The organism is Flavobacterium sp. KACC 22763, from assembly GCF_028736155.1.
GTDB lineage: Bacteria > Bacteroidota > Bacteroidia > Flavobacteriales > Flavobacteriaceae > Flavobacterium.
In genome coordinates this window covers 4,325,365-4,383,035 of record NZ_CP117879.1, presented here as the reverse complement: position 1 = coordinate 4,383,035, position 57,671 = coordinate 4,325,365, and the positions used below count along the sequence as shown (strand labels likewise).

Here is a 57,671-nt window from a genome sequence, read left to right as displayed (position 1 = left end):
GTTTTGCTTATTCTACAGCAAAAGGCGCTGTTATGGCGATGACTTTATCGGTTGCTAAGGATTATTTACAGGATAAAATCAGATGTAATTCTATTTCTCCTGCGAGAGTTCACACGCCTTTCGTAGATGGATTTATTGCTAAAAATTATCCTGGAAAAGAAGAGGAAATTTTCGAAAAACTATCTCAATCACAACCAATCGGCCGTATGGGAAAACCAGAAGAAATCGCAACTTTAGCATTATTCTTATGCAGCGACGAATCGTCTTTCATCACAGGTTCAGATTACCCAATTGATGGTGGTTTTATCAAATTGAACAACTAAAATATTTAAACAAAATTATAGCCACAAATTACACAAATTTCCACGAATTAATTTTCTAAATAAAAATTCGTGAAAATTCGTGTAATTCGTGGCAAAAAAACTAAAAATTAAAATATGAAACTTATTAGATTCGGAGAAGAAGGAAAGGAAAAACCAGGAGTTTTACTAAATGAAAAAAGATACGATGTTTCGTCAATTGTAACAGATTACAACGAAGCTTTTTTTGAAAATGACGGTTTAGCAAAATTAGAAGAAGCTTTAAAAAATAATCCAGCATTACCAGAAGTAAGCGATTCAGTTCGTTTAGGTTCGCCTGTTGCGCGTCCATCAAAAATTATCTGCATAGGATTAAATTATGTAGATCACTGCGAAGAAACCGGAGCTGCAATTCCAGAAGAACCAATTATCTTCTTTAAATCAACCACTTCTTTATGCGGACCAAATGATAATTTGATTATCCCAAAAAACAGTGAAAAAACAGACTGGGAAGTTGAATTAGCATTTGTTGTAGGCAAAAAAGCAAGCTACGTTTCTGAAGAAGATGCACCAAACTACATCGCTGGTTATTGCCTTTTGAATGATTATAGCGAAAGAGCATTCCAAATCGAAAGAGGCGGACAATGGGCAAAAGGAAAAGGTTCTGATACTTTCGCTCCTCTTGGACCAATTATGGCAACTCCAGACGAAGTTGGAGATGTAAACAACCTAAAAATGTGGCTTACAGTAAACGGAAAAACTTTCCAAAACAGTAATACTTCAAACTTGATTTTTAAAATTCCATTTTTAGTGCATTACCTAAGTCAGTTTATGACCTTGCTTCCTGGTGACGTTATCAGTACAGGAACACCTCCAGGAGTGGGATTAGGAATTAAACCAGATCCGATTTACATTAAAGCGGGTGACGTAATCGAATTAGGAATCGAAGGTTTAGGTACAAGCAAGCAAACTGCTGTAGCTTACCAAGGGTAAATTTAGATTATGGCAACTCAAAAATTCTATCTGGCATTAGACTTAATAGATGATGCAGATTTGATTGCAGAATACAAAGAACTGCATGAAAATGTATGGCCAGAAATTAAAAAAAGCATTCAAGATTCTGGAATTGAAGTGCTAGATATTTATTGCACAGGAAACCGATTATTCATGATCATCGAAGCAGATGCTGATTTTACTTTCGAGAAAAAAGATCAAGCCGACGCAGCAAACGAAAAAGTTCAGGAATGGGAAACCTTAATGTGGAAATTTCAACAAGCTTTACCGTGGGCAAAACCAGGACAAAAATGGATTGTAATGGAGAAGATTTTTGGATTGTAATATCCGATTCCAGATTAATAGCAATATTTAATATTCCGTTAGGAATATCTGGTCGGTAGAAAAAAATATTGTCGTTTTGCATTATGTCCTGTAGGGACATCTGATTTACGAAAATAATATACACATCCATTAATCAAACGTTCCTACGGAACGTATTATCACAATTCAAATTTAATTTCTACCAACAAGACATTCCTACGGAATGAATCTGAAAAATGAATTATTTTTTTATAAAAAAAGCCCTGTTTATTCAGGGCTTTGTTCTTTTTGCATATTTAGTAAATACGCCATATTAGCAATTACGTGATCGTGTTTTTTGACAAACGAATTTTCTTCATTCCAAACATAGCCCGCTAAAACCGCGCATATTTTTTCTTTTACTTCTGGATTTTCAGGTTGGTGGAAAAATAAAGTCTGTAAATTTCCTGTGTACCATTCTTGAACATACGTGGTAAAAACAGCGATTCCGCGTTTCATGTATTGCGTAAATTCTACTTCCCAATCTACAGGAATTCCTTGTGCTTCTTTCAAATATAATTTTGCAGCCAACATTCCTGATTCGGTTGCAAAAGCAACTCCGGATGAGAAAACTGGATCTAAAAATTCTGAACTGTTTCCTGTTAAAGCAAAACCGTCGCCGTACATTCTTTTTACAGCTCTTGAGTAGTTTTCTAATTTAACAGGTTCAAATAAAAACTCTGTTCCAGCAAATCTTTTAATATAATAATCAGATTTCTGAATGGCATTTCGCAAAGCTTCAGCATTGTCTTTATTTTCAGAAAGAGAATTAATAAAATCTGTTGGACCAACAACTCCCAAACTCGTATTTCCGTTAGAAAACGGAATTACCCAAAGCCAAACTTGAGTCTCTAAAATGTCAAATGAAATTTGAGTTCCCTCTACACCTTCTTCTCTATTTATATCTTTAACATGAGTAAAAATAGAAGAATGCGGATCTAATTTTGACGGTGTATCCAAATCTAAAAGTCTTGGTAAAACGCGTCCATATCCACTCGAGTCGATGATAAATTTAGCGTGGATTTCTTTTAGGTTTCCGTCTTTGTCTTTTACAATGGTTTTTGAATTTTTCCCTTCAAAAGAAACTTCCAAAACTTCAGTTTCAAATTCCAGATCAATCCCTTTTCTTATAATTTCTTGCGCCATTGTATTGTCAAAATCAGCTCTTGGAACTTGCCAAGTCCAATCCCATCCTTCGCCAAATTTTACGCTAAAATCAAAATTGCAGATTTCTTCTCCTCTGATAAAACGAGCTCCTAATTTTTTTTCGAAGTTCATTGCATCAAGAGCGTCAAACAATTCTGCTTCAGCAAAATGATCCATTACACGCGGAATAAGGCTCTCGCCTACTACCAGTCTCGGAAACTTCGTTTTTTCTACAACTTTAACCTTTACGTTGTTCTTAAAAAGATACGATGCCGAAACACATCCAGACGGTCCTGCACCAATCACTAAAACATCAACAAACTCCTTTGTCATATTAGAATTATTATCATTAATTAACCTACATTTGCCATCATCAAAATAACTACATTTATTTTGATAAATAAAATTAAATTAGCACAACCAAAATCGATTTGATGAATACAATAAATGAATATTTAAGTTTAGCAGAATTTGAAGCCATTATCTTCGGAAAAAGCAAAGTTGCGATAAGCGATGTGGTTTTAAATCGAGTAAACGAAAGTTTTAATTTCTTAAAAGAATTCTCAGGAAACAAAGTAATCTACGGAGTAAATACTGGCTTTGGTCCAATGGCTCAATATAGAATTAAGGAGTCAGATCAAATTCAATTGCAATACAATTTAATCAGAAGCCACTCTTCTGGAACAGGAAAACCTTTAAACCCTGAGTGTGCAAAAGCAGCAATTTTAGCTCGATTAAATACACTTTCTTTAGGAAACTCAGGAGTTCATTCTTCTGTTATTCATTTAATGGCAGAATTAATCAATCGAGATATTACACCTTTAATTTTTGAACACGGTGGTGTAGGTGCCAGCGGAGACTTAGTGCAGCTATCACATTTAGCTTTGGTATTAATTGGCGAAGGCGAAGTTTTCTATAAAGGCGAAAGACGCGCAACTGCAGAAGTTTTCGAAATTGAAGGTTTAAAACCAATTCAAGTAGAAATTAGAGAAGGTTTGGCATTAATCAACGGAACTTCTGTAATGACAGGAATTGGAGTAGTAAATGTTCATTATGCCAAAAAATTATTAGACTGGTCATTAAAAGCTTCTTGTGCGATTAACGAATTGGTTCAGGCTTATGATGATCATTTTTCTGCAGAATTAAATCAAACAAAACGTCATAAAGGACAGCAGGAAGTTGCTGAAAGAATGAGACAAAATCTTTCTGACAGTACTTTAATCCGTAAAAGAGAAGACCATTTATATTCTGGCGAAAACACCGAAGAAATCTTCAAAGAAAAAGTTCAGGAATATTACTCATTAAGATGTGTTCCTCAAATTCTGGGACCAGTTTTAGAAACTATAAATAATGTTGCTTCTATTCTAGAAGACGAATTTAACTCAGCAAACGATAACCCAATCATTGACGTAAAAAACAAACACGTTTATCACGGCGGAAATTTCCACGGAGATTACATTTCACTAGAAATGGATAAACTGAAAATCGTTATTACAAAATTAACGATGCTGGCAGAACGTCAATTGAATTATTTATTGAATTCAAAAATCAACGAAATTCTTCCTCCATTCGTAAACTTAGGAACATTAGGTTTTAATTTCGGAATGCAGGGTGTTCAGTTCGTTGCTACTTCAACAACTGCAGAAAGTCAGACATTATCTAATCCGATGTATGTTCACAGTATTCCAAACAATAATGACAATCAGGATATTGTAAGTATGGGAACAAATGCTGCAGTGATGACGGCAAAAGTAATTGAAAACTCTTTTGAAGTTTTGGCTATCGAATTAATTACAATTGTTCAGGCAATTGATTATTTGAGACAAAAAGATCAAATTTCGTCTACAACTAAAAAATGGTACGACGATATCAGAAATATAATTCCAGAATTTAAGGAAGACCAAGTAATGTATCCTTTTGTTCAAAAAGTAAAAGATTACTTGATCAACAGTTAATTTGAGACTTTAATCATACGACAATCCAACATGAAAAAAATATTTTTTTTATTCTTAATTCTCGCTCAATCAATTAACGCTCAAGAGCTTGCTTTAGTAAAAAAGGACGGTAAATTTGGGCTTATCCGAAACGATGGAACTTTTGCTGTTGAGCCAAAGTATAGTGCTGCAAGAGAATTTTCTGATGGTTTGGCTGCTGTTAAAGAGAATGGAAAATGGGGATTTATAGATAACACAGGAGCGTTTGTAATTCCAGCAACTTTTGATAGCGCAAAAGATTTTAGCAGCGGAATATGTGCCATAGAAAAAGACGCTGTTTGGCATTACATCAATAAAAGCGGCGAGATAGTAAATGGTAATCCAAAATCAGATAAATTATTTGATTTTCATGATGGAGTAGCTTTTTTTAGACAAAACGATAAAGTTGGATTAATCAATAACAAATTTGAAATTGTTCTTGCTCCAAAATATGATGTTATCAGAGCTTTTTATAAAGGTTATGCAAGAGTAGCGTTAAATGACAAATGGGGAATTATTGATACAACAGGGAAAGAAATTGCCGAAGTTGTTTACGACGAAATTGGCGATGGTTTCAATAATACAACATGGGCAAAAAAAGGAAAAGCATATGGATTAGTACACAATGGGGTTTTTATTGAACTACCTGGTGTTACTGAATTTGGTCCTTTTGGCACGCAAGACTTAATTGCGGCCAAAAAAGATGGGAAATTTGGATTTGTTGATTTTAAAGGTCAATGGGTTCTTAAACCATTATTTGACAAAGCAAAAGGTTTTTCTCAAAATTTAGCGCCTGTTTGTTTGAGAGGAAAATGGGGCTATACTAATTTAACAGGAGAGTGTATTGTACAGCCAACATATACCGACGCAGAGCCTTTTAGTGAAAATGGTCTTGCCGCTGTAAAAAATTTAAACGGTTGGGGATTTATAGATAAAACTGGAAATTTAGTAATTCCAACAGATTACGAAATTTCAGCAGTATTTGGAAATTATACACGTGATGAAAAAGGGTTTGTCAACGGATTAGCAAGGGTTAAGCATAAAGGAAAATGGGGTTTTCTTAAGCCAAATGGAGAAATTTTGATTGAATGGTTTCAGAATGCTGAACTCTTTCAAAAATAACAAAAATGAATTTTCATAATATTAATATTGAATCATAAAATCATGAAAAAGTCACTTATTTTTTTATCGCTAGTATTAATTCAATTTGTTAATAGTCAAGAATTAGCATTAGTTAAAAAAAACTCCAAAATTGGATATCTTTCTAAAGACGGATCTTTTAAAATCGAACCGCAATACAAATCTGCTAGAAGTTTTTCTGAAGGTTTAGCTGCTGTAGAAAACGGCGGGAAATGGGGATTTATCGATGCAAAAGGAACTTGGGTAATTCCAGCCGATTTTAAAGATGCTAAAGATTTTAACAACGGAATCGCAGTTGTACAAAAAGACAAAGACTGGGTTTATATTAATACAAAAGGAGAAATTCAACAAGCTCCGGCATCTGAAAAATTATTTGATTTTAATGATGGCGTTGCTTTCATTAGACAAAACAATAAGGTTGGTTTGATTAACAACAAAATGACTGTTGTTTTAGAACCAAAATACGATCAGATCAAACCTTTTGAAAATGGTTATGCCAGAGTTGAATTAAACAAAAACTGGGGAATTATTGATACTAACGGAAAAGAATTGGTTGAACCAGTTTACGCCGAAGTTGGAAATTATTTTAAAGGAACAACTTGGGCTAGAAAAGACAAAACTTTCGGATTGGTAAGCGGCGGAAAATTTGTTCCTGTTGACGGAGCTGAAAAAATCTGGGATTTTGAAACTCAAGATTTGACTTTTGCCAAAAAGAACGGAAAAATTGGATACATCGATTTAAAAGGAAATTGGGCAATTCTTCCTATTTACGATAAAGGGAAAGCGTTTTCAAAAAACCTTGCTCCAGTTCTAGTTGGAAAAAAATGGGGATTCATTAACCCAGAGGGGAAATTTGTGATTGAGCCAACTTACAGCGATGCCGAAGTTTTCAGTACAAACGGTCTAGCTCCAGTAAAAGAAAGCAACTGGGGATTCATTAATGAATCTGGAAAATTAGTAATCCCAACTCAATATGGCATCACAACAAATGCTATTATTGCGATGTTTACGCAACAAGATAAAGGATTTATTGGTGGTGTTGCTAGAGTAAAAAACGAAGGAAAATGGGGATTTCTTAAACCTGACGGAACAGTTTTGGCCAACCAATGGTTTGAAAACGCAGAACTGTTTTCTAAAAGTGCAGAAAAACCTCAGCCAGCTGTAGCTCCCGTTTCTGCCGAAAAACCAAAACAAGAAACTAAGCCAGCGACAAAACCGGCTGCAAAACCAGCACCTAAAAAAAAGAAATAATATTTATCTCCAAATAAATTAGAAATTTGCATCAATGAAATCGCTTTCTATAAAAGTGGTTTCATTGATGACGAATAAAAATAAACCCTACATAAATGAAGTGTGTATTAGTAACAGGCGGTTCGAGAGGAATTGGAAGTGCGATTTGTAAAAAACTAGCCGTAGAATCCGATTATCATATTCTGATTAATTATCATTCGAATAAAACAGCTGCCGAAGAAACATTACAAGAAGTACAAAAATTAGGCGCAACAGGCGAAATCTTAGGTTTTGATGTTTCTAATTTTGAAGAAGTACAAACTGTTTTAACTGCTTGGCAGGAAGCTAATCCTGAAAAATTGGTTGAAGCAATTGTAAACAATGCCGGAATCACAAAAGATGGCCTTTTTATGTGGATGACTCCAGAAGACTGGAACGGCGTTATGAATACAAGCGTAAACGGTTTCTTTAATGTAACTCAGTTTTTCATTCAAAAAATGTTACGCAATAAATACGGCCGAATCGTAAATATGGTTTCTGTTTCTGGAGTAAAAGGAACAGCGGGACAAGCCAATTATTCGGCTGCAAAAGGTGCCATTGTAGCAGCAACTAAAGCTTTGGCTCAAGAAGTTGCAAAACGAAACATTACTGTAAATGCTGTCGCTCCAGGTTTTATCAGAACCGATATGACAAGTCAGCTAGACGAAAAAGAATTATTAAAGCTAATTCCGGTTAATCGTTTCGGTGAAGCAGAAGAAGTAGCAGATTTGGTAAGCTTTTTGATTTCTAAAAAAGCAAGCTATATTACAGGAGAAATTATCAACATAAATGGCGGAATATATTCTTAAAGAATACTATGTTTGCGAAGTTTATTTTTAAGTTTTTACTTAAAAGTAAATTGCTCGCAAAGACGCAGAGTCGCAAAGTTTTATTAAAAAAGACTTTAAAAAAGAACCTTTGCGACTCTGCGCCTTTGCGAGATTAAAAAATAAAAACTTTGTGCCTTTGTTTTAAAAATTACACTTTAAGGATAAAAAATTACTTTTGAAAGACGATGAATAGACGAGTTGTAATTACTGGAATGGGAATTTATTCTTGTATCGGAACTTCTTTGGACGAAGTAAAAGATTCGTTATACGAAGGAAAATCTGGTATTCAGTTTGATTCTGAAAGAAAAGAATTTGGTTTTCAATCGGCCTTGACAGGAATGGTTCCGAAAGCCGATCTTAAAAATTTATTGACGCGAAGACAACGTATGAGCATCGGTGAAGAAACCGAATATGCTTATATGGCAACTATAGAAGCTTTAAAAAACGCTAATATTGATGATGCTTTTTTTGATGAACGCGAAGTAGGCATCATGTACGGAAATGATAGCGTTTCTAAAGCTATTATTGACGCAACAGATATTGTTCGTGAGAAAAAAGACACTGCTCTTATTGGTTCTGGTGCGATTTTTAAATCGATGAATTCTACGGTAACAATGAACCTTTCTACGATTTTTAAACTTCGCGGAATCAATCTTACTGTTAGTGCGGCTTGTGCCAGCGGTTCTCACTCTATTGGTTTGGCTTATTTTTTAATTAAAAGCGGCTTTCAAGACATTGTAATTACTGGCGGAGCTCAGGAAATCAATAAATATGCCATGAGCAGTTTTGACGGATTAGGTGTTTTTTCTAACCGAGAAGGCGATCCAACAAAAGCTTCAAGACCTTTTGATATGGGTCGCGACGGATTAATTCCGAGTGGTGGTGGCGCAACTTTAATTTTGGAAAGTTACGAATCTGCAATTGCTCGCGGTGCCAATATCATTGCAGAAATTGGCGGTTACGGATTTTCTTCAAACGGAGGGCACATTTCAACTCCAAACGTTGAAGGACCTGCAACAGCTATGAAACGTGCACTTGATGATGCCAAATTAGAAGCTTCAGATATTGAATATATAAATGCTCATGCAACCTCAACACCTGTTGGAGATGCTAATGAAGCCAAAGCTATTTTTGAAGTTTTTGGAGAAAAAAATCCTCCAGTAAGTTCTACAAAATCCATGACTGGCCACGAATGCTGGATGGCGGGAGCAAGCGAAATCATTTATTCTATCTTAATGATGCAGCACGATTTTATCGCGCCAAACATCAATTTGGAAAACCCAGATGAAGATGCGTCAAAATTAAATTTAGTTAAAACTACGTTAAACAAAAAATTTGACATATTTTTGTCCAATTCTTTCGGTTTCGGAGGAACCAACTCTGCGTTGGTGGTTAAAAAGTTTAAATTGAACAATGAATAAAGAAGAGATTATAGCAAAAATTAATGGTTTTTTAGTTGATGAATTTGAAGTTGATAATGACGACATTGAACCAAATGCTAATTTAAAAGATACACTTGGGTTAGACAGTCTGGATTATGTTGATTTGGTCGTTTCAATAGAGGCAAACTTTGGTGTAAAACTAGTTGAAGCAGATTTTGTTGGAATTTCTGATTTTCAAAGTTTTTATGACTTAATCGAAACTAAAATCAAAGCCAAATCAGCTTAAATGAGTCAATGGGATGGTAAATCCAAAGGAACTGTATTAGGTTATAAAATATTCGTTTTTTTAATTCAAAAAGCGGGTGTCAAAGCTGCTTATGCCTTACTTTATTTTGTTGCTTCTTATTATTTTTTATTTCTAAGAAAAAGCAACAGAGCCATTTTCTATTATTTTAAAGAAAGACTTCAATACTCCTATTTCAAATCCAAAAAAATGGTTTTCAAAAGCTATTATACTTTTGGACAAACCATTATTGATAAAGTTTCCATTTCTGCTGGAATGAGAAACAGATTCACTTACGAATTTGACGGAATAGAAACGCTTAAAAAATTACTTGCCGAGAAAAAAGGCGGTGTTTTAATCAGCGCTCATGTTGGAAACTTCGAAATTGCAGAACATTTTTTAGGAGATATTGATCTTAATTTCCAAATCAATCTCGTTACGACAGATTTAGAACATTCTGCCATTAAGAATTATCTAGAAAGTGTTTCTCAAAAACCAACCGTAAAATTTATTATCATCAAAGAAGATTTGTCTCATATTTTTGAGATCAATGCCGCTTTGGCCAATAACGAATTAATCTGCTTTACAGGCGATCGTTATTTTGAAGGAACCAAATCGCTTTCTGAAAATCTTTTGGGCAAAGAAGCCAATTTCCCTGCGGGTCCGTTTTTAATTGCTTCAAGATTAAAAGTTCCTGTCGTTTTTGTTTATGTAATGAAAGAACCAAACCTTCATTATCATTTGTACGCAAGAGAAGCCGAAGTAAAACATCGAGACGAAAAAGCGCTTTTGAAAGAATATGTAAAAAGCGTAGAAAGTATTCTTCAGCAATACCCTTTACAATGGTTCAATTATTTTGATTTTTGGAACCAGTTAGAAAACAAAAATTCATTGCCAAAATAGCATCAAACAAACACTTTTCGGTTTAGTTTTTTTCAATAAATCAAAAAATTGGGAATTCTATGTCATTGGTCGAAATAAGAAAATTCGTTTAAATAAATTTACTTACTTTTGCGAACCACCAAAGCCAAAAAACCCAATGAAAAATGTTCTCGTAATTTATTATTCTCAATCTGGACAATTGGAATCTATTGCAAAAAATATTGCAAAACCATTCCTAAATTCAGACGAAATAAATCTTACTTTTCACGAAATACAATTAGAAAAACCATTTCCGTTTCCTTGGAACAAAGAATCATTTTTTGATGCTTTTCCAGAATCATTTTTACAGATTCCTACTGCATTAAAACCAGTTCCAGAAGAAATCCTAAATACAAAATTTGATCTAGTTTTATTTCATTATCAGGTTTGGTACTTATCGCCTTCAATTCCGATTAATTCATTTTTGAAAAGCGAAGATGCCAAGAAAATTTTGAACAATACTCCTGTTATCACCATAAGCGGCTCAAGAAACATGTGGATTATGGCTCAGGAAAAAATCAAAGTTTTACTCAGAAAAGCCAATGCCAATTTGGTTGGAAATGTAGCTTTGGTAGACCGAGTTGGAAATTTAATCAGCGTTATAACTATTGTAGAATGGATGTTCTCTGGGGTTAAGAAAAAATATTTAGGTATTTTTCCGCTTCCAGGAGTTTCAGAAAAAGACATACAAGAATCAAGTCAGTTTGGAGAAATCATGCTCGATTCTTTACAAAAAGATAATTTAACGCAATTACAGCCAAAATTGGTCGAAGCTGGCGCTGTAAAAATAAGTTCATATTTAGTGACTGTTGACAAAACGGCCAATAAAATTTTTAATAAATGGTCAAACATCATTTATAAAAATCAAAAAAACCGAAAACAGCTGCTTAAAGTATTTAATGTTTATTTATTCCTTGCGATATGGTTAATTTCGCCAATAGTGTATATATTGCACCTTATTACCTATCCGCTTAAGTTAAAATCTATAAAAAAGGAAACTCAATATTATCAGGGAGTTTAGAAGACGAAATTTAAATTATGTTTGAAGTATATATTACAAAAGCTGCAAAATATTTGCCAAACGAAGCCGTTTCAAATGACGAAATGGAAGCCTACTTAGGCCTTATCAATGATACTGCTTCTAAAGCAAGACGCATTATTTTGCGCAATAATAAAATTACAAGCCGATATTACGCTGTTGACAAAGAAGGAAAAAGCACTCACAGCAATGCCGAATTAACCAAAAATGCCATTTTACCGTTATTCGATGAAAATTTTACGCCTCAAGATGTAGAAGTACTTTCATGTGGAACTTCGACTCCGGACATATTTCTGCCTTCGCATGCTGCGATGGTTCACGGTCTTTTAAAAAATAAATCGGTAGAATTAAACTCTTCAACAGGAGTTTGCTGTGCCGGAATGAACTCTCTTAAGTTTGGTTTTCTTTCTATAAAATCTGGAAATTCAAAAAATGCAATCTGCACAGGATCAGAAAAAGTTTCGACCTGGCTGAATGCTCAAAAATACAATCACGAGGCAGACAATTTAAAAAGCCTTGAAGAACAGCCAATTATTGCATTCAAAAAAGATTTTCTTCGTTGGATGCTGTCAGATGGTGCTGGAGCTTTTCTTTTGGAAAACCAACCAAGAGGACCAATTTCACTTAGAATCGAATGGATGGAAGCTTTTTCGTATGCCTACGAATTAGAAACTTGCATGTATGCCGGAGGTGATAAATTGGAAAATGGAGAAATTAAAGGCTGGAGCGATTATTCGCCAGAACAATGGCTAAACGAATCTGTTTTCTCAATCAAACAAGACGTTAAATTATTAGACGAATTTATCCTGTCAAAAGGTGCCGAAAGCATGAAAGACGCCATGGATAAAAACAATATTAAATCGGAAGATATCACTTATTTTATCCCTCACGTTTCTTCAAACTTTTTTGTTGAAGGACTTAAAAAAGGATTGAACGAAAAAGGTATCGGAATGAGTGATGACAAATGGTTCATGAATCTTTCTCGAGTTGGAAATGTAGGCTCTGCTTCTATTTACCTAGCTCTTGAAGAATTATTGAATTCAGGGAATTTGAAAAAAGGAGATAAAATTTTATTATCTGTTCCAGAAAGCGGAAGATTTTCTTTTGCTTATGCCTATTTAACGGTTTGCTAATGGAAACAATGGCACTTCTAGAAAAAGAAATGGTAGAAAATTTACTGCCGCAAAAGTTCCCTTTTGTGATGGTAGATGCTATGCATTCTTATTCTGAAACTTCTTTGGTTTCTGGTTTAGAAATTCAGCGCGAAAATATTTTTGTATCAGACGATATTTTTCTTGAAGCTGGATTAATAGAACATATGGCACAATCTGTAGCATTGCATACCGGATATCAATATTTTTTGAAAAACGAAGTTGCTCCAACAGGCTATATTGGTTCTATTAAAGAAATTGAAATTAAGAAACTTCCAAAGCTTAGCGATACTATTCAATCTGAAGTTACAATTCTGCAAGAATTTGCCGGAATTACTTTAGTAGATATTGTGACGACTTTAAACAATGAAGAAATTGCCAGAGGACAAATGAAAACGGTTTTGGCAAAATAAAACAATAATGAAAGCTACTGCTGTTGACATACAAAATTATTTACCGCACCGAGCGCCAATGCTTATGGTGGATTTAATTTTGAATATTGATTCGAGTTCAGTAGAAACTGTTTTTCTTGTTGAAGCAAACAATATTTTTGTTCAAAACAATACTTTTATTGAAGCAGGCTTAATTGAAAATACCGCTCAGACTTGTTCGGCAATTGTTGGAAAAAAATACTTTTTTGATGACAACGGAATTGAAAATGAAAATGTAAACGTAATTGGATTTATCAGTGCTTTGAAAAATGTAAAAATTCATGCGCTCCCAAAAGTCGGTGACACTATTATAACCAAAGCAGATTTAGTTTCGAAATTTACTGGCGACGATTACACTTTATGTACAATGAGCTGTAAAAGTTCAGTCGAAGACCAGATACTCTTAGAATGTGAAATTAACTTGTTCATTCAGAAAACAATTTCAGTTGGATAATTTTAAAAAAGTCATTTCACATTTAGGAATTCGAATCGGGATTTTATTGTCATTGTTTGGATTATTAGTCTTGTATTGGAGCTTCGTTTATGACCCGCATTCACTTTGCGATCAAGACCAACATAGACATACAGATGCAGGTTTAGGAATGTTTTTTTTAGCATTATTCATCACTGTTTTTTTCTATTTTGGATTATTAATAGAAATGATTTATTTATTCGTGAAGAAAAAGCGAATTTTAGCTTTCGCAAATCTTGGATTTTTAATAATTAGTTTATGTATACTTTCAATCTGTATGTTTCTAATAAATTAAATTAGCAAAATGGAAAAAGATCAAGTACCTCAGGATCAAAGCAACTTAACGAAAAACAACGTTAAAGAACTTTTGTACGCAACAGATGAAAATGGTAATTATACCACAACATTAAGTACAGGCTGGGAACCTAAAACAATAGCACTTTCAAATTCTATTGACGAAATAAACGAACGAATTGCCGATGCCAAACAGCAGGTTTTAAATGGCGAAGCAAGTCCGATTGTGTATTTTATGGAAGCCAATAAAATGGATCTTAACATATTATCAAGTTATGTCGGGTTTTGGAAATGGCGCGTAAAAAGACATTTTAAACCTAGTATTTTTGCCAAACTAAACGATAAAATCCTAAAAAAATATGCTGATACTTTTGGAGTATCAATCGAAGAATTAAAAAATAGCATTACCAAATAAATGGAATTAACTTTCACACATCATCAGTCTGCTCATTGCGAGAATGGAGTAGCGTCAAATCTGCTAAAAAATAGTGGACTAAACATTAGCGAACCGATGGTTTTTGGTATTGGCTCAGGATTATTCTTTGTATATCTGCCTTTTATAAAAGTAAATCATGCACCAGCAATCAGTTATAGAACTTTGCCTGGACAGATTTTCAATAAAGTGGCCAACCGATTAAATTTAAAAATAAAAAGACAAAAATTTTCTTCTATAGCAAATGCCAATAAAGCATTAGACGAAAATTTAAAAAATAATATTCCAACAGGATTACAGGTTGGCGTTTACAATTTAAGTTATTTTCCTGACGAATATCGTTTTCATTTCAACGCGCACAATTTAGTCGTTTACGGAAAAACCGAAACTGAGTATTTAGTGAGCGATCCTGTTATGGAAACTGTTACGACTTTAACTTACGAAGACATGAATAAAGTACGTTTTGCCAAAGGAGCTTTTGCGCCTCGCGGACAAATGTACTATCCGATTCAGATTCCAAAAGATGTCGATTTAAAAAGCGCCATCATTAAAGGAATCAAAAATACGTGTCGAGATATGCTAGCGCCAATGCCAATTGTTGGTGTTCGCGGCATCAAAATGGTTTCTCGCCAGATTCGCAAATGGCCTGCAAAACATGGTGTTAGAAAAGCCAATCATTACTTGGCGCAAATGGTTCGCATGCAAGAAGAAATTGGAACTGGTGGCGGTGGTTTTCGTTTTATTTATGCGGCATTTTTACAGGAAGCTTCAGTTATTTTAAATAACGAAGAACTAAAAACACTTTCTAAAGAAATGACTCAAATTGGAGATTCATGGCGTGATTTTGCTGTTGAAGCTTCACGTATTTATAAGAACAGAAGTGCCAAAGAAGATGCCTACAACACTATTGCCGATGAACTTTTGGACATTGCCAATAGAGAAGAAATCTTTTTCAAAAAATTAAAAAAAGCGATTAGCTAACACACTATTTTGCAGTCTATCATTCAAATAGAATCCCTTTCGAAAAAGTACAAAAATGCAGAAATGTATTCTTTGAACAACGTTTCGCTAAATATAAACGAAGGTCAGATTTTTGGCTTGCTCGGTCCAAACGGCGCTGGAAAAACAACCTTAATCTCGATGCTCTGCGGATTAGTAAAACCAACTTCTGGGCATTTTACAATTGATGGTTTAGATTATCAGCATCATGCTTCAAAAATTAAAAAAATCATAGGCGTTGTTCCACAAGAATATGCTTTGTACCCAACCTTGACAGCCAGAGAAAATCTGCTTTATTTTGGAAGCATGTACGGCTTAAAAGGTTCTGATTTAAAAGATAAAGTAATCGAAACTCTAGATCTTTTGGGTTTATTGAAATTTGCCGATAAACAAGTTCAGACATTTTCGGGCGGAATGAAACGCCGTGTCAACCTGATTGCCGGAATTCTTCATAATCCGAAAGTTTTGTTTTTGGATGAGCCAACAGTTGGTGTCGACGTGCATTCTAAAACTGCCATTATCGATTATCTGAAAGTATTAAATCAAAACGGAACGACTATTATTTATACTTCGCATCATTTGGCTGAAGCCGAAGATTTCTGTTCGCAAATTGCGATTTTAGATCAAGGACAGATTTATGCACAAGCAACTCCGTCGGCATTAATTGAATCTACAAAAGATGCCCGAAATCTAGAAGATGTATTTATTTCATTAACCGGTAAAGCGTTGAGAGATGATATATAAAATTTGGATGTCGGTAGTAAAAGAATTCCTTTTGCTAAAAAGAGATTTAGGCGGATTGATTATTTTATTTATCATGCCTTTGGTTTTGGTAATTGCCGTAACCTTAATTCAAGACAGCACTTTTAAAGCCGTAACCGATTCTAAACTTCAGATTCTTTTGGTCGATAAAGACCACGGATCTGTTTCTAAAACGGTTTTTGAAAATTTGGAAAAAAGCAAATATTTTACTGTTGTAACACAAATTGACCATAAACCAATTACCGAAGAAATTGCCAAAGAAAATGTGTACAAAGGAAAATTTCAGCTGGCAATTGTAATTCCAGAAAACCTAAGTTCAGATTTACAGGAAAAAGTAAATCAGAATGTAGAGAAAATTGTGAGCAATTTAGGTTTGACCGATAGTACAACGGCTGCCGAACCTCAGCGCGTTATTAAAGAAAAAGAAGTAAAACTGTATTTTGATCCAGCGGTTCAAATGAGTTTCAAAAATGCGGTAATGAGTTCGATCGATAAAATGATTTCGCAAATTGAAACCAAATCGATTTACAGCACTTTCCAAAAACAATTAGGTGAAGAAACTATCGATTTTGAGCAAAAGAATTTTATCACTTTCAAAGAAATAATTCCGAGAATCAACAACAAAGAAGTTCGTCCAAATTCCGTTCAGCATAATGTTCCAGCTTGGACACTTTTTGCGATCTTTTTTATTGTCATTCCGCTATCTATCAATATTGTAAAAGAAAAATCGCAGGGAACTTTTGTTCGATTAAGAACCAATCCTGTTTCTAATTTAGTCGTGATTATTGGAAAAACCATCACCTACTCGATCATCTGTATGATTCAGTTTTATATGATGGTTGCCGTTGCGGTATTCTTATTCCCAACCATCGGATTGCCTTCTTTAAATATCGAAGGGCATTTCTTGCTGACAAGTGTTGTCGCATTATTTTCAGGTTTTGCAGCCATCGGGTTCGGAATTTTATTAGGAACTGTAGCCAGCACACAAGAACAATCGGCTCCATTTGGCGCTACAAGTGTGATTATTTTAGCCGCAATTGGCGGTGTTTGGGTTCCTGTTTTTGCTATGCCGAAAATCATGCAGTATATCGCAAAATCATCTCCAATGAACTGGGGATTAGAAGCTTTTTACGATGTATTGCTTCGAAACGTTTCTTTCGTCGAAATCATACCAAGAATAAGTTTATTATTTTTGTTTTTCATTATTACCACTTCCATCGCATTATTTTATGATAAAAAGAAAAGAGCAGTTTAAAGAAGCTACAGATCTAACCGTTTCACACGAAATCAGGATTCGTTTTAACGAAACAGATCCGCTTGGAATTGTTTGGCACGGCAATTATATCACGTATTTCGAAGATGGACGAGAAGCATTTGGACGCCAACACGGACTTACATATTTGGATATTGCCAAAACGGGTTATACAACGCCAATTGTAAAATCGACTTGCGAACATAAATTGTCTTTGCGTTATGGAGATGTAGTAACAATTGAAACCACTGTTGTTGACACTCCCGCAGCCAAAATGATTTACCGTTTTAAAATAATTGATGACAAAGGAGAAGTGGCCTGCACAGGCGAAACCACTCAGGTTTTTTTAGATGCAGCAGGAAATTTAATGCTGACCAATCCGCCTTTTTATGAGGAATGGAAGCGAAAAGTGGGGTTGTTAAAGTAGCCACGAATTTCACAAATTTTCACGAATTAAAAATTGTAAAATCGGAATCTGCTTAATCTGCCAAATCTGCGAGCAAAAATTTCACGAAATTAAAATCATAAAATGTCAAGAGAAATATACATCACCGAAACAAATTGCATCACACCTTTAGGTTTTGATGTTGAATCTAATATCAGCGCCATTCTTCGTGGTGATTCTGGAATTCAGCTACATAACGATGTTTCTTTGATGCTGAATCCTTTTTATGCTTCGATTATTTCTGATGAAAAAATAAATAGTGCTTTTTCAAAAATTAGTACTGAGACAAAATATTCCCGTTTAGAGAAAATGATGATTTTGGCTTTAGAGCCGATTATCAAAAACTCAAACGTAGACCTAAATTCAAAAACAGCCTTTATACTTTCTACTACAAAAGGAAATGTAACCGCTTTAGCAAATGATTCTGAGGAAAGTTTCAACAACGCACATTTAGATGTTTTGGCTAAAAATATTTCAGATTTCTTCGGATTCCAAACTCAAGCTATTGTAGTTTCAAATGCCTGCGTTTCTGGAATTTTAGCTGTTTCTGTTGCCAAAAGAATGATTCAGTCTGAACTTTACGACAACATTTTTGTAGTGGCTGGCGACGAAGTTTCAGAATTTGTTTTGTCTGGTTTTAATGCTTTCCAAGCGATGAGCGAACTGCCTTGCAAACCCTATTCTAAAAACAGAACTGGAGTAAGTTTAGGCGAAGCGACAGCGGCAGTTTTAATTTCGGCGGAAGCCAAAAATGCTAAAATAAAAGTAATTGGCGACAGTTCGATAAACGATGCCAATCATATTTCTGGGCCTTCAAGAACGGGCGAAGGTTTGTTTAGAAGTATTCAGAATGCTTTGAAAGAAGCACAAATTGAAGCGAACAAATTGGATTATATTTCAGCACACGGAACCGCAACTCCTTATAACGACGAAATGGAAGCAATTGCTCTAACTCGTTTAGATTTACAAAATGTTCCAGTAAATAGTTTAAAAGGTTTTTATGGTCATACATTAGGCGCTTCGGGATTATTGGAAACGGTAATTGCCATAGAATCTGCCAACCAAAATAAGCTTTTTGAATCGAAAGGTTTTGATGAAATTGGAGTTAGTGAAAATATTAACGTGATTGAAAAAAATCAAGAAAATAAGATTGATTATTTCCTGAAAACGGCTTCTGGATTTGGAGGCTGTAATACGGCTGTGGTTTTTGAAAAGGTAAAACACGAATTGCACTAATTTTCACGAATTAAAAAATTTAATTTATGAGTGATGAAATTGCAAGTTTAAAAAATTACATTGAGACTAATCTTGAGAGAAGTAGTGGTGCTTTCGAATATGTGATATATCCTAACATTAGAGATATTGTTAGTAATTTAAGCAAGAAAGATAGTGAGAAATTTTCAATCGAAATATTAAACTGGAATGAAGATTTACTTTATCATCTATCTGATGAAATTCTTTTTAGCAATAATGAATACTTAGACAAAGATTATCTTTATTGTTCTATATTTTTAAGAACTCATAAAAAGGAAAATCTAGTTTTCTTAATACAATATTTAGATGATTGCTACAATGGTTTAAATTTTGAAAAAATACCTTTAGATTTCTTCATACAACTTAAAGAAAAAGTAGAGGGATTTTACATTATAGAAAATGGAAAAGAAAACGTCGATGATTTCACAAGACCATTGAACGATATCATAAATAAGAAAATGACTCAAAACAAACCCAACATACAATCCTACATCAAAATAGAAAACAACGAAATTGTTTTGAACGGAGCTTCTGTATTCAAAATTGAACCAACCGATTTTGCTGATTTTTCTAAACAGGCATATCGTAATTTTGAAATGCAGTATCCAAAGTTTTTTAAAATGGATGCTTTAAGCAAACTGGCTTTTTTAGGATCAGAATTGCTTTTGAGTCCGATTACCTCAACGGAGCAGGAAAATAATATCGCTTTAGTTTTGGCCAATAAATCGTCGAGTTTAGATACCGATGTAAAATATCAGGAATCTATTTCAGACAAAGAAAACTATTATCCGAGTCCGGCGGTCTTTGTTTATACGCTGCCAAATATTTGTTTGGGCGAAATAAGTATCCGTCATCAGCTGAAAAGTGAAAATTCTTTCTTTATATTTGACACCTTTAACACCGAATTTATGTCGAATTATTCGAATATTCTTCTGAATACAAATAAAGCAGATGTGGTTTTGTGCGGTTGGGTAGAATATTTTAACGACAATTATAAAGCTTTTTTATGTACAATTAGTACAGAAGAAAATGCAAAATATACAAACGAGACTATCAATACATTATACAATAAATAATCATGGAAGCATTAAAAGAAGAATTAAAAAATAAAATCATAACAACTTTAAACCTTGAAGATATCGCAGTTGAAGATATTGCTGATAACGATCCATTGTTTGGAGATGGTTTAGGTTTAGACTCGATTGATGCACTTGAATTGATCGTGATTTTAGATAAAGATTACGGAATTAAATTAGTAGATCCGAAAGAAGGAAAATCTATTTTTCAGTCTATCGAAACTATGGCAGCGTATATTAGCGCGAACAGAACAAAGTAAGACTTCTTAGACTGACTTAGATTTTTAGACTTCTTAGACTATGCTTTTCAAAAATCTAAAAAGTCTAAAATTCTAAGCCAGTCTAAAAAAATCTAAGAAGTCTAAAATTCTAACAATCTAAGAAGTCCAAAAATGAAAGGTGTTGCAATAACGGGAATGGGAATTATCTCTGCGATTGGTAATTCGGTTGAGGAAAACTACATTTCCTTGATTGAAAACAAAATCGGTGTTTCTCGTATTCAAAATATTTCGACTGTTCATGCAGATGTGATCAAAGTTGGCGAAATCAAAAAAACCAACGAAGATCTTGTTGATGAACTGAAATTAAATGAGGATAATAATTTCTCTAGAACCGCTATGATTGGCACTTTGGCAGCAAAACAAGCTGTTGAAGATGCTGGCATTACCGATATAAATGAATTTAGAACGGGACTTATTTCGGCTACAAGTGTGGGCGGAATGGACATGACGGAAAGACATTATTACGATTATTTCGAAAAACCAGAATTGACCAAATACATTACTTGCCACGATGGCGGCGATGTTGCCGAAAAAATTGCTGAAGAATTAGGTTTAAAAGGAATGGTTACAACCATAAGTACTGCTTGTTCGTCTGCGGCCAATTCGATTATGTTAGGCGCGAGATTAATCAAAACGGGAAAATTGGATCGCGTAATTGTGGGTGGAGCCGATGCTTTGGCAAAATTCACCATAAACGGATTCAAGACTTTGATGATTTTATCTGACGATTACAACAAACCTTTTGACAACACCAGAAAAGGATTGAATCTTGGAGAAGCTGCTGCTTTTTTGGTTTTAGAATCGGATGAAATTGTAGCAAAACAAAACAAAAAAGTATTGGCAAGAGTTTCAGGTTACGGAAATGCCAACGACGCTTTTCACCAAACTGCTTCTTCAGAAAATGGAGATGGCGCTTATTTGGCCATGAAAAAAGCCTTTGACATTTCGGGTTTACAACCTTCTGAAATTGACTACATCAATGTTCACGGAACCGCAACGCCAAACAACGATTTATCTGAAGGAAGAGCTTTGCTTCGAATTTATGAAAACGAAAAAGTTCCAGATTTCAGTTCTACAAAACCTTTTACAGGACATACATTAGCGGCTGCAGCTGCAATTGAAGCCGTTTACAGTGTTTTGGCAATTCAGAATAATGTGGTTTACCCCAATTTGAATTTTGAAATTCCGATGGAAGAATTTGATTTGAAACCGCAGACAACTTTAAAAAATAAAACTATCGAGCACGTTTTATCCAACTCTTTTGGTTTTGGAGGAAACTGTTCCACTCTTATATTTTCAAAAAGCTAATGACAAAAAGAACCTATATAAATGGAGTAGGCTGTATTTCGACTCAAAAAACATTTGATACTGTTTTTTTGGAAGAGGCTATTGTAAATCATGAAGAAAATGTACTGGCAATTGTTCCGCCAGTATACAAAGAATATATTTCACCTGCTGCCAGCCGAAGAATGGCAAAAGGTGTAAAAAACGGAATCGTAGCTTCGGCTTTGGCTATGAAAGATGCCAATGTTGAAAATGTCGACGCCATTATCACGGGAACTGGTTTAGGCTGTATTGAAGATTCTGAAAAATTCCTAAAAAGCATTTTAGATAATAATGAAGAATTCTTAACTCCGACTTCTTTTATTCAATCTACTCACAATACGGTTGGAGCGCAGATTGCACTTTTACAGCAATGTAAAGGTTATAATTTTACCTACGTGAATGGTGCTGTTTCTTTTGAATCGGCTCTTATTGATGCTAAAATGCAGATTGAAGAAGCTGAAGCCAATTCGATTTTAGTTGGCGGTGTTGACGAAAATGGCGATTATACTACTTCGCTTTTTAAACTAAACGGTCGTATTAAAGCAGACAATTCTGCTCCGTACGATGTTCTAAATTCTTCAACAAGTGGAGCGGTTTATGGCGAAGGTGCAAGTTTTTTTGTTTTAGAAAACGAAAGAAAAGAAAACACTTATGCCGAACTTCTAGATGTTGCTATTGTAAATACGCTGGAAGAAAATGAAGTTGAAGCAGCAATTATTTCGTTCTTAAAATCAAATAATTTAGAAATTTCAGATGTTGATGCTCTTGTTTTAGGTTTTGACGGAAATGCTGATTTTGAGAATTATTATAGAAATCTTGCTGAAAATGCATTTGCTCAAACTCCGATTTTATATTACAAACATTTGAGCGGAGAATACGATACAGCTTCGGCTTTTGCTTTTTGGATGGCTGCTAAAATTTTGAAAACTCAAGAAATTCCTGAAATCGTAAAAGTAAATGCTGTCGAAAAATCAGGATACAAAACGATTTTATTATACAACCAATTAAACGGAAAAAACCATAGTTTTACGTTGCTGTCAAAATGATAACGCACAAAAACATATCGCTGTTTTTTATCTTTTTATTGCTTTTATTGTTTCTCCTGAATCTGTATAACGCAATTCATTTTCTGTGGTTTGTTGTTATAATTCTACTTTGGATTGGAATAAATGCTTTTGGTTCCGCTAGAATTTCTTCCAATTATCATGTAAAAGCATTTTGCAATAATCCGTTAGAAACAGAAAAAAAAATTGCGCTTACTTTTGACGACGGTCCAAGCATTTATACATTGGAAGTTTTAGAACTTTTGAAAAAATACAATGCCAAAGCGACCTTTTTCTGTATTGGAAAAAATATCGAAACGCATCCCGAAATTCTCCAAAAAGTGATTGATGAAGGACATTTAGTTGGAAACCATTCCTACTCGCATTCTAAGTTTTTTGATTTTTATAATGCTAAAAAAATAACCGAGGAACTTCAAAAAACAGATGCGCTTCTAGAAAAATTCACTTCCAAAAAAATCAACTTCTTTCGTCCGCCTTATGGAGTTACAACTCCTTCGATAAGAAGAGCTTTAAAAGTAACCGGACATAAAACAATTGGCTGGAATATTCGTTCCCTTGACGGTGGAACCAAAAATCAGGAATTAATTTTCAATCGACTCGTTAAGCATATTTCTCCCGGCGGAATCGTACTTTTGCACGACACAGGCGAGCATTCTGTTTTGGTCTTGGAACAGTTTTTGCAATTTTTACAGCAAAATAATTATCAAGTCGTTTCGATCGAAGAACTTTTGAATCTAAAAGCTTATGAAAATTGAACGCGGATAAAACAGATTCGCTTTCGCGAAGACGCGGATAAAAACGGATTTTTATAATTTAAATTTTAACACATAGAAACATAGATTTAGGATGCTTAAAAAAAGGCGTTTCACTTATTTAAATACACATAGTGCTATGTGTTAGAAACCTGTTTCTTTTTTATATTCTTTTATACACATAAAAACCTATGTCTCTATGTGTTTAATAAAATTTACAAGTATTCAATAAATAGTAATCTGTGGAAATCATTTTAATCTGTGGCAAAAAAAATTAAAGCACATTTTTGAAAAAATATGAAAACTAAAATAGCATTATTAATTCTATTTATATCTGGCAATTTGTTCGCGCAAGAACAAAAAATGACTGATGCCGAAATTGCTTCTTTTAAACAAGATGTAAATGTTGTATCCAAAAAAATCAAAACCTTAAGTACCGATTTTGTTCAGTACAAGCATTTAGATTTTTTATCGAAAGACATTGAGACTTCAGGGAAAATGGTTTTTAAAGAACCAGCTTTGCTTCAATGGCAATATAAAAAACCATACAATTACAGCATCACTTTCAAAAATGGAAAAATCCTAATTAACGACGAAGGAAAGAAAAGTGCTGTTGATATTGGAAACAGTAAAATCTTTGCCCGAATTAATAAATTGATTGTGGGAAGTGTGAGCGGAAATATGTTTGATGATAAAGAATTTACGATTTCGTATTTTAAATTGAAAGGCCAGAATCTAGCAAAATTTGTTCCGAAAGATGCGACGTTGAAAAAATACATCAAACAAATCGAACTGACTTTTGATAAAGAAGAAGCAACAGTTGTTCAGGTAAAATTATTAGAATCATCTGAAGATTATACTCGAATTGTACTTAAAAATAAAGTGATCAATGCAAAAATCGACGATTCAGTTTTTACTAATTAATTGCTTTCTGGCAATTGTTTTAATTTCTTGTGGCTCGGTCACAAAAAATTATACGCCTAAAAAATTAGACAAAACGTCTTACACAGTTCCGTATTTTTCAGACTCAAAAACCGATTATGTTTATAAAACTAACATTAGTGTTTACGGAAACGAATTGTCTGGAATTTTCATTGCCAAGAAAATAAACGACACCACGCACCGAATAGTTTTTACAACCGAATTCGGAAACAAATTAATGGATTTTGAAATCTCAGAAACCGATTTTAAAGTCAATTCTATTGTATCAGAATTAGATCGAAAAATTTTGATTAATACTTTAAAAGAAGATTTTCGATTGCTTTTAAAGAAAGAATATTCGATTCAAGAGCAATTCGAAAATGAATCGGCAGACATATATAAATCGGCAGATGGCAAGCGTGACAATTATATTTTCATCTCCAAAAAAGATCAGAAATTAGAAAAGATCGTTCATGCTTCTCAAACAAAAGAAAAATTTACACTGCTTTTCAGTTCAGAAAACAATATTTTTGCCGAAAGGATTCAGATAATCCATCAGAATATTAAATTAAAAATTGAACTGAATTATTTCAAATCAGAATAAAAACTTAAACTAATCCTAAACTTTAAATCAATTAGAAATGAGAAATTTTGTTGTACTTGCATTTGTTTTATTAATCGGAATCCAAGCAGAAGCGCAGGTAAAAGTTAGTCCAGGGCTAAGAGGTGGTTTGAATGTATCAACATTAACGAATATTGATGACAATAGTTCTAAAACAGATTTTTATGTTGGTGGATTGGTAAATATTAAATTCAATAAATTTTTCTCGGTTCAGCCAGAGATAAATTATTCAAGACAAGGTGATGAAGGAAGATATTTTGAAAACGGCCGTTATTATACTGAAAAGTATGAGTTAAATTATGTAACACTGGGAGCGGTTGCAAAATTTAACTTTGGTGGAGGAGGTTTTCATCTATTGGCGGGCCCTTCTTTAGATTTAAAAGTTAGTGATAATTATATAAATACTAACCCAGAAGATTTTGACATTGCATTTGTTGGAGGTCTTGGTTATACTTTGCCAAATGGTTTAACTTTTGAAGCTCGACTTAAACAAGGATTAATTGATATTTATGGTTATAACGGATATGATTATGGCAATGACGGATATTACTATAATGATGTAATCTTAAATCAAGTTTTCCAAATCGGAATTAGTTATACGTTTAAAACAAAATAAAAATGAATAAAAGAATATGCTTCTTTATTGCTGTTTTTTTCTCGGTTTTAAATATACAAGCCCAAGTAACCGTAAAGCCTGGATTAAGAGCTGGATTTAGTTTTTCAACTATTTCTGAAATGCACGCCGATTACAAAACCGATTTTTATGCTGGTGGTTTTACAGAAATTAAAATAACCAAAGTTTACGCCCTTCAGCCAGAGATTAATTACAGCAGGCAAGGTTCTAATAATGTAGCGCGAAATTATTTTGATGAAAATACACAGACCAATAAAGTAGAATATTTAGATCTTGACATAAACTATTTATCTCTTTCTATGATAAATAAGTTTACACTGCCACAAGGAATTCAATTTCAAGCGGGACCAACATTAGATATTTTATTGAATGATAATCTTGCTGTTAGAAAAGCGCAAAATGATCTTGGTCTGGTTTTAGGAGTTGCTTATGCCCTGCCTTCTGGTTTAACATTTGAAGCGCGATTCAAAAAAGGTCTGCTGGATGTTTTAAGCAGTGATTATTATCAAAATGACTCCAATAATTATTATTTATTTGGAGATTATAACACGAATATTAATTTTCAGTTGGGAATCAGCTACTCTTTTAAATAACGAAAATAAAATAATGACTAAACAAAATTTAGCGATAATCGCATTAACTTTTTTTGCATTTTTAACAACACAAGCTCAAGTAACATTTAAACCTGGTATTCATGCTGGAATTAACATTTCTAAACTAACAAATACCGATCTTGGCAACAAAACAGATTTTTACATAGGTGGTTTTGGAGCTTTAAAACTTGGAAGAGTTTATACGCTACAACCTGAATTAACATATTCAAGACAAGGAGGAAAAGGGACAGCAGATATGGGTACAACAAGTATTTACAATCCGCAAACAAACACCTATACAACAACTTCTGTTAGCGGAACTGTAGATGCTTCATTACAATATATTTCAGGAATTACTATAAATAAATTTAATTTTACTGAAAATTTATATGCACTAGCAGGACCTTTTGCTGATATTTTAATTGCCGATAACATAAAAGCAGAGCCTAAAGAAAAAGAATACAATTTTAACAAAGGTGAAGATATAGACTTCGGAATTATTGCAGGCTTAGGATATAGCTTGAAAAATGGAATTGCATTTGAAGCAAGAGTAAAAAAAGGATTTACAAATGCTTTTACTAATTATTATGATGAAAGTAGTGACAGCAACAACTTAGTGTTTCAATTTGGTGCTGCCTATACATTTGGAAAATAAAAAATATGATTTTACAAGATTTTTATAAAATACTGTCAGAAGAAAAAATATCTGATTCAAAATATACTATTACAATTTTGGTCAATGCCAAACATGAGGTTTTTAAAGGGCATTTCCCTGGAAATCCTATTATGCCTGGTGTTTGTATGATTCAGATTATCAAAGAACTTACAGAATCAATTACCAAAAGTTCATTGATGATTCAGTCTTTGGCAAATGTAAAATTCATGGCGCTGATTAATCCGGAGGTTACTCCAGAATTACGATTGGAATTGGATGTTACAACTACTGAAGACGGTTTGGTAAAAGTGAAAAACACGACTTACTTTAACGACACAACTGCTCTTAAACTGAGTAATGTGTACAAAAAAATATAACTATGAAACTGTTACTGACATTACTTTTATGGGTAAGTTTTGCTGGAGCGCCAGATTTGGCTTCAATCCGAAAAATGTATTCTGATGTAGCAAAATCAGAAAGCAATGCCAAAGAGTTTGTAGCCAAACTTTCTGGGGTTTCAAATAATGATGATAAAATTTTAGTGGCTTATAAAGCGGCTTCCATTTTATTGGACTCTAAATTTGAAAAAAAATTGAGCCAGAAAATGGATCGTTTTAAAGAAGGTGCAAAATTACTTGAAGCAACAATAAAAAGTGATCCAAGTAATATTGAAATGCGAATGATCAGACTGAGTGTTCAGGAAGATGTTCCTGCTATTACAGGCTACAAGAAAAACATTAAAGAAGATAAAAAATTCATAACGAAGTATTATGCAGCGCAAGGTGCGGCTTTGAAAGATTATCTTAAAGACTTTGTTTTACAATCTAAAAGTTTCTCTGAAAAAGAGAAGCAATTCGTGAAGTAAGCTCAAAAAACACCTCATGAAATCACAACAAGAATTACTTAGTTCGACTAACTTTTGCGTTATTGTGCCTACGTACAATAATCAGAAAACGCTGAAAAAAGTACTGGATTCTATTTTAGATTTCACCACAAATGTCATTATTGTCAATGACGGTTCAACTGATTCTACGAGCGAAATTTTAAAATCGTATTCGCAGCTGACTCAAATTCAACATCCTAAAAATTTAGGAAAAGGAAGAGCGCTGAGAAACGGATTTAGAAAAGCATTGGAATTGAATTTTGAATACGCCGTTACAATCGATTCTGACGGACAGCATTTTGCAGCTGATATTCCTGTTTTCCTAGAAGCAATTCAAGATGAGCCAAACGCTCTTTTGATTGGAAGCCGAAATATGACTCAGGAAAACGTTCCAAAGAAAAGCAGTTTTGGAAACAAGTTTTCTAATTTCTGGTTTAAGTTTGAAACTGGAATTAAACTAGACGACACACAATCTGGATTTAGATTGTATCCGCTTCGTTTGCTTCCAAAACGTTTTTACACCAATAAATTTGAATTTGAAATCGAAGTTATCGTGCGTGCTGCATGGAAAGGAGTTGTGGTAAAAAATATTCCGATTCAAGTTTTGTATGATCCCGCTGAGAGAGTTTCACACTTTCGTCCGTTTCAAGATTTCACCCGAATCAGTATTTTAAATACGGTTTTGGTGACCAACGCTTTGCTGTATATAAAGCCGAGAGATTTTTTTAGAAGAGCAAAAAAAAAAGGTTTTAAAAAATTCTTTTTAGAAGATATTTTAGAAAGCAACGATTCTAATTTTAAAAAATCGGCTGCGATTGCTCTAGGTATTTTTATCGGACTTTCGCCTTTTTGGGGATTTCAGACTATATTGCTTTTTACCTTTGCTGCCTTGTTTAGACTCAACAAAGTCATTGCTTACCTTACTTCAAACGTAAGTTTTCCGCCTTTTATTCCGTTTATTGTTTATGCTTCACTTCAAGTTGGGAGTGTTTTTGTGTCCAGCGACACGCCACTGGTTTTAGACAGTTCAATTACCCTCGACGATATTCAAAAAAATGCTACACAATATATCGTAGGAAGTCTTATTTTAGCATCCGTTTCAGCGCTATCAGTTGGCTTTATCAGTTATCTGCTTTTAACGGCTTTTAGTTCTAAAAAACAAATCGAAAATTAAATTAAGTTTGCCACAGATTAAAAGGATTAAAATGATTTTTTTTCGCCACGAATTTCACGAATTTACACAAATTTAATCGTGGTGATATTTAAAACTTCTGATAAAAAACAGAGTTAAAATCTATCTAACCCTTTCAATCGGCAGCAAAAAACAAAACAAATTTATGCCCTTTTTCAAATTAAGAATTCGTGAAAATTCGTGAAATTCGTGGCAAACCAACACAGATTAGAATCTTTTTAATCCTTTTAATCTGTGGCAAAAAAAAATAAAAATAACCATGCATCAATACTTCTACGCCATTCATTTATTTGTAAACCGAAGAAAATCTCTTTCGGTTCTATTGGCTATTTTGATGCTTCTTGTTTTTGGATTTTTCGCTTCAAGATTAAAGTTTGAAGAAGATATCACCAAACTTATTCCAACAAACGATAAAACCGATGTTACTGCCAAAGTTTTAAAACAATTAAATTTTGCCGATAAAACTACCGTAATTTTCAGTTTGGATAAAAATGGTTCTGCCGAGGATTTAAAAGAAATGGCAACTGCTTTTTCAGACAGCGTTTCTAAATCCTGCAAACCGTACATAACCGGAATTCAAGGAAAAATAGACGAAGAAAACATTCAAGAAACTATCGATTTTGTTTACAATAATCTGCCACTTTTTCTAGATGATAACGATTATGCTACTATCGAAAAGAAGCTTCAGAAAGACAGTATTGCAGCAACCGTTCAAGGAAATTACAAATCGATTATTTCTCCGTCTGGATTTATAACCAAAGATTTTATTCTGCAAGATCCGTTTGGGATTTCTTTTATCGCTTTAAAAAAATTACAACAATTAAATATTGGAGACGATTTTACGCTCGAAAATGGTTTTGTAATGACGAAGGATAAAAAGAAATTACTGCTTTTTATTACTTCAAATATTCCGTCAAGCGAAACAGAAAAGAATACCATTTTTGCCGAAAAACTGAAATCAATTCAGGAAAATCTAAATACACAATTTAAAGGAAAAACGTCAATCAGTTATTTTGGTTCTGCTTTAATTGCAGTTGCCAATGCCAATCAGATTAAAGGAGATATTATTTTGACGACATCAATTGCGATGTTTACTTTAATGCTGATTCTGATTTTATTTTATCGAAAAGTCTTAATTCCGCTTATTATATTTTTGCCAACATTATTCGGAGGTTTATTTGCTGTTGCGTTTTTATATTTTGTGAGAGAACAGATTTCGGCAATTTCGTTAGGAATTGGTTCTATTTTATTGGGTATTACGATTGATTATTCTATTCACATTCTCACACATTACAAACATAATAGCGATGTAAAAACATTGTACAAAGACATTACGATGCCTGTCATCATGAGCAGTTCTACAACCGCTGTTGCTTTTTTATGTCTGCTTTTTGTGAAATCGGATGCCTTAAATGATCTCGGAATTTTTGCCGCTGTTATCGTTATGGCAACGGGAGTTTTCTCTCTTTTGATTGTTCCGCATTTATACAAACCAACAGAAAATCCGGCGGAACACAAAAAGAATGTGATCGATAAAATGGCTCATTTTTCTTTTCACAATAATAAAATCTTAATCGGACTTTGTGTTATCATCACCATTGTCTGCTGTTTTACTTATAATGATGTTGGTTTTAATAATGATTTATCTCAGCTGAATTTTATTCCGAAAGAAATTAAAGCTGCCGAAAAACAATTGGAAGAAAGCACGAGTTTAACTTCCAAAACGATTTATGTCGCTTCTTACGGAAAAACCATGGAAGAAGCTTTACAGCATAACAGTAAACTTTTTGATGATTTATCTGCAGCAAAAAATCAGGATAAAATTTTAAATTTCAGCTCCGTTGGAGGCATTGTCCTTTCGCAACAAGCTCAAATTGAAAAAATTAAAAAATGGAATTCATTCTGGACTTCACAAAAAAAAGAATTCATAAAATCAGAATTAATTGTTGAAGGCTCTAAGCTTGGCTTTAAACCCACAACATACAATCTGTTTTTTGATCATTTAGATTTTGACTTTAAGCCTGTTTCGTCAAATGAGTTTTTAAAAATCAAAGCGCTTCAATTACAAGAATTCATCACAGAGAAAAATGGTTTTTACACAGTTTCAACTTTAGTAAAAGTATCGCCAGAACAACGAGATGTTTTTGTAAAATCGGCTTCTGCAAAAGAAAACGTAATTGCAATTGACCGTCAGCAGATGAACGAAACGTTTTTCAGCACTTTAAAAACCGATTTTAATTCGCTTGTAAATTATTCATTTGTTGCTGTAATTTTAATTCTATTTTTCTTTTTCCGAAGAATCGAATTGGTAATCATAAGTTGTATTCCGATTGCGTTGACGGGAATTGTAACAGCTGGAATTATGGGCATTTTTGGCATTCAGATGAATATTTTCAGCATGATTGTCTGCACGTTGATTTTTGGTCACGGAGTCGATTTTAGTATTTTCATGACCAGTGCCTTGCAAAAAGAATATACAAATGGCGTTAACGAAATTGCCATTTATAGAACCTCAATTATTCTGGCAGTTATCACGACAATCTTAGGAATCGGCGCAATGATTTTTGCCAAACATCCTGCGCTTACATCTATTTCATTGGTTTCATTAATTGGGGTTTTTGCAGCGTTGATTATTACGTTTATTTTCTATCCGATTTTATTCAAACTGTTTTTATCAAATCGTCCGAAAAAAGGAAATCCGCCTTTTCAATTGCGAACTTTTGTTCATGGCGTCATTTCGTTTGCCTATTATGGTTTGGGCGGAATCGTAATGTCGATTTTCAGTTTTACTATTATGCCGATTTTGCCTTTTAGTAAAAAATCAAAAATGAAAGCTTTCCGATATGTGGTTTCAAAATTCATGAAATCGGTATTGTATTCAAATCCTTTTATTCGCAAAAAAGTCGTTAATAAATTCAATGAAACTTTTGATAAACCAGCTGTAATTATTGCCAATCATTCTTCTTTTCTGGACATTTTAGCAATCGGAATGCTAAGTCCGAAAATCATTTTCTTGGTGAGTGACTGGGTTTACAACTCTCCTATTTTTGGCGGTGTTGTGAGAAAAGCGGGATTTTATCCTGTTTCTGAAGGTCTTGAAGGCGGAGTTGAACATTTACGCAAAAAAGTAGAACAAGGTTATTCTTTAATGGTTTTTCCAGAAGGAACTAGATCAGAAAACAATGTTATAAAGAGATTCCATAAAGGTGCTTTCTTCCTTGCTGAAGAATTTAAAATCGATATTATTCCTGTGGTTATTCATGGTGCTTCAGAATTGATTCCAAAAGGCGATTTTGTCATTCATCACGGAAAACTTACAGTTACAATTTTAGAAAGAATTGCTCCAGACTATCTTTCGTTTGGAAATAATTATGCCGAAAGAACCAAACAGATTAGTTCGTTCTTTAAAGCAGAATATCGTAAAATAAGACACGAACTTGAAGGACCAGATTATTTCAAAACAATGCTGATTAACAGTTACGATTATAAAGAAATCGAAGTTGGAAATAGCGTGAAAAAAGATTTAAAACAAAATCTGGAAACGTATTACAGCTTAAACAAACACATTCAGCTTAAAGCAAAAATCCTTCATTTAGGAAATGATTACGGACAGTTGGATGTTTTATTGGCGTTGCAGGAACCACAGCGAAAAATAGTTTCTTTTATAAATGACGAAGAAAAATTGTTGGTAGCTAAAACCAATTACATTGTTTCAAAAAGAAAAATAGTTTATTTAAATCAATTGGAATCGGCACTTGAAAATCATTATGATGTACTTCTAATTTCTGACGAAAGTTATCAGAATGAAATTGAGAAAGAAGTCTCGAATGTTGCTTCTATAATTTTAGTGAATTGTTCTCGTTTAAAAAGTCAGTTTGAGAATTTTGAAATTGTTTCTGAAGAAAATGCTTTACTAGTTTTAAAGAAAAAATAATGAAAAAACAGTACGATGTAGTTATAATTGGCAGCGGTTTAGGCGGATTGGTTTCTGCTGTTATTCTGGCAAAAGAAGGCTACAGCGTTTGTGTACTCGAAAAAAACAATCAATATGGCGGAAATCTTCAGACTTTCGTAAGAGATAAAACCATTTTTGATACCGGAATTCATTATATCGGAGGTTTAGGCGAAGGCCAAAATCTTCACCAGTATTTCAAATATATCGGAATAATGGATCATTTGAATCTGAAAAAATTGGACGAAAATGGTTTTGATATTATTTCTTTTGATGACGATAAAACTGAATATCCGCATGCACAAGGTTTCGAAAATTTCATTAAACAACTAACTCGATATTTTCCTGAAGAAAAAGAAAATCTAGAACAATACTGTCAAAAAATAAAAGCCGTTTGCAAAACATTCCCGCTTTACAATCTAGAATCTAAGGGAAAATATGACGATGAAATTTTAACGCTTAACGCGAAAGAAACCATCGATTCTTTTACTGAAAATGAAAAACTGAAAGCGGTTTTGGCTGGTTCCAATTTTCTATACGCTGGAATTCCAGATAAATCGCCTTTTTACGTCCATGCGCTTGTAGTCAATTCGTATATCGAAAGTTCATGGCGTTGCGTAAATGGCGGAAGTCAGATTACCAAACAATTGCTGAAACAGCTTAAAAAATATGGTGGAGAGTTTTTCAAACATAAAGAAGTCACCAAAATTGAAGTCGAAAACCAAAAGGTAAATTCTATACAAATGAAAGACGGAACAGAAGTTTCTGGAACGTTTTTTATTTCGAACATTGAACCTAAAACGACTTTGAAAATGGCAGGGCAGGAAAACTTTAGGAAACCGTTTTTCAATAGAATTCAAGATCTAGAAAACGTGCTTTCTGCTTTCAGTTTGTATATCGTTTTTAAACCCAAAACTTTCAAATACATCAATCACAATTATTATCATTTTAAAAGTGCCGATGATGTCTGGACAGCTCATGAATACGACGAAAATTCATGGCCAAAAACTTTTATGGCTTCTATGAGTCCCTCAAAAAAAGATGAAGAATGGGCAGATGGAATGACGTTTTTGACTTATATGAAATACGATGATGTTAAAACTTGGGAAAATACTTTTAATACCACTTTTGAAGAAAATGACCGAGGAGAAAGTTATGACGAATTCAAAGCGAAAAAGGCATCCAAATTTTTAGAAGAAATAGAGAAAAAATTTCCTGGGATAAAAGATTGCATCAAATCGGTTCATACTTCCACGCCCCTTTCGTACCGTGATTATATAGGTGGAGACGGCGGAAATATGTACGGATATGTTAAAGATTCAAATAATCCGATGAAAACTATGATTCCTACTAAAACTAAGATAGAAAATCTTTATCTTACAGGCCAAAGTATCAACATGCATGGTGTCTTGGGAGTTACGGTCGGAGCGGTTATAACCTGTTCTGAAATTGTAGGAAAAGAATATCTGCTAGAAAAAATCAAAAAAGCATCTGAATAAATCATTATGAAAAACCGAATCTTATATATCTTCTTCCTCGGTTTTTTTAGTTTGCTGATTTCCTGCGGTACTTCAAAATCAAAAAAACACAGACCTGATCTTACTGGTTTAAATGACACAAAACCTGTTGTCACCAAATTATCTGACAGTATTTTTATTACTGGAAAAAATTCGCTTTTAAAAAACAAACAAGGTCTCTGGGAATTATATGTCGAAGGCGATCCACTCGAAATCGGACTTTCAACTGGAGCTTTGACCGATTCACTTTTGCACAAACAGCAAAGTATCTTTTTTTCGAAAATAACAGATTTCATTCCGTCAAAATTCCAGCAGAAAATGCTTCGTCAGTTTTTAAAATGGTACAATCGTAAATTGTATCTGAATGTTCCTGACGAATACCAAACTGAAATTTACGGCGTTTCTCAATATTCTTCAAATGACTTTGATAATATTGCGCCGCAATATCAGCGCAGTTTATATCTACATGCCGCACACGATATCGGGCATGCTCTACAGGATCTGGCTTTAGTTGGCTGTTCTTCTTTTGCAGCTTGGAACGAAAAATCGGAAGATGGAAATTTAATTCTGGCCCGAAATTTTGATTTTTATGTTAATGACGCTTTCGCGGAAAATAAAATCGCAGCCTTTATCAAACCAAAAGAAGGATATCCGTTTATGATGGTCACTTGGCCAGGAATGATCGGAGCGGTTTCTGGAATGAATTATGAAGGATTGACTGTAACGATAAATGCTTCGAAATCTAAAATTCCGCTTAGCGCGAAAACTCCGATTTCGATCTTAACTCGCGAAATTTTACAGCACGCGAAAAATTTAGATGAAGCGATTTCGATTGCAAAAAAAAGAAAAGTATTTGTTTCTGAATCGATTATGGTTGGAAGTGCAAATGATAACAAAGCTATTCTGATTGAAGTTTCGCCAAATAAAATGGATGTTTATGATGTCCCTAACAGTGATCAATTAATTTGTTCGAATCATTTTCAGGGTGAAGCTTTTAAAGATGACAAAAGAAATCAGGAACAAATTGCTAACAGCCATTCTGAATACCGTTACGAAAGAATGCAAGAATTGCTGTCTGAAACTCCGAAAGTAAATCCTGAGATTGCATCAGAAATTCTTAGAAATAAAGACGGTTTAAAAAACATTTCTTTAGGATATGGAAATGAAAAAGCACTCAATCAATTACTGGCGCATCACGGAATTATCTTTAAACCAAAAGAAAAATTGGTCTGGGTTTCGGCAAATCCATTTCAATTGGGTGAATTTATCTGCTATGATTTAAATGCCATTTTTGGTGAAAACCGAAATGCAGCAAAATCTTTTCAAAACGAAAATCTGAATATTGCAAAAGATCCTTTCTTAGAAACAACTGCCTTTCAGAATTTTAAAAAATTTAAAATTGAAGATCATAAAATAGATTCTATTGTAAAGAAGAAAGAAACTGTTTCGCCAGAATTTATTGAGCATTATCAAGCATTAAACCCTAATTATTGGGTTGTGTATTATAAGACAGGATTGTACTTTTACCAAAAAAAGGAATTTCTTCAGGCAAAGCTTAATTTTGAAAAAGCTTTAACTCACGAAATCACGACAGTTCCTCAAAAAGAAGAGATTGAAAAATATTTAAAAAAAGTCAAAAGAAAATTACAATGATTCCAGCAATAGAAAAAGATTCTTTAGAAGAAATTAAAATTTTTCAAGAAAAGAAATTAGCCGAACTTTTAGCTTATATCAGCGAGAATTCTCCTTTTTACAAAAGACTTTTTGCAGGACAGAATATTGATATTTCGAAAGTAAAAACGCTGGAAGATTTACAGCATTTGCCCGTTACTACTAAAGAAGATTTACAGCAATACAACGATGATTTTTTGTGTGTTCCGCAACATAAAATTATTGATTATGCTTCGACATCTGGAACTTTAGGAGATCCTGTAACTTTTGGTTTAACCGATTCTGACTTAGATCGTTTGGCTTATAATGAAGCGATTTCATTTGCTTGCGCCGGAATTGCAGAAGGCGATGTGGTACAGTTAATGACCACAATCGATAGAAAATTTATGGCTGGTTTGGCTTATTTTCTTGGTCTTCGAAAATTGAAAGTTGGTGTAATCAGAGTTGGAGCAGGAATTCCTGAAATGCAGTGGGATTCTATTTTAAAATACAATCCGTCTTATTTGATTACGGTTCCTTCTTTCCTTTTAAAATTAATTGAATACGCCGAAATACATGGTATTGATTATAATAATTCGAGCATAAAAGGTGCCATTTGCATTGGAGAATCTTTGCGAGAACAGGATTTCTCTATGAATATTCTATCCAAAAAAATTACAGATAAATGGAATATTAAGTTGTTTTCGACTTATGCATCTACCGAAATGAGCACTGCATTTACAGAATGTGAACACGGAAAAGGTGGACATCATCATCCAGAATTAATCATTGTTGAAGTTTTAGACGAAAATAATCAGCCTGTAAAAAATGGCGAAACAGGCGAATTGACTTTTACCACTTTAGGAATTGAAGCGATGCCTTTACTCCGTTTCAAAACTGGAGATATGGTTCAGTTTCATGACGAGCCTTGTGCTTGTGGCAGAAACACTTTACGTGTTGGTCCAGTTGTTGGCCGTAAAAAACAAATGATTAAATACAAAGGCACAACGCTTTATCCGCCAGCAATGAACGATGTTTTGAGCAGTTTTGACAATATCGAAAATCATTTGATCGAAATTTCTACAAACGATTTAGGCACAGATGAAATCTTGATTAAAATTGCCGTTAAAAATCAAACTTCAGAATTTTTACAAGAAATAAAAGATCACTTTAGAGCCAAACTAAGAGTGACTCCAAAAATAGAATTTGCTTCAAAAGAAGTTTTGAATCCGTTGGTTTTTAATCCAATGAGTAGAAAACCTATTCGATTTTTTGATTATAGAACTTCGTTCTAAGTTGCTAAGATACTGAGAATCTAAGACTCTAAGTTTTTCTTTTTAAAAAATTAAACAAGAATAAAAAACTCAGAACCTTAGCATCTTAGAAGCTTAGAATCTTTTTAATTGAACTAAATGTTGTAATTTTGCAAAAAATTACGAAGATGGTCAAGATTGGCAACATAGAATTACCCGAATTTCCTTTATTACTAGCACCGATGGAAGATGTTAGTGATCCGCCGTTTCGCAGATTATGCAAAACGCACGGAGCTGACTTAATGTATTCTGAATTTATTTCATCGGAAGGATTAATTCGTGACGCTATAAAAAGCCGCATGAAGCTGGATATTTTTGATTACGAACGTCCTGTTGGAATTCAGATTTTTGGTGGTGATGAAGAAGCAATGGAAATGTCTTCTAAAATTGTTTCTACTGTAAAACCTGACTTAGTGGATATCAACTTTGGATGCCCAGTAAAAAAAGTCGTTTGTCGTGGTGCAGGTGCAGGAGTTTTAAAAGATGTTGATTTGATGGTTCGTTTAACGAAAGCGGTTATCAAAGGAACTGATTTGCCTGTTACAGTAAAAACCCGTTTAGGCTGGGATGATAGCTCAATCAATATTGATGAAGTTGCAGAAAGACTTCAGGATATTGGTGTTCAAGCTTTAACAATTCACGCTAGAACCCGTGCGCAAATGTACAAAGGTCATTCTGACTGGTCGCATATTGCTCGTGTAAAAAACAATCCAAGAATTACAATGCCTATTTTCGGAAACGGTGATATCGACAGTCCAGAAAAAGCATTAAAATATAAAAACGAATACGGAATTGACGGGATCATGATTGGTCGTGCTGCAATTGGCTATCCTTGGATTTTTAATGAAATCAAACACTATTTTAAAACTGGCGAGCACTTACCTGCTCCAACTGTTATTGATCGTGTTGAAGCTGCTAGAAATCATTTACAATGGTCAATGGATTGGAAAGGCGAGCGTTTAGGAATTGTTGAAATGCGTCGTCATTATACCAATTATTTCAAAGGAATTCATTCGTTTAAAGAATTCAAACAAAAACTAGTTACCACAGATGCTCCTGAAGATTTATTCGCTATTATGAAAGAAATTGAAGAGGTTTATGCGGGATATGAATTTGTTTAAAATATAATCTTTGTCAAGGTTTTGAAACTTCACAAAGGAATTGAAAAAGCCCTTCAAAAATTTGAAGGGCTCTTTTTTTTATATATTGTAGTCTAAAATTATTTTAAACATTTGTTGCAGCATTTTTTTTAGCCAAATCTATAGCTGATTTTAACTCTGAAAAAAATAATTCTGCTTCTTTTTTATTTCGAATTGATTTCGTCAAATTATCAATATTAGTTGATTCTTTAGAATCTCTGCTTTCTTTAATATTCTTCTCAGAAGCAGAAGCTAAAGCAATTTCCTGAATTTTATTAATCTTATTTTGAATAGAATCTTTCATAGAACAAATTTAAACATTATTGATTTAAATTAAACATATAATATCTATAAAGATCATTCGTTTTTCTTTGAAAATCAAAAGGTTCTGGTTTTGGCTTAAAAAATGCCAATCCATTATTATCTAATTCAATTGTTCCATTACGAAGTAATCTAACATACCAATCTACTCCGATAATCACTAAAAAGTCTTTCAAATTTTTATAATTATATCTAAACATTCTATGATATAGATTTGCTCGTAAATCATCTGAGCCATCAATACCAATTGAAATATGAGGATTGTTTTTTAAAAAAGTTATCGAAAACAAAATGATTGTCGAAAACACTTTATTACTATCCTTATGTTTAAGATTTACCGAATCATTTATTTTTCCATTTCTATCAAATGGACCAAAAGCCAAATTATAAACATTCGGCAGTAAGGATTCTGCAATATTTGTAAACTTAACTTTAAGTTGAGTTATTGTGCTATCCTTTAATACAGATTCAAAAATATATTGGTCAAAATTGGGACTTACATAAATAGCTTCAAAGGTGTCTTCTAAGTTAATTTTAATCATAAAAAATATCAAATTTGATCAAATACAAAAGAACAAATTTAGCATAATTTTCTTACAAATAAAATTTATTGTTATTGTTCATATTATTTTAAACTTGAACTCTCTTCCACTTACCTCTTTTATAAAAAAAGATCCCCGTTAAAGTTATCGCAGTTTCAGCAACAGGAATCGCAATAAAAACACCGGTTGGTCCCATATTAAAATGTTTTGCAAGAACAAAAGCTAATGGAATCTGAAACAGCCAAAATCCGAAAAAGTTAATTCCGGTTGGTGTCCAAGTATCTCCCGCCCCATTAAAAGTATTGATTAAAACCATTCCGCTTCCGTAGAAAATAAATCCGATACTCATAATCTGCAATGCTTCAATTGCAATGGTTTTTACCTGTAGATCATTCGTGAAAAACGAAATAATGTATTGTCCAAAAACTAACGTAATAACCATAATCGAAGCCATGAAAATCACATTATATCGGGCTGTTGTATAAACCGATTTTTCGGCACGTTCAATTTGTTTGGCTCCTAAGTTTTGTCCCACCAAAGTTGCAGCGGCATTACTCAATCCCCAAGCGGGAAGTATGAAAAACATCATTATTCTTAAAGCCGTTTGGTAACCTGCAGAACCGTGATCGCCTCCTGTTGTCGCCACTAATTGTGCCAAGAAAATCCAACTGCAGGAAGCAATTACAAATTGCAGAATTCCAGGTGCGGCAATTTTTACTAAAGCTTGTATCTGTTTAAAATCGGGAGCAAAATATGGAATCTTAATTTTTAAAACTCCATTTCCAAAAAACAAATGATATACTTGATACAAAACTCCAATACTTCTTCCTATAGTTGTTGCCAACGCCGCGCCGACTAATCCAAAAGCGGGAACTGGTCCAAAACCATTAATTAAAATCGGACATAAAATGATATTGCAAATATTGGCAATCCAAAGGCTTTTCATAGCAATAGCTGCATTTCCTGCTCCACGGAAAATTCCATTTATTAAAAACAAAAGCATAATGCACAAACTAGAACCAATCATAATCTGAGTAAATTGGAAACCATGTTCGGCAGATTCTACAGAAGAACCCATTAAGATCAAAATATCTTTTGCGTATACAATTCCAAGAATACTCATCACACTATTAATAGCAAATGCTACAATAATAGCTTGCATTCCAGCTTTTGCTGCTGCGATAGGATCTTTTTCTCCAATACGTCTCGCCACAACTGCGGTTGCAGCCATACTCATTCCAATAGCAAGAGAATAGATTACTGTTAACACAGATTCGGTTAAACCAACGGTTTGAATAGCAAAACTGCTGTGTTCTAAATGCCCGACGAAATATAAATCGACTAGAGCAAAAACCGATTCCATCATCATTTCTAAAACCATCGGAATGGCCAATAGAATTACAGCTTTTTTAATACTTCCAGAAGTATAATCAAAAGATTCGTCGCCTTTTAAGGCTTGTTTAATTGTGGTAAAAATTTTAGAAAAGAAACTTTTCTTTATAGTTGTTTCTGTCATGATATTTTAGGATAAAAATGATAAAATTCGTCCAGATGTATCTTAATCTGAACTAAAAAAGTAAACGTAAGTATCCTAATTATTCTAAAAAAATAAAATAGGATTAGGCAGAAACAATCATATGCTGTAGATTTTCAAGGGAGTAAATATAAGTAATATTTCTAAAGAAAAATTAATCTAGTAATTTTTTACTTACTCGACTGCTTGCAATTAATGAAGCAACAAACCCTAAAGAAATAATGGTCGTCATTACGATTAGAACATTTTCAATTGTAAAAACAACTGGATAAGCCAAGGTTGGCGTAATCATAATAAGTTCAAATTTCTGCTGTAATATCACGAGGATAATGCCCAAAACGAGTCCAATTAAACCGCCAAAAACGCTTAATAAAGTTCCTTGAAGCAGAAATATTTTTCGAAGATCGCCAATATCAGATCCTAAATTGAAAAGAGTTTTAAGGTTTCCTTTCTTTTCTAAAATCATCATAATCAATGCGCCAATCAAATTAAAAAGTGCCACAATGATAACTAATGTAAAGATTAAATACACAGCAATATTCTCTGTATTAAGCATTTTATACAAAGACTCATTCAGCTGTGCCCTGTTTTTTAAAGTAATTTTATCTTTAAAAATAGAATTAAGCTGTTTCTTTACAGCATCTTCATCTGCGTTTTCTTTTAATTTAAATTCTAGTCCAGAGATTTGATTATGCTTATACATTAACAATTCTTGCACTAAATCTAAATCTGCAAATACATATTTTGAATCTAAATCTTCGCTAATTGAATAAATTCCAACAGGCAATACATCCGTTTTATTGAAAGCTTCTTCTGGATTTTCAATTCCACCTTTTCCTGGTTTCGGAGCAAAAATCTGAAGCGGGTTTTCAAAATCTAAAATTCCCATGGAGAAATTTTGAGCTAAGCCATAGCCAATTACAACCTGGTAACTTTCTGGTTTCAGCCACTGACCATTAAAAAGTTTCTTCTTGATATCGTTGACAACGGGATATAAGCTGTCAACTCCTTTCAAATAGGTAACTTGCTGTTTGTCTTTGAATAAAAACAGCACACGCTCTTCTATAATTTTGGTATAAGAAACAACACCATTGATTTTCTTGATCTGATTTTCCTGATCTGGAGTAAATAAAAAAGACTTTCCATAGGTGCTTGTCAATTTTAAATCGGGATCAATTTCATTTGTAAATGAAAGACTAAAAACTTTAAGTCCGCTGAAAACAGACAAAACCACAAACAAAGCCATTGTACCAACAATGATTCCCATGCTGGCAATACGATTGATAATATTAATAGCATTGTTTTTACTGCTGCTAAAAATATAACGTTTGGCTATGTATAAGGGGAAATTCAAATTATGACTTTCTTCTTTTTTCTAAAAGATCACGGTTTTCTATTGGGTTTTCTTTTCCTGCAAGTGCATTGTCAATTTTCTCTATATAATCTAGAGAATCATCTATAAAGAATACCAAATTCGGAACACGGCGTAATTGCAAACGCACACGCTGCGCCAAATCATGTTTGATTAAAGTTGTGTTCGTTTTTATTGCTTCTAAAGTTTCTTTGGCTTTTTCTTGCGGAAAAATGCTTAAATACACTGTTGCTACAGATAAGTCTGTAGTTACACTTACTTTGGATACTGAAATTACCAAGTTTGTAATTCCGTTTTTTCTCACTTCACCTTGCAAAATGTCAACCAGATCTTTCTGAAGAACACCGCCTATTTTTTTCTGTCTATTTGTTTCCATACTGCAAAAATACTAAAATTTAGTCGTATTACATGTTCTTTTAATTGTTTTAAAAGCTGATAAAGGTCATAGCGTTTGAGGGAATTATTCTACATATTTGATATAAATATAAAACTAATCTATCATGAAAAAAAGAGAACCAATTAGTCACATTATGACAAAAACCGTAGTGACTGCAAACGAAAAAGATGATCTAAAAACAGTAGTCGAAAAATTAAAAGCAAATACAATTCGCCATATTCCAATTGTAAAAGGTAAAGAAGTAATCGGAATAATTAGCCGAACAGATATTAACCGATTAACTTTTGGAGCTTTATTTGAAGGTCAGGACAATGCTGATGAAGCTATATTAGAAATGCTAACTGTTCCTCAGGTAATGACTTCGAAGCCAAAAACCGTTTCGGCTGATACTATAATAAGAGATTTGGCTGAAATTTTTGTGAAAGAAGATTTCCATGCGCTTCCTGTTGTTGATAATGGTGAGCTTAAAGGAATTGTAACAACTACCGATGTTATAAAATATTTATTAGAACAATACGATTAATTATACTTCAATAAAAAAGGGAGCTAAATGCTCCCTTAAATTTTATCTATCTTGCAACCATCCTTCCGGATTATTGTTAGATGTATTTTGAAGAATCAAAAACTTTATTACTGTCTTTCCAGTATCTCCACTCGTTCTTACTTTTCCAATGCTTTGTTTCAATTTTACTTTATCTCCCTGTTCCACAAAAACCTGACTCAGATTCTGATATACTGTAAAATAATCTCCATGCTGAATAAAAACTGCTCTATTTACAGGGGACAATGCAATTACTTTTGATACAACACCATCAAATACAGCTCGCGCAGTGGCTCCTTGTTCTGTTGTTATTTCTACTCCAGAATTATGAACAGTTAAAGATGGATGTAGCGGGTGTGGTTGGTCTCCGTAACCAAGAGAAATAAATCCCTTTTCTACTGGCCATGGCAATTTTCCACGGTTTGCCTTAAAGTCTGCGGCCAAAATCTTGCCTTCAGGTGTTAATGCAATTTTGTCTGAAGAATATGTTTTAGGCGGATCATTACTTTCTGTAGTTTTACCTTCTGCTATTCTCTTTCTTCTCTCTTCTTCTGCTTTCTGATTTGCTAATCTAATTTGTTCTCGAATCAATTCTTTGATTTTTGCATCAATTCTTCTCGATTCCTGCTGTTTAGATTTTGTATCTGCAATAATTTTATTCTTATCTTTTTTAAGCGAATTAACAAGTTTCTGCTGTTCCTTTTTTTCTGCTTCGAGAGAAACTTTCTCTTTTTGATTTTCGGCAATTATTTTTTTCTTTACTTGTCTTTGCCCATCCAATTTAGCATTAAAATCAACTAACTGAGCAGTTTTTGACTGGATTTCAAGACCTTGATTTTTTCTAAAAGCAGTATATTGCTTTAAATATTGTGCTCTTTTATAAGCTTGTAAAAAACTTTCAGAAGATAAAATGAACATGGCACGGCTCTGTTCAGAACGGCTTTTGTATGATTTTAAAATCATCTTGGCATAATCTTCTTTTAGAACTTTTAGTTCTTTTTTAAGTTTATTTACCTGAACCTGATTTATATACATGTCATTACTAATCAGCTTTTCTTGCTTTGCTGTCGTATTAATTAATTTCTCTTTCAGCTTGATTTTGTTTGCCTGAATTATATATTCATTTACAGCAGATTTCTCTTTTTTTCGAACAGACTGAAGCATCTTTTCGTTATCTCTGATTTCCTGCTGAATTTGAGCTTTACGCTGTTCCAGTTTTTCTTGCTGTGAATCCTGCGCCCATACAAATGTAGTGGCGCAAACTAAAACTAGACTTAGAAGAAATTTTGGCATGTTTCTGTTTTTATTTTTGCAAATTTACTTAATTGTAACTTTTTTATAACCGCTTGGAACACTATACGGAAAAGAAAGTTCTTCATTAAATGAAATATTGTTATAATTTAAATTAATACTTGTTTTGCCTTTTGGCTGCACTGCATTGATTTCTATACTTGTCGGTAATATTCCCTGATCAAAATTTTTAGTATCTGAATAAGCTATTTGCAACGTTCTGTTTTCAGATGGCTGCGAAATCTCTTCTTTCTGAATCAAATATTTTTCTCCATCTAAGAAAAAGGTCTTTTTTAAATTTGCGTCCTTTTCCTCATCAAGTCTAAATAGATTATCTACAATTGTCTGTGTATATTTTCCTTTTCTTAAATCGTCAAAAGCTTCTCCAACCAATAGATTTTGAACTTTAGAATAATCTAAATCTGTTCCAAGCCATTTGCTTAAACTTGTAAAATCGCCTTCATAATAAGTCCCGTTCATTTTTTCATAATAACTTACCGCTGAAGGTGTTATTAAAGCTTTTGCCATTGTAATTCCTAAGAAACGTACGCTTATTAAAATCTGTTTGTCCTTTTCAATTCTAATTTCGGCAGTAACATTTTGGCTTTGTTTTTCATCAGCATATCTTGCGCTCGCTTTTATGTATAAAGTAGAAAAATCTAACTTGTTGTCGTAATGTTTTTCGATTACTTTTTTGTCTTCTTTTGGTGCAATTGTCTGGCTTGTATTTCCTTGCACTGCTACCGCTTTCGATTTACATGAAATTACGGCAATAGACAATGCTAGTATTGATATATATTTTTTCATTTAAATTTTATTTTTTCTTTTTTAATACTTCATTTGCCTTCAAAAAGTATTCCTCTTTTTTCTTTGCATTCCCCAATCCATTGTATGCCTCTCCTAACTGAATATTAAAATTTGATTCTAATTTTACGTCATCCACTACATAATCAAGACCCATTTCTAAGACGGTTTTTGCATTTTTAAATTGTTTCAGCTGATTACTTCCTAAACCAGCATAATAGTAAAACTGAGCCTGACTCGGATAAACTTCAATCAGCATCATAGCTCTTTTAGTCATTGGCTCGTATTGTTTTGCTTGCGAATAGGCTTCCAGCAATAACATATTGGTTTCAAGATCTGTATCTGAATTGGCGCTTAAATCTTTTTCGTAATATTTAATCGCATTTTCAAACTGTCCTTTACTATGATAAAATTTTCCAATTTCTTTGGCAACATCAACATCTTTGTCATTATCAAAGTAAGAAATAGCTTTTTCTAAATCGGCAGAATACTGTGGATTTTTATTTACATAAATCAAAAATTCATTCAAAGTCCTGTGTTTGATTTTTGAATCGATTTTTGAACTTGCTAAAATCACATTCATCGATTTTATAGCTTTATCGGCCTGATTGGCATCTAGATAAGTTTTGAATAAACTCACCTGTCCCCACTCAGAATTTGGAATTTCTTTAGCCAACTGTTTTGCTACTTCAAGCGATTTCTCATTTTCATTGTTTTTTGAATACAATAAAATAAGATTCAAATAATTGGATTCTTCTTTCGGATCTTTTTTAATTTGCTGAACTAAATTGTCAATTTCAGCATTTTGATATTTTCCTTGAGATAAAATCTGAGCTTTATAAATTTCGCGATCCGAAGATTTTCCGAACTTATCGTTCATTTCATTAATCGCAATTAATGCTTTGTCATACTGATTGGTAATCATGTACAACGAAATCAAATCGTCTTTGTACTCTTCGTCAAAAACAATTATTTTTTGAATAATCTCAATTGCAAGAGGATAATTTTTTGTCTCGTAACTTACATCGTAAATTCCAAGCCAAAACCATTTGTTTTTTGGATCAAGCTGTGTGGCTTTTTCAAAAGCAGTCTGTGCATTTTGATATTCTTTAAGCGCAAAATAGTTTTTTCCTAATTCAAAATAAGCTACTGCATCATTGGGTTTAAGTTTAATACATTTCTCCAATGATACAATAGCTTTATCATAATTTTCAATTCCTTTTTGTTTTAATGATTCATAAAATGAGTCCTGATATTCGTCTGTTGCCATAGCGATATCTTCGGGTTCTGTCTGAGCAAAAACCGAAAATGATGTGCTGAATAAAGCAAAAATCAATATTGTAAAAACTCCTTTTTTAATCATTTCTAAAAATTACATTTTAAACAAAACGAAACTTTCTTATTTTTTATTTTATTCTAAAACAGCGTAATCTCCAATGCTGATGCTTGTAAATTTGCCATCGTAACTTACATGGTTTCCGATCATTGCATTATCTAAAGCAGCATTTTTAATTTGAGAATACGTCTGGATCAAACTGTTTTTGATTGTACTGTCTGTTACATGACAACCATTTCCAAGCGAAACATTTGGACCAATCGTAGTGTTTTTCAAAACCACATTTTGCCCAATATAACAAGGAGGAATAATGGTTGAATTTTCTAAAGTCACACCATAATCTACCAAATGTTCTCCGTCATTGTGAAGAAAACCAAGCATTCTTGTATTGGTTTCAACCGTAACATCTTTGTTACCACAGTCCATCCACTCGTCTACGCTTCCTGTTTTGAAAACTTTTCCGTTTGCCATCATCGCTTTGATACCATCATTAATCTGGTATTCTCCACCATTCTGAATATTATTATCTAAAACATTTTGAAGTTCATTTTTCAGAATTCCAACTTCTTTAAAATAATAAATTCCAATAACAGCTAAATCGCTTACAAACTCTTTTGGTTTTTCAACCAACTCTATAATTTCATTATTCTGGTTCAATTTTACCACACCAAAAGCTTCTGGCTGATCTACTTGTTTTACCCAAATTACAGCATCGGCTTCGGGATCTAGTTCAAAATCAGCTCTAATTAAAGTATCTGCGTAAGCAATTACCGCTGGTCCAGAAAGAGATTCTTTTGCACACATAATAGCATGTCCAGTTCCTAGTGGCTGATCTTGACGATAGATTGAAGCTTTTGCTCCTAATCCTTTTGCCAAATCTTCTAAACTTGCTACAACATCATCTCCAAAGAACGCTTCATCTCCTAAAATAAAAGCAACTTCTTCAATTGGTTCTTTTAATATTTTGGCAATATCTTCAACTAAACGGTGTACAATCGATTTTCCTGCAACTGGAATTAACGGTTTTGGAACCGTTAATGTATGTGGTCTCAATCTTGATCCGCGGCCTGCCATTGGCACAATTATTTTCATTCTTTAATTTGATTTTATAAGAAGATTTGTCAAAATCTTCATTGGGTTTGGTCTTTGTTTTTTCTACTATTTTACTCCAGTGCTTCCAAAGCCTCCTTCACCTCTTGATGTTTCAGTAAGTGTTTCAACTTCTATCCACTCTGCTCTTTCGTGTTTTGCAATAATCAGCTGTGCAATTCGCTCTCCATTTTCGATTACAAAATCGTCATTAGATAAATTTACTAAAATTACTCCGATTTCCCCTCTGTAATCTGCATCAACAGTTCCAGGCGAATTTAAAACAGTTACTCCTTTTTTTGCTGCCAGACCGCTTCTTGGTCTTACTTGTGCTTCATAACCAATTGGTAATTCAATAAAAAGTCCTGTTTTTACAATTGTTCTTTCTAAAGGTTTTAACGTAATAGGTTCTATAATATTGGCACGCAGATCCATTCCTGCAGAAGCAATCGTTTCGTAATTTGGTAAATCGTGCTGTGATTTATTGATAATTTGAATTTTCATTTTTGAATATAATTTTCTTAAAACGTCTTATTTTCTCTTCATTATTCCTTTTATAGTATCTTTTTCAAAATGGTAAACCATGTACATAAAGATTAAAAGAAGTGGAATTCCAACATAATATTTTTCTCTAAATCCGTAAAATGAGATAATCGAAAATACTATCGAAACGCCTAAATAAGCACCAATCTTGTTCATATCATAAGGAATCGGATAATATTTATTTCCTAATACATAAGAAATAAGCATCATACTTCCGTAAGCTGAAATGGTCGCAATAGCAGAACCATAATAGCTGTATTTTGGAATTAAAAGATAATTTAAAATCAAAGTAACAATGGCACCTACAATAGATATGTATGCTCCAATTTTTGTTTTATCGGTCAACTTATACCAAACCGATAAATTATTATAAATGCCTAGAAAGAAATTTGCCAAAATAATAAGCGGTACAACTTTCATGGCTTCCCAATACGATTTGTTATCTAATAATAAGTATTTTAAAACGTCTGCAAAAACAATTACACCCAATAAAATCAACGAGCCTAAAATCACGAAATATTTGGTAATAACGGCATAAGTCTGTGGCGCGTTTTCATTTTTGGCATGACTAAAAAAGAACGGCTCAATTCCTAATCTAAAAGCTGTTGCAAAAAGAACCATAAACAATCCTAATTTGTAACAAGCAGAATAAGCTCCAACTTCAGATTTTGCTAAGTTTTCTGGAAGCAAATATCCTAATAGAATTTTATCGAAGTGTTCGTTGACAGCAAAAGCCAATCCAGCCACCAAAATAGGAAGTCCGTATTTCATCATTTTTTTCCAAAGAACAGGATCAAATTTTCGTCCAAGAGAAAGATAATTCGGAGAAAGCACAATAAATGTCGCCAAACTTGCCAAAAGGTTTGCAATAAAAATATAAGCTATCTGGAAGTTTTGTACATATAAATTATCCCAAATAGAATTCGGATTTGCCTCTGCTAATTTTGGAAGATACATTAAGAAAAATATATTCAGTAATAAGTTTATCACAACATTTCCAATCTTAATAGCTGCATAAACCATCGGTCTCTGATTCGCCCTAAGTTTAGAAAATGGGATTAAGACTAATGCATCTAAAACTAAAATCCAAATTGTATAGGTAATATACTGAACATCTACTTCCGCCAAGTTTGCTAATGTGTTTCTAAAAATCAATCCTGCGAAAAGAAAAATTATAGAAGTCCAAAATATTGAAATGGTAGATGTTGCAATTACATTTTTCTTATCCTCTTCTGCACTGTAAAATCTAAAAAACGCAGTTTCCATTCCGTATGAAAGAACCACATTAAAGAAAACCATCCAAGACAATACAATTGAAACTTCACCATACTCTGCTGTAGGCAAAATTCCTGTATACAATCTCACTAATAAAAAACTCAGCATTCTTGGTAAAACTGTTGCCAGTCCGTAAATTGCCGTTTGCTTGAATAGATTTTTATATAATCCCAAAATATAATTCTAATAATGTTTGTAAGACAAAAATAACCATTTCTTTTGTTTAATGATGTTTTTGTTGGTGCAATAAAGAAAACTTCTGATTGTTTTTAGACAGTCAATTTCTTTTCGTCCAAAATTTTCACAAAATGAAATCCTCTTGGCGCATAACCCTGATTATAATAAAATCTATGAGCTCCAAAATTTCCTGTAAATGCATCCAAAACGATACTGCTGCAATTTAACTCGATAGCTTTTTTATCTACATAATCGGTAAGCATTTTCCCGATTCCTTTAGATCGGTATTCTGGATTAACAACAAAATTGTCAATCTCAAGATATTTTCCTGTCCAAAGTTTTGTAGCCGACCAACAACCTGTCAACCCAAGACAAATATCATCTTCAAAAACTGCAATCTGAATATAATTATGCGGAAGCATTTCAGAAAGAAATGATTTATATTTTTCAAGAGAAATATTTGGATATAAAAATCGTATTGTATTAATCTGAGCTGCCATTTCTTCAATGGTCGTAAGCTCTTGTATTTGTAAAGCCATTGTATAAAAGAATAGAGATTCAAAAATACTTAAAATATAAGATAAGCCGAGAGGAATTAAACTTTGAAAAAAAATTTTAACAAAAAAAGAAGAATTATTGTACAAAGTAATCTTAAAATACTTATCTTTAACTAATTATAACACATTTTTTTAACAGAACATGTGAAATATATAAAATTTAGTTAAAAATTATGTAACATTTTTTTTACAGTCTTTGATTAAATTTGTTTCAAAGGGAATGAGAAAGCTAGATACAACCCTTCAAAAAAAAGAAAGCACCGGGACTGATAAAGCTTGTTTGTTCCCATAAAAGACAAAGCATAAGGGATTGATTCAGCTGTATTGTAACCCTAATAAAAACAGAGCACTGGGACTGATAAAGCTTGTTTGTTCCCATAAAAGACAAAGCACAAGGGATTGATTCTGCTGTATTGTAACCCTTAAAAAAACAGAGCACTGGGATTAATAAAGCTAGTTTGTTCCCATGAAAGACAAAGCACACAGAGTTATCTGTCTATTTTTATAAAATGGTAGTGATTCTCAACTTAACTATAATTTGAGAATCACCATTTTATAAAAGTATTTTTAAAAAAGAATAAAACTTCCAATAAAAGAAAAGCCAGCTAATGCTGGCTTTTCTTTTATATATTATGGAATAGATTATCCGTTTAAAGCTTCTGCTCCACCAACAATTTCCAAAATCTCACTTGTAATCGCAGCTTGACGAGCTTTGTTATAAGTTAATTTCAATTGGTTTCTTAAAGCTGTTGCGTTATCTGTTGCTTTGTGCATTGCAGTCATACGTGCTCCATGCTCAGAAGCGAATGAATCGCGGATACCTTTGTACAATTGCGTTTTTAAAGACTTCGGAATCAAAGCCAATACAATCTCTTCTTTCCCTGGTTCAAAAATATAATCTCCAGAAGTTGCAGCAGTATCAGTGTTAATAGGTGCTAACGGTAAAAACTGCTCTACTTGAACAATCTGAGTCGCAGCATTTTTAAACTGATTGTAAACTAACTCAATTCTGTCGTATTCTCCAGTTAAAAACTTTTGTGTTAAATCATCTGCAATTCCAGCAACATTTTCAAATGTCAAATTATCAAAAATTGCATTATGATGACCGTGAATTTTATGCGTTTTGATTAAAGCATCACCACCTTTTTTACCAATGGCAAAAACGTCAACTTGCTTTCCTGCATAAAAATCAGTACGATTTTTAATCTCTTTAATAATATTCGAATTGAAAGCTCCACATAAACCTCTGTTTGAAGTTACAGCAACTAACAATACTTTTTTTACTTCACGTTGTGTAGTGTAATCTCCTCCTATTTCACCTTCTAGTGTAGCAGAAAGATCTTGCAATAACTCCGTTAATTTCTCGGCATAAGGACGCATTGCAGTGATTGCATCTTGTGCTTTCTTCAGCTTTGCAGCAGAAACCATTTTCATAGCCGATGTAATCTGCATCGTCGATGAAACGGAAGTAATTCTATTACGGATTTCCTTTAAATTTGCCATCTATTAATTAGAAAATGTGACAATTTTAAAATTAGATAATTAGAAGAATGATTGAACATTTTCTAATTATCTAATTTACCAATTATCTTATTAGTTATATTTTGCTGAAACTTCTTTTGCTGCTTTTTCGATAACGTCTGTAATAGCGTCATCTAATTTACCAGCTTTCAAAGCGTTAAGTGTATCTTTATGCTTGCTGTTTAAGTATGCTAAGAAATCAGCTTCGAATTCTTTTACTTTATTAACAGGAACATTTCTTAATAAGTTTTTAGAACCAGCGTAGATAATTGCTACTTGGTTTTCAACTGTATAAGGATCATTTAAACCTTGTTTCAAGATCTCAACGTTTCTTTTACCTTTTTCAATTACGTTTAAAGTAACTGAATCTAAGTCAGAACCAAATTTAGCGAAAGCTTCTAATTCACGGAATTGAGCTTGATCTAATTTTAAAGTTCCAGAAACTTTTTTCATTGATTTAATTTGAGCATTACCTCCAACACGAGATACAGAGATACCTACGTTAATTGCAGGACGAACCCCAGAGTTGAACAAATCTCCGTCAAGGAAAATCTGACCATCTGTAATAGAGATTACGTTTGTTGGGATATATGCAGAAACGTCACCAGCTTGAGTTTCGATAATTGGTAAAGCAGTTAATGAACCACCACCTTTTACGATAGACTTGATAGAATCTGGTAAATCGTTCATGTTTTTAGCGATACCATCATCAGCAATTACTTTACAAGCACGCTCTAATAAACGAGAGTGTAAGTAGAAAACGTCTCCAGGGTAAGCTTCACGTCCTGGTGGTCTTCTTAATAAAAGAGAAACCTCACGGTAAGCAACAGCTTGTTTAGACAAATCATCATAAACGATAAGAGCTGGACGACCAGAATCTCTGAAGTACTCTCCAATTGCAGCACCAGCGAATGGAGCATAAACTTGCATTGGAGCTGGGTCAGAAGCATTAGCAGCAACGATAACTGTATAAGCCATTGCTCCTTTTTCTTCTAACATTTTAGCGATTCCTGCTACAGTTGAAGCTTTTTGTCCAATTGCAACATATATACAGAATACAGGTTTTCCTGCATCGTAAAATTCTTTTTGATTTAAGATTGTATCGATACAAACAGTAGATTTTCCTGTTTGACGGTCACCAATAACAAGCTCACGCTGTCCACGACCAACTGGGATCATAGCATCAACCGCTTTAACTCCTGTTTGTAATGGCTCAGTTACTGGCTGACGGAAGATAACACCAGGTGCTTTTCTTTCTAAAGGCATTTCGTATAAGTCACCACCAATTGGTCCTTTTCCATCAATTGGAAAACCAAGAGTGTTTACTACACGTCCTACCATTTGCTCACCTACTTTAAGAGAAGCAATACGTTGAGTTCTTTTTGCAGTAGATCCTTCTTTAAGTCCAGTTGATGGCCCTAATAATACAACCCCAACATTGTCCTCCTCAAGATTCAATACGATACCTTCCATACCGTTATCAAATTCTACTAACTCTCCATATTGTACATTAGATAGCCCGTAAACACGAGCAATACCGTCTCCAACTTGAAGTACTGTTCCTACTTCCTCTAGCGTAGCACCAGATTCAAAACCTTCTACTTGCTTTCTTAATATTGCTGAAATTTCAGCAGGTTTGATTTCCGCCATCTTAATTTATAATTTAGACACTTTTTGTGTTATAAAACTAATTACTTAACTCTCTTTTTAATACTTGTAATCTGTTTGCAACAGAAGCATTGTATTGATTATCTCCTATTCTCAAAATAAATCCACCAATGATTGAAGGATCTACAATATTTTCAATTGTAATTTTTTTATCTGATAAAGTTGCAACTTTTGCTAAAACTTTAGCTTCTAAAGCGGCATCCATTGGGATAGCTGTAGTAACTTTTGCTACTTCAACCCCATTGTTTTCATCAAATAATTTATTGTATTCTACTGCAATTGCATCTAGAATTTCAAATCTTTTGTTTTCAAATAATAAACGGAACAATCCTTTTGTTACTCCATTTACATTTGCAAAAACTTCTAAAAGAGCACTTTCTTTAACCTCAACAGTTGTTGTTGGGTTTTGAATAAATGTACTCAATTCTGTATTTGTCCCAATTGCATTTGCAATTGATTTCATATCGTTATTTACAGCTTCGGCAACACCTTTAGAGTTTGCTAAGTCCAGAATTGCTTTTGCATAACGAATTGCTGCTCTTGTACCTGCCATAATCTTAGTTTAACTTTACGTCACCTAACATTTTCTCAACCAATTTAGTTTGAGATTCTTTGTTAGATAATTCTTCTTTTAATAATTTTTCAGCAATACTCAATGATAGAGAAGAAACTTGAGATTTCAATTCTGCCATTGCAGCATTTTTTTCGCTTTCGATAGCCGCTTTAGCTTGATCAATCATTTTTTGACCAGCTTCTTGCGCTTCGTTTTTAGAATCAGCAATCATTTTCTCTTTCATCTCGCGAGCTTCTTTCAACATCGCGTCACGTTCAGCACGAGCTTCATTCAAAATTCTTTGATTGTCAGCTTGTAAATTTTCCATTTCTCTCTTTGCATTTTCAGCAGAAAGTAATGCATTTTTAATACCTTCTTCTCTTGCAGTAATAGATTCCATAATTGGTTTCCAAGCAAATTTTACTAAAAGCAAAATTAATATTACCAAGATTAAAGCCTGCCAGAAGAATAATCCGAATGAAAAATCGTTAATTAACTTATCCATTTTATATAACTATATTAAATATTTAATTTCTTTTTTAAAAGTAACAACATCTTTAACCAACCGTTAAAGATGCTGTTATTTCTCTCTTTATTATTTTCCTAAGATTAAAGCAGCGAATGCTAAACCTTCTAATAAAGCCGCGATAATGATCATCGCAGTTTGAATTTTACCAGCAGCTTCTGGCTGACGAGCAATAGCGTCCATAGCAGATCCACCGATTTTACCTAAACCTAAACCTGCACCGATTACTACTAAACCAGCACCTACTAAAGTTGGAATTGTTCCCATAACTATTTATATATATAAAATTAAACTTCTAAAATTAAATAATCGCAGTTTCGTCTTCATGGTGGTGAGCGTGATCATGATCTTGAACAGCCATACCAATAAACAATGATGATAACATTGTGAAGATAAACGCTTGTAAAAATGCAACCAAAATTTCAATAACAGAGATAAACAAAGTTAATCCTAATGAGATTGGTAAATCTGCTGCTAAATTTTTTCCAACAAAAATCATTGCAATTAAACTCATAATTACTACGTGACCCGCAGTAATGTTTGCGTACAAACGAATTAATAATGCGAATGGTTTTGTTAGTGTTCCTAAAATCTCAATTGGAGCTAAGATAATTTTCATTGGAACTGGTACTCCTGGCATCCAGAAGATGTGTCCCCAATAATCTTTGTTTGCACTAAATTGAGTAATAATAAATGTAAAGGCAGCTAAACAAACTGTAATAGCAATGTTTCCTGTTACGTTGATTCCTAACGGAGTCATTCCTAATAAATTTAAAATCCAAACAAAGAAAAATACTGTCAATAGGTAACCCATATATTTACGGTATTTTTTCTCTCCAATATTAGGAACTGCAATTTCATCTCTGATGAAAATTACTAATGGTTCTAAAACTCTACCAAATCCTGTTGGGATCGGTCCTTTTTTATATGATTTTGCTAAACCAGTAAACATAAAGAATAATAGTACTGATACGAAAAGCATTGAAACAACATTTTTAGTAATAGAAAAATCTAATGGTTTTTCGTTTGATGGATGACCGTGCTCATCAAAGTTGATTGTTCCAGCTGCATCTGTTTTGTAAATTTTACCGTGAACTAATTTGTAGTAGCTACCGTCAACTTCTGCAACTTCTTCTCCGTGGTGTAATTTTGAAGAAGAGAAAACTTTTAAACCTCCATCAATAAGAATAACTGGTAATGGAAAACCGTAGTGTTTATTTTCTTTTTCATCTGAAAAGAAAACGAAATCATGAGAATCTTGTAAGTGGTGATCAATAAATGCATCCACTTTTGCCTTTGGGTCAAGAGCAACATGCTCTCCCTCTTCGTGAGCATTATGTGAAACTACTTTCTCTTCGTGAGCAGTTTCAGTTTGTACATGCGTCGAGTCATTCTCTGGATTTGCAAAACCCATAATCGGTAGAGAAGCTACAAAAGCAGCAAGAATAAAGCTGAGTGGTTTGTTTGAAATCACCATATCGTGGAAAATCTTATTTTTTTACGTTTCTAAAATTTGGTGCAAAGGTACATTTTTTATTAATATTCAAAAGGATATGAAAAATTATTTTTAAACCTTGTTTTAAAGAATTGTTATTTTAAGGCTTTTCATTTAATAATCGGACAGTTAAAAGCGTCTGAAATAACAAAAACAGCACAAATGTTATAAAAAAACTGACTTTTTCAACATTGGTTTCCCCTGTTTGATTTTTTAAAATTGGCTGCAGAACTAAATAGGCTAATAACATTTGTGTAAAAGTCCCGAATAGAAATGTCATTCCGACGATTTCAAAATTCTTGTTTTTTACTACTAATAATATAAGATATAACAAAGATGAAATCACAAAGAAAGATATGTACAGTAATTCTAAACTGTAATGAAATTTCTCCGTATTAATTTCACTAAATAAAAAAATGGCTTTATGTAGAATATAGGTTCCTAAAGCAAGGCATAACAAATAAAAAATCGGTTTGTAATTTTTTGAAAGCATTTGAAATATTTTTTGTGCAAAGATGCAATTTTTATCTCAAGACGTTTTACATACAAACTACTTTGTTTTATTGATATCATTTACTTGTCGGATTACATTATATAATGCAACTCCAACGCCGACCAATACAAAAATGGTATTATAATAAACTTTCGGGCTCGGATGTTTTTCATCAAGCCAAGTCCCGAAATAAGAGAATACAAAAATAATGACTCCCATTTGAAAGGGAATATTAATAAATGCTAACCATTTATTTCTTCTATCATTATTCGGTTCCTTTTCCATCTTCTAGCATGATTACAGGATTTGAATGGGCAAGCATGGTACAGGTTGCTGTGAAGTCGGCTCCTGGTTCTATTGAAAGTTTTCCTACTGCCACTTCTCCGTGTATTTGGGCGGTCGATTTAATATTAAGGGTTTCCAGAACTTTTATCTTTCCGTGAAATTCTCCTTCAATATCAGCATTATTACAAATTATTTCTCCTTTAACGGCTCCTTTTGCCCCAATCACTATTTTGCCTTGCGAAGTAAAGTTTCCTATCAATTCGCCGTCTAATCTAAAATCGGCTTTTGAGACTATGTCTCCTACTATTGATGTTCCTTCTACAATTCTATTTGTTCTTCCTAATTGTTCAGTTCCGTTTTTCTTTACTTTTTCAAACATGGCGGTTAAGATTTAAGGGGTTTTGGGGGCCAAGTATGCGTCCAAATTCTTTTTGATCTGAACGATCTTGTAATTATCATTTGATATTATTATTGCTTGATCTGGGATTTTATATTTTTTATCGTCTCTGAAAACTCCTGCAATATCATTTGCATAAGCCTCAGATTTTAAACCATGAATAACTACAAAACTTTCTGTTTTATTGTATTTATCCAAAGATGTTGTCAATCTTTCGTAATTTTCAACTAATAAAAATACTCGGATTGCTTCTT

The 57,671-nt window shown here is 33.3% G+C and carries 61 protein-coding genes (2 of these 61 only partly in view); 39 read left to right on the top strand and 22 right to left on the bottom strand.

The window, feature by feature from the left end:
• The 3 genes from PQ463_RS18430 to PQ463_RS18420 form a co-directional block, all read left to right on the top strand.
• On the top strand, window positions 1-323 hold the 3' portion of the coding sequence (locus PQ463_RS18430; protein ID WP_274254928.1) for an SDR family NAD(P)-dependent oxidoreductase. It extends 442 nt beyond the left edge of the window; the window shows 323 of its 765 coding nt (coding positions 443-765); its start codon lies beyond the left edge, outside the window; its stop codon occupies window positions 321-323.
• Between the two features lie 114 nt (window positions 324-437).
• The gene (locus PQ463_RS18425) at window positions 438-1,292 is read left to right on the top strand and encodes a fumarylacetoacetate hydrolase family protein (RefSeq protein WP_109191296.1); all 855 of its coding nucleotides are present in this window, start codon (window positions 438-440) and stop codon (window positions 1,290-1,292) included.
• 9 nt (window positions 1,293-1,301) lie between these two features.
• Window positions 1,302-1,637, top strand: a complete 336-nt coding sequence (locus PQ463_RS18420; protein ID WP_274254927.1) for an L-rhamnose mutarotase — start codon at window positions 1,302-1,304, stop codon at window positions 1,635-1,637.
• Window positions 1,638-1,883: 246 nt separating this feature from the next.
• On the opposite strand, the gene PQ463_RS18415 is transcribed toward PQ463_RS18420, so the two are convergent.
• The gene (locus PQ463_RS18415) at window positions 1,884-3,134 is read right to left on the bottom strand and encodes an NAD(P)/FAD-dependent oxidoreductase (protein WP_274254926.1); all 1,251 of its coding nucleotides are present in this window, start codon (window positions 3,132-3,134) and stop codon (window positions 1,884-1,886) included.
• 101 nt (window positions 3,135-3,235) lie between these two features.
• Between PQ463_RS18415 and flxA the strand changes: the two genes are divergently transcribed.
• From flxA to dusB, 35 genes are all read left to right on the top strand, one after another.
• Window positions 3,236-4,756, top strand: a complete 1,521-nt coding sequence (gene flxA, locus PQ463_RS18410) for a flexirubin biosynthesis tyrosine ammonia-lyase FlxA (protein WP_274254925.1) — start codon at window positions 3,236-3,238, stop codon at window positions 4,754-4,756.
• A gap of 30 nt (window positions 4,757-4,786) precedes the next feature.
• Entirely contained in the window at window positions 4,787-5,896 is a 1,110-nt protein-coding gene (locus tag PQ463_RS18405) for a WG repeat-containing protein (protein ID WP_274254924.1), read from the top strand.
• A 42-nt stretch (window positions 5,897-5,938) separates the two neighbouring features.
• Window positions 5,939-7,165, top strand: a complete 1,227-nt coding sequence (locus PQ463_RS18400; protein ID WP_274254923.1) for a WG repeat-containing protein — start codon at window positions 5,939-5,941, stop codon at window positions 7,163-7,165.
• A 95-nt stretch (window positions 7,166-7,260) separates the two neighbouring features.
• Window positions 7,261-7,992, top strand: a complete 732-nt coding sequence (flxB, locus tag PQ463_RS18395) for a flexirubin biosynthesis SDR family reductase FlxB (protein WP_274254922.1) — start codon at window positions 7,261-7,263, stop codon at window positions 7,990-7,992.
• Between the two features lie 206 nt (window positions 7,993-8,198).
• Window positions 8,199-9,434 carry a beta-ketoacyl-[acyl-carrier-protein] synthase family protein gene (locus PQ463_RS18390; protein WP_274254921.1) on the top strand — a complete coding sequence of 412 codons (1,236 nt, stop codon included), beginning with the start codon at window positions 8,199-8,201 and terminating at the stop codon, window positions 9,432-9,434.
• The gene (locus tag PQ463_RS18385) at window positions 9,427-9,681 is read left to right on the top strand and encodes an acyl carrier protein (protein ID WP_008465907.1); all 255 of its coding nucleotides are present in this window, start codon (window positions 9,427-9,429) and stop codon (window positions 9,679-9,681) included. Before PQ463_RS18390 ends, PQ463_RS18385 begins: the two co-directional genes overlap by 8 nt.
• Window positions 9,682-10,581: a lysophospholipid acyltransferase family protein gene (locus PQ463_RS18380; protein WP_274254920.1), complete on the top strand. Its 900-nt coding sequence runs from the start codon at window positions 9,682-9,684 to the stop codon at window positions 10,579-10,581.
• Window positions 10,582-10,717: 136 nt separating this feature from the next.
• Window positions 10,718-11,620 carry an NADPH-dependent FMN reductase family protein gene (locus tag PQ463_RS18375; RefSeq protein WP_274254919.1) on the top strand — a complete coding sequence of 301 codons (903 nt, stop codon included), beginning with the start codon at window positions 10,718-10,720 and terminating at the stop codon, window positions 11,618-11,620.
• 17 nt (window positions 11,621-11,637) lie between these two features.
• Entirely contained in the window at window positions 11,638-12,771 is a 1,134-nt protein-coding gene (gene darB / locus PQ463_RS18370) for a dialkylresorcinol biosynthesis protein DarB (RefSeq protein WP_274254918.1), read from the top strand.
• Window positions 12,771-13,202, top strand: a complete 432-nt coding sequence (locus tag PQ463_RS18365; RefSeq protein WP_274254917.1) for a hotdog family protein — start codon at window positions 12,771-12,773, stop codon at window positions 13,200-13,202. Before darB ends, PQ463_RS18365 begins: the two co-directional genes overlap by 1 nt.
• Window positions 13,203-13,209: 7 nt before the next feature.
• Window positions 13,210-13,674 (top strand): hotdog family protein, encoded by a 465-nt coding sequence (locus PQ463_RS18360; RefSeq protein WP_201999155.1) that lies wholly within the window; start codon window positions 13,210-13,212, stop codon window positions 13,672-13,674.
• Between the two features lie 322 nt (window positions 13,675-13,996).
• Window positions 13,997-14,401 carry a flexirubin biosynthesis protein DarG gene (gene DarG / locus PQ463_RS18355; protein ID WP_274254916.1) on the top strand — a complete coding sequence of 135 codons (405 nt, stop codon included), beginning with the start codon at window positions 13,997-13,999 and terminating at the stop codon, window positions 14,399-14,401.
• Window positions 14,402-15,400 carry a BtrH-related acyltransferase DarH gene (gene darH / locus PQ463_RS18350; protein ID WP_274254915.1) on the top strand — a complete coding sequence of 333 codons (999 nt, stop codon included), beginning with the start codon at window positions 14,402-14,404 and terminating at the stop codon, window positions 15,398-15,400. It begins immediately after the preceding gene.
• A gap of 63 nt (window positions 15,401-15,463) precedes the next feature.
• Entirely contained in the window at window positions 15,464-16,162 is a 699-nt protein-coding gene (locus PQ463_RS18345; protein ID WP_008465897.1) for an ABC transporter ATP-binding protein, read from the top strand.
• The gene (locus tag PQ463_RS18340; protein WP_274254914.1) at window positions 16,152-17,435 is read left to right on the top strand and encodes an ABC transporter permease; all 1,284 of its coding nucleotides are present in this window, start codon (window positions 16,152-16,154) and stop codon (window positions 17,433-17,435) included. The genes PQ463_RS18345 and PQ463_RS18340 overlap by 11 nt, the downstream gene beginning before the upstream one ends.
• Window positions 17,410-17,859, top strand: coding sequence for an acyl-CoA thioesterase (locus PQ463_RS18335; protein WP_111423009.1), 450 nt, complete (start codon window positions 17,410-17,412; stop codon window positions 17,857-17,859). Before PQ463_RS18340 ends, PQ463_RS18335 begins: the two co-directional genes overlap by 26 nt.
• Window positions 17,860-17,961: 102 nt before the next feature.
• Entirely contained in the window at window positions 17,962-19,113 is a 1,152-nt protein-coding gene (locus PQ463_RS18330) for a beta-ketoacyl synthase N-terminal-like domain-containing protein (protein WP_274254913.1), read from the top strand.
• 476 nt (window positions 19,114-19,589) lie between these two features.
• Entirely contained in the window at window positions 19,590-20,207 is a 618-nt protein-coding gene (locus tag PQ463_RS18325) for a 3-oxoacyl-ACP synthase (protein ID WP_274257973.1), read from the top strand.
• Window positions 20,208-20,209: 2 nt separating this feature from the next.
• Entirely contained in the window at window positions 20,210-20,467 is a 258-nt protein-coding gene (locus PQ463_RS18320; RefSeq protein WP_111378796.1) for a phosphopantetheine-binding protein, read from the top strand.
• 132 nt (window positions 20,468-20,599) lie between these two features.
• Window positions 20,600-21,796 (top strand): beta-ketoacyl-[acyl-carrier-protein] synthase family protein, encoded by a 1,197-nt coding sequence (locus PQ463_RS18315; RefSeq protein ID WP_274254912.1) that lies wholly within the window; start codon window positions 20,600-20,602, stop codon window positions 21,794-21,796.
• Entirely contained in the window at window positions 21,796-22,860 is a 1,065-nt protein-coding gene (locus PQ463_RS18310; protein WP_274254911.1) for a beta-ketoacyl synthase N-terminal-like domain-containing protein, read from the top strand. The genes PQ463_RS18315 and PQ463_RS18310 overlap by 1 nt, the downstream gene beginning before the upstream one ends.
• Complete coding sequence (locus PQ463_RS18305; protein ID WP_274254910.1) at window positions 22,857-23,633, top strand: polysaccharide deacetylase family protein; 777 nt, start codon at window positions 22,857-22,859, stop codon at window positions 23,631-23,633. The genes PQ463_RS18310 and PQ463_RS18305 overlap by 4 nt, the downstream gene beginning before the upstream one ends.
• Window positions 23,634-23,927: 294 nt before the next feature.
• A complete protein-coding gene (gene lolA2, locus PQ463_RS18300) occupies window positions 23,928-24,554 on the top strand; it encodes a flexirubin biosynthesis/transport protein LolA2 (protein ID WP_274254909.1) in 627 nt (208 codons plus the stop codon).
• Window positions 24,520-25,155 carry a flexirubin biosynthesis protein LolB2 gene (lolB2, locus tag PQ463_RS18295; protein ID WP_274254908.1) on the top strand — a complete coding sequence of 212 codons (636 nt, stop codon included), beginning with the start codon at window positions 24,520-24,522 and terminating at the stop codon, window positions 25,153-25,155. The genes lolA2 and lolB2 overlap by 35 nt, the downstream gene beginning before the upstream one ends.
• A gap of 37 nt (window positions 25,156-25,192) precedes the next feature.
• Window positions 25,193-25,789, top strand: a complete 597-nt coding sequence (locus PQ463_RS18290; protein ID WP_274254907.1) for a porin family protein — start codon at window positions 25,193-25,195, stop codon at window positions 25,787-25,789.
• A gap of 2 nt (window positions 25,790-25,791) precedes the next feature.
• Window positions 25,792-26,400, top strand: a complete 609-nt coding sequence (locus PQ463_RS18285; RefSeq protein ID WP_274254906.1) for an outer membrane beta-barrel protein — start codon at window positions 25,792-25,794, stop codon at window positions 26,398-26,400.
• Between the two features lie 13 nt (window positions 26,401-26,413).
• The gene (locus tag PQ463_RS18280) at window positions 26,414-27,055 is read left to right on the top strand and encodes a porin family protein (RefSeq protein ID WP_274254905.1); all 642 of its coding nucleotides are present in this window, start codon (window positions 26,414-26,416) and stop codon (window positions 27,053-27,055) included.
• 5 nt (window positions 27,056-27,060) lie between these two features.
• Window positions 27,061-27,432: an ApeI family dehydratase gene (locus PQ463_RS18275; protein WP_274254904.1), complete on the top strand. Its 372-nt coding sequence runs from the start codon at window positions 27,061-27,063 to the stop codon at window positions 27,430-27,432.
• A 2-nt stretch (window positions 27,433-27,434) separates the two neighbouring features.
• The gene (locus tag PQ463_RS18270) at window positions 27,435-27,920 is read left to right on the top strand and encodes a hypothetical protein (protein ID WP_274254903.1); all 486 of its coding nucleotides are present in this window, start codon (window positions 27,435-27,437) and stop codon (window positions 27,918-27,920) included.
• Window positions 27,921-27,936: 16 nt separating this feature from the next.
• The gene (locus tag PQ463_RS18265) at window positions 27,937-29,112 is read left to right on the top strand and encodes a DUF2062 domain-containing protein (protein WP_274254902.1); all 1,176 of its coding nucleotides are present in this window, start codon (window positions 27,937-27,939) and stop codon (window positions 29,110-29,112) included.
• A 277-nt stretch (window positions 29,113-29,389) separates the two neighbouring features.
• Window positions 29,390-33,064: an MMPL family transporter gene (locus PQ463_RS18260; protein WP_274254901.1), complete on the top strand. Its 3,675-nt coding sequence runs from the start codon at window positions 29,390-29,392 to the stop codon at window positions 33,062-33,064.
• Window positions 33,064-34,581 (top strand): phytoene desaturase family protein, encoded by a 1,518-nt coding sequence (locus PQ463_RS18255; RefSeq protein ID WP_274254900.1) that lies wholly within the window; start codon window positions 33,064-33,066, stop codon window positions 34,579-34,581. The genes PQ463_RS18260 and PQ463_RS18255 overlap by 1 nt, the downstream gene beginning before the upstream one ends.
• A gap of 6 nt (window positions 34,582-34,587) precedes the next feature.
• Window positions 34,588-36,252 carry a C45 family autoproteolytic acyltransferase/hydrolase gene (locus PQ463_RS18250; protein ID WP_274254899.1) on the top strand — a complete coding sequence of 555 codons (1,665 nt, stop codon included), beginning with the start codon at window positions 34,588-34,590 and terminating at the stop codon, window positions 36,250-36,252.
• On the top strand, window positions 36,249-37,544 hold the full coding sequence (flxY, locus tag PQ463_RS18245; RefSeq protein ID WP_274254897.1) for a flexirubin biosynthesis putative acyl-CoA ligase FlxY: 1,296 nt from the start codon (window positions 36,249-36,251) through the stop codon (window positions 37,542-37,544). Before PQ463_RS18250 ends, flxY begins: the two co-directional genes overlap by 4 nt.
• Window positions 37,545-37,690: 146 nt before the next feature.
• Window positions 37,691-38,683 carry a tRNA dihydrouridine synthase DusB gene (gene dusB / locus PQ463_RS18240; protein WP_274254896.1) on the top strand — a complete coding sequence of 331 codons (993 nt, stop codon included), beginning with the start codon at window positions 37,691-37,693 and terminating at the stop codon, window positions 38,681-38,683.
• A 103-nt stretch (window positions 38,684-38,786) separates the two neighbouring features.
• Here the strand turns inward: dusB and PQ463_RS18235 are convergent, their stop codons facing one another.
• From PQ463_RS18235 to rbfA, 5 genes are all read right to left on the bottom strand, one after another.
• A complete protein-coding gene (locus PQ463_RS18235; protein ID WP_274254895.1) occupies window positions 38,787-39,005 on the bottom strand; it encodes a hypothetical protein in 219 nt (72 codons plus the stop codon).
• A gap of 16 nt (window positions 39,006-39,021) precedes the next feature.
• Complete coding sequence (locus tag PQ463_RS18230; RefSeq protein ID WP_274254894.1) at window positions 39,022-39,564, bottom strand: DUF6934 family protein; 543 nt, start codon at window positions 39,562-39,564, stop codon at window positions 39,022-39,024.
• An 88-nt stretch (window positions 39,565-39,652) separates the two neighbouring features.
• Window positions 39,653-41,080, bottom strand: coding sequence for an MATE family efflux transporter (locus tag PQ463_RS18225; protein ID WP_274254893.1), 1,428 nt, complete (start codon window positions 41,078-41,080; stop codon window positions 39,653-39,655).
• A gap of 172 nt (window positions 41,081-41,252) precedes the next feature.
• Window positions 41,253-42,452 carry an ABC transporter permease gene (locus PQ463_RS18220; RefSeq protein WP_274254892.1) on the bottom strand — a complete coding sequence of 400 codons (1,200 nt, stop codon included), beginning with the start codon at window positions 42,450-42,452 and terminating at the stop codon, window positions 41,253-41,255.
• Between the two features lies 1 nt (window position 42,453).
• Window positions 42,454-42,846 (bottom strand): 30S ribosome-binding factor RbfA, encoded by a 393-nt coding sequence (gene rbfA, locus PQ463_RS18215; protein WP_111378779.1) that lies wholly within the window; start codon window positions 42,844-42,846, stop codon window positions 42,454-42,456.
• A gap of 124 nt (window positions 42,847-42,970) precedes the next feature.
• Here rbfA and PQ463_RS18210 point away from each other — a divergent pair, with 124 nt between their 5' ends.
• A complete protein-coding gene (locus PQ463_RS18210) occupies window positions 42,971-43,390 on the top strand; it encodes a CBS domain-containing protein (RefSeq protein WP_274254891.1) in 420 nt (139 codons plus the stop codon).
• A 42-nt stretch (window positions 43,391-43,432) separates the two neighbouring features.
• Here the strand turns inward: PQ463_RS18210 and PQ463_RS18205 are convergent, their stop codons facing one another.
• The 16 genes from PQ463_RS18205 to porW all read right to left on the bottom strand — a co-directional run.
• Window positions 43,433-44,701, bottom strand: coding sequence for a murein hydrolase activator EnvC family protein (locus PQ463_RS18205; protein ID WP_111422966.1), 1,269 nt, complete (start codon window positions 44,699-44,701; stop codon window positions 43,433-43,435).
• Between the two features lie 24 nt (window positions 44,702-44,725).
• The gene (gene lolB1, locus PQ463_RS18200; RefSeq protein WP_274254890.1) at window positions 44,726-45,505 is read right to left on the bottom strand and encodes a lipoprotein insertase outer membrane protein LolB1; all 780 of its coding nucleotides are present in this window, start codon (window positions 45,503-45,505) and stop codon (window positions 44,726-44,728) included.
• A gap of 7 nt (window positions 45,506-45,512) precedes the next feature.
• Window positions 45,513-46,865, bottom strand: a complete 1,353-nt coding sequence (locus PQ463_RS18195; RefSeq protein ID WP_274254889.1) for a tetratricopeptide repeat protein — start codon at window positions 46,863-46,865, stop codon at window positions 45,513-45,515.
• A 48-nt stretch (window positions 46,866-46,913) separates the two neighbouring features.
• Window positions 46,914-47,930, bottom strand: coding sequence for a sugar phosphate nucleotidyltransferase (locus tag PQ463_RS18190; protein ID WP_111422961.1), 1,017 nt, complete (start codon window positions 47,928-47,930; stop codon window positions 46,914-46,916).
• A 66-nt stretch (window positions 47,931-47,996) separates the two neighbouring features.
• A complete protein-coding gene (gene dut / locus PQ463_RS18185; RefSeq protein ID WP_274254888.1) occupies window positions 47,997-48,431 on the bottom strand; it encodes a dUTP diphosphatase in 435 nt (144 codons plus the stop codon).
• Window positions 48,432-48,458: 27 nt separating this feature from the next.
• A complete protein-coding gene (locus tag PQ463_RS18180) occupies window positions 48,459-49,919 on the bottom strand; it encodes a lipopolysaccharide biosynthesis protein (protein WP_111422957.1) in 1,461 nt (486 codons plus the stop codon).
• A gap of 95 nt (window positions 49,920-50,014) precedes the next feature.
• Window positions 50,015-50,461 (bottom strand): GNAT family N-acetyltransferase, encoded by a 447-nt coding sequence (locus PQ463_RS18175; RefSeq protein WP_274254887.1) that lies wholly within the window; start codon window positions 50,459-50,461, stop codon window positions 50,015-50,017.
• 660 nt (window positions 50,462-51,121) lie between these two features.
• Entirely contained in the window at window positions 51,122-51,982 is an 861-nt protein-coding gene (gene atpG / locus PQ463_RS18170; RefSeq protein WP_274254886.1) for an ATP synthase F1 subunit gamma, read from the bottom strand.
• Between the two features lie 90 nt (window positions 51,983-52,072).
• On the bottom strand, window positions 52,073-53,650 hold the full coding sequence (gene atpA, locus PQ463_RS18165) for a F0F1 ATP synthase subunit alpha (RefSeq protein ID WP_111368389.1): 1,578 nt from the start codon (window positions 53,648-53,650) through the stop codon (window positions 52,073-52,075).
• A gap of 37 nt (window positions 53,651-53,687) precedes the next feature.
• The gene (gene atpH / locus PQ463_RS18160) at window positions 53,688-54,221 is read right to left on the bottom strand and encodes an ATP synthase F1 subunit delta (protein ID WP_274254884.1); all 534 of its coding nucleotides are present in this window, start codon (window positions 54,219-54,221) and stop codon (window positions 53,688-53,690) included.
• 4 nt (window positions 54,222-54,225) lie between these two features.
• Window positions 54,226-54,726, bottom strand: coding sequence for a F0F1 ATP synthase subunit B (locus PQ463_RS18155; protein ID WP_008465836.1), 501 nt, complete (start codon window positions 54,724-54,726; stop codon window positions 54,226-54,228).
• 90 nt (window positions 54,727-54,816) lie between these two features.
• Window positions 54,817-55,014, bottom strand: coding sequence for an ATP synthase F0 subunit C (gene atpE / locus PQ463_RS18150; protein ID WP_008465835.1), 198 nt, complete (start codon window positions 55,012-55,014; stop codon window positions 54,817-54,819).
• A 34-nt stretch (window positions 55,015-55,048) separates the two neighbouring features.
• Window positions 55,049-56,224: a F0F1 ATP synthase subunit A gene (atpB, locus tag PQ463_RS18145; RefSeq protein ID WP_274254883.1), complete on the bottom strand. Its 1,176-nt coding sequence runs from the start codon at window positions 56,222-56,224 to the stop codon at window positions 55,049-55,051.
• Between the two features lie 568 nt (window positions 56,225-56,792).
• Entirely contained in the window at window positions 56,793-57,020 is a 228-nt protein-coding gene (locus PQ463_RS18140; RefSeq protein ID WP_111378764.1) for an AtpZ/AtpI family protein, read from the bottom strand.
• Window positions 57,001-57,399: a bactofilin family protein gene (locus tag PQ463_RS18135; RefSeq protein ID WP_111368379.1), complete on the bottom strand. Its 399-nt coding sequence runs from the start codon at window positions 57,397-57,399 to the stop codon at window positions 57,001-57,003. Before PQ463_RS18135 ends, PQ463_RS18140 begins: the two co-directional genes overlap by 20 nt.
• A gap of 12 nt (window positions 57,400-57,411) precedes the next feature.
• Window positions 57,412-57,671, bottom strand: partial view of a type IX secretion system periplasmic lipoprotein PorW/SprE gene (porW, locus tag PQ463_RS18130; RefSeq protein ID WP_274254882.1) — the 3' end only. 2,353 nt of this gene lie beyond the right edge of the window; the window shows 260 of its 2,613 coding nt (coding positions 2,354-2,613); its start codon lies off the right edge, out of view; it ends in the stop codon at window positions 57,412-57,414.

What these genes read in the sequence shown, in the direction of transcription:
- PQ463_RS18250 (WP_274254899.1), top strand. Translation starts at nt 34,588, where the DNA reads ATGAAAAACCGAATCTTATATATCTTCTTCCTCGGTTTTTTTAGTTTG.
- flxY (WP_274254897.1), top strand. Translation starts at nt 36,249, where the DNA reads ATGATTCCAGCAATAGAAAAAGATTCTTTAGAAGAAATTAAAATTTTT.
- PQ463_RS18385 (WP_008465907.1), top strand. Translation starts at nt 9,427, where the DNA reads ATGAATAAAGAAGAGATTATAGCAAAAATTAATGGTTTTTTAGTTGAT.
- lolB1 (WP_274254890.1), bottom strand. Translation starts at nt 45,505, where the DNA reads ATGAAAAAATATATATCAATACTAGCATTGTCTATTGCCGTAATTTCA.
- PQ463_RS18330 (WP_274254913.1), top strand. Translation starts at nt 17,962, where the DNA reads ATGTCAAGAGAAATATACATCACCGAAACAAATTGCATCACACCTTTA.
- PQ463_RS18225 (WP_274254893.1), bottom strand. Translation starts at nt 41,080, where the DNA reads ATGACAGAAACAACTATAAAGAAAAGTTTCTTTTCTAAAATTTTTACC.
- PQ463_RS18140 (WP_111378764.1), bottom strand. Translation starts at nt 57,020, where the DNA reads ATGGAAAAGGAACCGAATAATGATAGAAGAAATAAATGGTTAGCATTT.
- atpE (WP_008465835.1), bottom strand. Translation starts at nt 55,014, where the DNA reads ATGGGAACAATTCCAACTTTAGTAGGTGCTGGTTTAGTAGTAATCGGT.
- PQ463_RS18420 (WP_274254927.1), top strand. Translation starts at nt 1,302, where the DNA reads ATGGCAACTCAAAAATTCTATCTGGCATTAGACTTAATAGATGATGCA.
- rbfA (WP_111378779.1), bottom strand. Translation starts at nt 42,846, where the DNA reads ATGGAAACAAATAGACAGAAAAAAATAGGCGGTGTTCTTCAGAAAGAT.
- lolA2 (WP_274254909.1), top strand. Translation starts at nt 23,928, where the DNA reads ATGAAAACTAAAATAGCATTATTAATTCTATTTATATCTGGCAATTTG.
- flxA (WP_274254925.1), top strand. Translation starts at nt 3,236, where the DNA reads ATGAATACAATAAATGAATATTTAAGTTTAGCAGAATTTGAAGCCATT.
- PQ463_RS18400 (WP_274254923.1), top strand. Translation starts at nt 5,939, where the DNA reads ATGAAAAAGTCACTTATTTTTTTATCGCTAGTATTAATTCAATTTGTT.
- PQ463_RS18340 (WP_274254914.1), top strand. Translation starts at nt 16,152, where the DNA reads ATGATATATAAAATTTGGATGTCGGTAGTAAAAGAATTCCTTTTGCTA.
- dut (WP_274254888.1), bottom strand. Translation starts at nt 48,431, where the DNA reads ATGAAAATTCAAATTATCAATAAATCACAGCACGATTTACCAAATTAC.
- PQ463_RS18190 (WP_111422961.1), bottom strand. Translation starts at nt 47,930, where the DNA reads ATGAAAATAATTGTGCCAATGGCAGGCCGCGGATCAAGATTGAGACCA.
- PQ463_RS18405 (WP_274254924.1), top strand. Translation starts at nt 4,787, where the DNA reads ATGAAAAAAATATTTTTTTTATTCTTAATTCTCGCTCAATCAATTAAC.
- PQ463_RS18135 (WP_111368379.1), bottom strand. Translation starts at nt 57,399, where the DNA reads ATGTTTGAAAAAGTAAAGAAAAACGGAACTGAACAATTAGGAAGAACA.
- PQ463_RS18310 (WP_274254911.1), top strand. Translation starts at nt 21,796, where the DNA reads ATGACAAAAAGAACCTATATAAATGGAGTAGGCTGTATTTCGACTCAA.
- PQ463_RS18360 (WP_201999155.1), top strand. Translation starts at nt 13,210, where the DNA reads ATGAAAGCTACTGCTGTTGACATACAAAATTATTTACCGCACCGAGCG.
- PQ463_RS18195 (WP_274254889.1), bottom strand. Translation starts at nt 46,865, where the DNA reads ATGATTAAAAAAGGAGTTTTTACAATATTGATTTTTGCTTTATTCAGC.
- PQ463_RS18375 (WP_274254919.1), top strand. Translation starts at nt 10,718, where the DNA reads ATGAAAAATGTTCTCGTAATTTATTATTCTCAATCTGGACAATTGGAA.
- DarG (WP_274254916.1), top strand. Translation starts at nt 13,997, where the DNA reads ATGGAAAAAGATCAAGTACCTCAGGATCAAAGCAACTTAACGAAAAAC.
- PQ463_RS18275 (WP_274254904.1), top strand. Translation starts at nt 27,061, where the DNA reads ATGATTTTACAAGATTTTTATAAAATACTGTCAGAAGAAAAAATATCT.
- PQ463_RS18285 (WP_274254906.1), top strand. Translation starts at nt 25,792, where the DNA reads ATGAATAAAAGAATATGCTTCTTTATTGCTGTTTTTTTCTCGGTTTTA.
- atpG (WP_274254886.1), bottom strand. Translation starts at nt 51,982, where the DNA reads ATGGCAAATTTAAAGGAAATCCGTAATAGAATTACTTCCGTTTCATCG.
- flxB (WP_274254922.1), top strand. Translation starts at nt 7,261, where the DNA reads ATGAAGTGTGTATTAGTAACAGGCGGTTCGAGAGGAATTGGAAGTGCG.
- PQ463_RS18335 (WP_111423009.1), top strand. Translation starts at nt 17,410, where the DNA reads ATGATAAAAAGAAAAGAGCAGTTTAAAGAAGCTACAGATCTAACCGTT.
- PQ463_RS18345 (WP_008465897.1), top strand. Translation starts at nt 15,464, where the DNA reads ATGTATTCTTTGAACAACGTTTCGCTAAATATAAACGAAGGTCAGATT.
- PQ463_RS18380 (WP_274254920.1), top strand. Translation starts at nt 9,682, where the DNA reads ATGAGTCAATGGGATGGTAAATCCAAAGGAACTGTATTAGGTTATAAA.
- PQ463_RS18315 (WP_274254912.1), top strand. Translation starts at nt 20,600, where the DNA reads ATGAAAGGTGTTGCAATAACGGGAATGGGAATTATCTCTGCGATTGGT.
- PQ463_RS18290 (WP_274254907.1), top strand. Translation starts at nt 25,193, where the DNA reads ATGAGAAATTTTGTTGTACTTGCATTTGTTTTATTAATCGGAATCCAA.
- atpB (WP_274254883.1), bottom strand. Translation starts at nt 56,224, where the DNA reads ATGGTGATTTCAAACAAACCACTCAGCTTTATTCTTGCTGCTTTTGTA.
- PQ463_RS18175 (WP_274254887.1), bottom strand. Translation starts at nt 50,461, where the DNA reads ATGGCTTTACAAATACAAGAGCTTACGACCATTGAAGAAATGGCAGCT.
- PQ463_RS18280 (WP_274254905.1), top strand. Translation starts at nt 26,414, where the DNA reads ATGACTAAACAAAATTTAGCGATAATCGCATTAACTTTTTTTGCATTT.
- PQ463_RS18270 (WP_274254903.1), top strand. Translation starts at nt 27,435, where the DNA reads ATGAAACTGTTACTGACATTACTTTTATGGGTAAGTTTTGCTGGAGCG.
- PQ463_RS18255 (WP_274254900.1), top strand. Translation starts at nt 33,064, where the DNA reads ATGAAAAAACAGTACGATGTAGTTATAATTGGCAGCGGTTTAGGCGGA.
- PQ463_RS18365 (WP_274254917.1), top strand. Translation starts at nt 12,771, where the DNA reads ATGGAAACAATGGCACTTCTAGAAAAAGAAATGGTAGAAAATTTACTG.
- PQ463_RS18320 (WP_111378796.1), top strand. Translation starts at nt 20,210, where the DNA reads ATGGAAGCATTAAAAGAAGAATTAAAAAATAAAATCATAACAACTTTA.
- PQ463_RS18425 (WP_109191296.1), top strand. Translation starts at nt 438, where the DNA reads ATGAAACTTATTAGATTCGGAGAAGAAGGAAAGGAAAAACCAGGAGTT.
- dusB (WP_274254896.1), top strand. Translation starts at nt 37,691, where the DNA reads ATGGTCAAGATTGGCAACATAGAATTACCCGAATTTCCTTTATTACTA.
- PQ463_RS18210 (WP_274254891.1), top strand. Translation starts at nt 42,971, where the DNA reads ATGAAAAAAAGAGAACCAATTAGTCACATTATGACAAAAACCGTAGTG.
- PQ463_RS18325 (WP_274257973.1), top strand. Translation starts at nt 19,590, where the DNA reads ATGACTCAAAACAAACCCAACATACAATCCTACATCAAAATAGAAAAC.
- PQ463_RS18265 (WP_274254902.1), top strand. Translation starts at nt 27,937, where the DNA reads ATGAAATCACAACAAGAATTACTTAGTTCGACTAACTTTTGCGTTATT.
- PQ463_RS18390 (WP_274254921.1), top strand. Translation starts at nt 8,199, where the DNA reads ATGAATAGACGAGTTGTAATTACTGGAATGGGAATTTATTCTTGTATC.
- PQ463_RS18205 (WP_111422966.1), bottom strand. Translation starts at nt 44,701, where the DNA reads ATGCCAAAATTTCTTCTAAGTCTAGTTTTAGTTTGCGCCACTACATTT.
- PQ463_RS18230 (WP_274254894.1), bottom strand. Translation starts at nt 39,564, where the DNA reads ATGATTAAAATTAACTTAGAAGACACCTTTGAAGCTATTTATGTAAGT.
- PQ463_RS18235 (WP_274254895.1), bottom strand. Translation starts at nt 39,005, where the DNA reads ATGAAAGATTCTATTCAAAATAAGATTAATAAAATTCAGGAAATTGCT.
- atpA (WP_111368389.1), bottom strand. Translation starts at nt 53,650, where the DNA reads ATGGCGGAAATCAAACCTGCTGAAATTTCAGCAATATTAAGAAAGCAA.
- atpH (WP_274254884.1), bottom strand. Translation starts at nt 54,221, where the DNA reads ATGGCAGGTACAAGAGCAGCAATTCGTTATGCAAAAGCAATTCTGGAC.
- darB (WP_274254918.1), top strand. Translation starts at nt 11,638, where the DNA reads ATGTTTGAAGTATATATTACAAAAGCTGCAAAATATTTGCCAAACGAA.
- PQ463_RS18305 (WP_274254910.1), top strand. Translation starts at nt 22,857, where the DNA reads ATGATAACGCACAAAAACATATCGCTGTTTTTTATCTTTTTATTGCTT.
- lolB2 (WP_274254908.1), top strand. Translation starts at nt 24,520, where the DNA reads ATGCAAAAATCGACGATTCAGTTTTTACTAATTAATTGCTTTCTGGCA.
- PQ463_RS18155 (WP_008465836.1), bottom strand. Translation starts at nt 54,726, where the DNA reads ATGGATAAGTTAATTAACGATTTTTCATTCGGATTATTCTTCTGGCAG.
- darH (WP_274254915.1), top strand. Translation starts at nt 14,402, where the DNA reads ATGGAATTAACTTTCACACATCATCAGTCTGCTCATTGCGAGAATGGA.
- PQ463_RS18260 (WP_274254901.1), top strand. Translation starts at nt 29,390, where the DNA reads ATGCATCAATACTTCTACGCCATTCATTTATTTGTAAACCGAAGAAAA.
- PQ463_RS18415 (WP_274254926.1), bottom strand. Translation starts at nt 3,134, where the DNA reads ATGACAAAGGAGTTTGTTGATGTTTTAGTGATTGGTGCAGGACCGTCT.